General features: G+C 67.5%; 57 protein-coding genes, 2 tRNA genes and 3 pseudogenes (1 of these 62 cut by a window edge). 32 read left to right on the top strand and 30 right to left on the bottom strand.

The features are described from left to right. Positions 1 to 213: 213 nt before the first annotated feature. From rsmG to EV646_RS21125, 8 genes and pseudogenes are all read right to left on the bottom strand, one after another. Positions 214 to 849, bottom strand: a complete 636-nt coding sequence (rsmG, locus tag EV646_RS21160; RefSeq protein WP_422386720.1) for a 16S rRNA (guanine(527)-N(7))-methyltransferase RsmG — start codon at positions 847 to 849, stop codon at positions 214 to 216. A gap of 88 nt (positions 850 to 937) precedes the next feature. Next, positions 938 to 1456 carry a Jag family protein gene (locus EV646_RS21155; protein WP_132151139.1) on the bottom strand — a complete coding sequence of 173 codons (519 nt, stop codon included), beginning with the start codon at positions 1454 to 1456 and terminating at the stop codon, positions 938 to 940. Between the two features lie 313 nt (positions 1457 to 1769). Beyond that, positions 1770 to 2750 (bottom strand): annotated as a pseudogene (yidC, locus tag EV646_RS21150) (membrane protein insertase YidC); the annotation flags it as partial. A 9-nt stretch (positions 2751 to 2759) separates the two neighbouring features. Further along, positions 2760 to 3056 carry a membrane protein insertion efficiency factor YidD gene (gene yidD / locus EV646_RS21145; protein ID WP_241996217.1) on the bottom strand — a complete coding sequence of 99 codons (297 nt, stop codon included), beginning with the start codon at positions 3054 to 3056 and terminating at the stop codon, positions 2760 to 2762. 11 nt (positions 3057 to 3067) lie between these two features. Then, on the bottom strand, positions 3068 to 3427 hold the full coding sequence (gene rnpA / locus EV646_RS21140; protein ID WP_132151133.1) for a ribonuclease P protein component: 360 nt from the start codon (positions 3425 to 3427) through the stop codon (positions 3068 to 3070). 27 nt (positions 3428 to 3454) lie between these two features. Then, positions 3455 to 3592: a 50S ribosomal protein L34 gene (gene rpmH, locus EV646_RS21135; protein WP_130386492.1), complete on the bottom strand. Its 138-nt coding sequence runs from the start codon at positions 3590 to 3592 to the stop codon at positions 3455 to 3457. 468 nt (positions 3593 to 4060) lie between these two features. Then, positions 4061 to 4351, bottom strand: coding sequence for a hypothetical protein (locus EV646_RS21130; protein ID WP_132151131.1), 291 nt, complete (start codon positions 4349 to 4351; stop codon positions 4061 to 4063). 450 nt (positions 4352 to 4801) lie between these two features. Beyond that, complete coding sequence (locus EV646_RS21125; protein WP_132151129.1) at positions 4802 to 5458, bottom strand: hypothetical protein; 657 nt, start codon at positions 5456 to 5458, stop codon at positions 4802 to 4804. A 126-nt stretch (positions 5459 to 5584) separates the two neighbouring features. On the opposite strand from EV646_RS21125, the gene dnaA reads away from it, so the two are divergent. The 6 genes from dnaA to EV646_RS21095 all read left to right on the top strand — a co-directional run bounded on the left by dnaA (position 5585) and on the right by EV646_RS21095 (position 12797). Beyond that, positions 5585 to 7183, top strand: a complete 1599-nt coding sequence (dnaA, locus tag EV646_RS21120) for a chromosomal replication initiator protein DnaA (RefSeq protein ID WP_132151544.1) — start codon at positions 5585 to 5587, stop codon at positions 7181 to 7183. Positions 7184 to 7625: 442 nt separating this feature from the next. Continuing rightward, entirely contained in the window at positions 7626 to 8771 is a 1146-nt protein-coding gene (dnaN, locus tag EV646_RS21115) for a DNA polymerase III subunit beta (protein ID WP_132151127.1), read from the top strand. A gap of 26 nt (positions 8772 to 8797) precedes the next feature. Further along, the gene (gene gnd / locus EV646_RS21110; protein WP_132151125.1) at positions 8798 to 9715 is read left to right on the top strand and encodes a phosphogluconate dehydrogenase (NAD(+)-dependent, decarboxylating); all 918 of its coding nucleotides are present in this window, start codon (positions 8798 to 8800) and stop codon (positions 9713 to 9715) included. A 1-nt stretch (position 9716) separates the two neighbouring features. Further along, positions 9717 to 10856 (top strand): DNA replication/repair protein RecF, encoded by a 1140-nt coding sequence (gene recF, locus EV646_RS21105; protein WP_132151123.1) that lies wholly within the window; start codon positions 9717 to 9719, stop codon positions 10854 to 10856. After that, the gene (locus EV646_RS21100) at positions 10825 to 11406 is read left to right on the top strand and encodes a DciA family protein (protein WP_199237100.1); all 582 of its coding nucleotides are present in this window, start codon (positions 10825 to 10827) and stop codon (positions 11404 to 11406) included. Before recF ends, EV646_RS21100 begins: the two co-directional genes overlap by 32 nt. Positions 11407 to 11474: 68 nt before the next feature. Next, a complete protein-coding gene (locus EV646_RS21095) occupies positions 11475 to 12797 on the top strand; it encodes a hypothetical protein (RefSeq protein ID WP_132151121.1) in 1323 nt (440 codons plus the stop codon). 28 nt (positions 12798 to 12825) lie between these two features. Here the strand turns inward: EV646_RS21095 and EV646_RS21090 are convergent, their stop codons facing one another. Genes EV646_RS21090 through EV646_RS21080 form a run of 3 tightly spaced genes read right to left on the bottom strand, consistent with a single transcriptional unit; the run spans position 12826 to position 14620 of the window. Continuing rightward, complete coding sequence (locus tag EV646_RS21090; RefSeq protein ID WP_132151119.1) at positions 12826 to 13389, bottom strand: hypothetical protein; 564 nt, start codon at positions 13387 to 13389, stop codon at positions 12826 to 12828. After that, positions 13386 to 13985, bottom strand: coding sequence for a hypothetical protein (locus EV646_RS21085; RefSeq protein ID WP_132151117.1), 600 nt, complete (start codon positions 13983 to 13985; stop codon positions 13386 to 13388). Before EV646_RS21085 ends, EV646_RS21090 begins: the two co-directional genes overlap by 4 nt. Further along, complete coding sequence (locus EV646_RS21080) at positions 13985 to 14620, bottom strand: hypothetical protein (protein ID WP_132151115.1); 636 nt, start codon at positions 14618 to 14620, stop codon at positions 13985 to 13987. The genes EV646_RS21085 and EV646_RS21080 overlap by 1 nt, the downstream gene beginning before the upstream one ends. Before the next feature lie 313 nt (positions 14621 to 14933). Between EV646_RS21080 and gyrB the strand changes: the two genes are divergently transcribed. The 6 genes from gyrB (at position 14934) to EV646_RS21055 (ending at position 21116) form a co-directional block, all read left to right on the top strand. After that, on the top strand, positions 14934 to 17009 hold the full coding sequence (gene gyrB, locus EV646_RS21075; RefSeq protein ID WP_422386719.1) for a DNA topoisomerase (ATP-hydrolyzing) subunit B: 2076 nt from the start codon (positions 14934 to 14936) through the stop codon (positions 17007 to 17009). Positions 17010 to 17100: 91 nt separating this feature from the next. After that, positions 17101 to 19764: a DNA gyrase subunit A gene (gene gyrA / locus EV646_RS21070; RefSeq protein WP_132151111.1), complete on the top strand. Its 2664-nt coding sequence runs from the start codon at positions 17101 to 17103 to the stop codon at positions 19762 to 19764. After that, positions 19764 to 20693 (top strand): DUF3566 domain-containing protein, encoded by a 930-nt coding sequence (locus EV646_RS21065; RefSeq protein ID WP_132151109.1) that lies wholly within the window; start codon positions 19764 to 19766, stop codon positions 20691 to 20693. The genes gyrA and EV646_RS21065 overlap by 1 nt, the downstream gene beginning before the upstream one ends. A gap of 95 nt (positions 20694 to 20788) precedes the next feature. After that, positions 20789 to 20865, top strand: a tRNA-Ile gene (locus tag EV646_RS21060). Positions 20866 to 20898: 33 nt separating this feature from the next. Next, on the top strand, positions 20899 to 21030 hold the full coding sequence (locus EV646_RS40165) for a DLW-39 family protein (RefSeq protein WP_241996216.1): 132 nt from the start codon (positions 20899 to 20901) through the stop codon (positions 21028 to 21030). A gap of 10 nt (positions 21031 to 21040) precedes the next feature. Further along, a tRNA-Ala gene (locus EV646_RS21055) sits at positions 21041 to 21116 on the top strand. Between the two features lie 501 nt (positions 21117 to 21617). Here EV646_RS21055 and EV646_RS21045 read toward each other — a convergent pair. The 3 genes from EV646_RS21045 to EV646_RS21030 form a co-directional block, all read right to left on the bottom strand. Then, positions 21618 to 22121, bottom strand: a complete 504-nt coding sequence (locus EV646_RS21045) for a hypothetical protein (protein ID WP_132151107.1) — start codon at positions 22119 to 22121, stop codon at positions 21618 to 21620. A gap of 1 nt (position 22122) precedes the next feature. Further along, a complete protein-coding gene (locus tag EV646_RS21040) occupies positions 22123 to 22818 on the bottom strand; it encodes a DUF433 domain-containing protein (protein WP_241996249.1) in 696 nt (231 codons plus the stop codon). Between the two features lie 420 nt (positions 22819 to 23238). After that, positions 23239 to 23517, bottom strand: coding sequence for a hypothetical protein (locus tag EV646_RS21030; protein ID WP_132151103.1), 279 nt, complete (start codon positions 23515 to 23517; stop codon positions 23239 to 23241). A gap of 172 nt (positions 23518 to 23689) precedes the next feature. On the opposite strand from EV646_RS21030, the gene EV646_RS21025 reads away from it, so the two are divergent. After that, positions 23690 to 24172, top strand: a complete 483-nt coding sequence (locus EV646_RS21025) for a DinB family protein (protein ID WP_199237099.1) — start codon at positions 23690 to 23692, stop codon at positions 24170 to 24172. A 145-nt stretch (positions 24173 to 24317) separates the two neighbouring features. Here EV646_RS21025 and EV646_RS21020 read toward each other — a convergent pair whose 3' ends face one another. After that, the gene (locus EV646_RS21020) at positions 24318 to 24785 is read right to left on the bottom strand and encodes an NUDIX hydrolase (RefSeq protein ID WP_158290993.1); all 468 of its coding nucleotides are present in this window, start codon (positions 24783 to 24785) and stop codon (positions 24318 to 24320) included. A gap of 185 nt (positions 24786 to 24970) precedes the next feature. On the opposite strand from EV646_RS21020, the gene EV646_RS21015 reads away from it, so the two are divergent. Further along, a complete protein-coding gene (locus EV646_RS21015) occupies positions 24971 to 25717 on the top strand; it encodes an aminoglycoside phosphotransferase family protein (RefSeq protein WP_241996248.1) in 747 nt (248 codons plus the stop codon). A 9-nt stretch (positions 25718 to 25726) separates the two neighbouring features. Here the strand turns inward: EV646_RS21015 and EV646_RS21010 are convergent, their stop codons facing one another. The 3 genes and pseudogenes from EV646_RS21010 to EV646_RS40655 form a co-directional block, all read right to left on the bottom strand. After that, positions 25727 to 26380: a dihydrofolate reductase family protein gene (locus EV646_RS21010; RefSeq protein ID WP_132151095.1), complete on the bottom strand. Its 654-nt coding sequence runs from the start codon at positions 26378 to 26380 to the stop codon at positions 25727 to 25729. Positions 26381 to 26651: 271 nt separating this feature from the next. Beyond that, the gene (locus EV646_RS40660; protein WP_277875123.1) at positions 26652 to 26840 is read right to left on the bottom strand and encodes a winged helix-turn-helix transcriptional regulator; all 189 of its coding nucleotides are present in this window, start codon (positions 26838 to 26840) and stop codon (positions 26652 to 26654) included. A gap of 46 nt (positions 26841 to 26886) precedes the next feature. After that, a pseudogene (locus EV646_RS40655) lies at positions 26887 to 27162 on the bottom strand (winged helix-turn-helix transcriptional regulator); the annotation flags it as partial. Between EV646_RS40655 and EV646_RS21000 the strand changes: the two are divergent. The 5 genes and pseudogenes from EV646_RS21000 to EV646_RS20970 all read left to right on the top strand — a co-directional run bounded on the left by EV646_RS21000 (position 27161) and on the right by EV646_RS20970 (position 31805). Next, positions 27161 to 27991 carry an NAD(P)H-binding protein gene (locus EV646_RS21000; RefSeq protein ID WP_132151093.1) on the top strand — a complete coding sequence of 277 codons (831 nt, stop codon included), beginning with the start codon at positions 27161 to 27163 and terminating at the stop codon, positions 27989 to 27991. The pseudogene EV646_RS40655 and the gene EV646_RS21000 overlap by 2 nt on opposite strands. A gap of 102 nt (positions 27992 to 28093) precedes the next feature. Then, positions 28094 to 29059 (top strand): Lrp/AsnC family transcriptional regulator, encoded by a 966-nt coding sequence (locus EV646_RS20995; RefSeq protein ID WP_199237098.1) that lies wholly within the window; start codon positions 28094 to 28096, stop codon positions 29057 to 29059. A 29-nt stretch (positions 29060 to 29088) separates the two neighbouring features. Then, positions 29089 to 29877, top strand: a pseudogene (locus tag EV646_RS20990) (LLM class flavin-dependent oxidoreductase). A 304-nt stretch (positions 29878 to 30181) separates the two neighbouring features. Next, on the top strand, positions 30182 to 30799 hold the full coding sequence (locus EV646_RS20980; protein WP_132151089.1) for an FMN-binding negative transcriptional regulator: 618 nt from the start codon (positions 30182 to 30184) through the stop codon (positions 30797 to 30799). Positions 30800 to 31142: 343 nt separating this feature from the next. Further along, the gene (locus EV646_RS20970) at positions 31143 to 31805 is read left to right on the top strand and encodes a VanZ family protein (RefSeq protein WP_132151087.1); all 663 of its coding nucleotides are present in this window, start codon (positions 31143 to 31145) and stop codon (positions 31803 to 31805) included. Between the two features lie 86 nt (positions 31806 to 31891). On the opposite strand, the gene EV646_RS20965 is transcribed toward EV646_RS20970, so the two are convergent. Then, positions 31892 to 32503: a pentapeptide repeat-containing protein gene (locus EV646_RS20965; RefSeq protein WP_132151085.1), complete on the bottom strand. Its 612-nt coding sequence runs from the start codon at positions 32501 to 32503 to the stop codon at positions 31892 to 31894. A gap of 117 nt (positions 32504 to 32620) precedes the next feature. Between EV646_RS20965 and EV646_RS20960 the strand changes: the two genes are divergently transcribed. Further along, entirely contained in the window at positions 32621 to 33508 is an 888-nt protein-coding gene (locus EV646_RS20960) for an NAD-dependent epimerase/dehydratase family protein (protein ID WP_241996215.1), read from the top strand. 107 nt (positions 33509 to 33615) lie between these two features. Further along, a complete protein-coding gene (locus EV646_RS20955; protein ID WP_241996214.1) occupies positions 33616 to 34368 on the top strand; it encodes a protein phosphatase 2C domain-containing protein in 753 nt (250 codons plus the stop codon). 8 nt (positions 34369 to 34376) lie between these two features. Here the strand turns inward: EV646_RS20955 and EV646_RS20950 are convergent, their stop codons facing one another. The 3 genes from EV646_RS20950 to EV646_RS20940 all read right to left on the bottom strand — a co-directional run bounded on the left by EV646_RS20950 (position 34377) and on the right by EV646_RS20940 (position 37652). Further along, positions 34377 to 35264 carry a DUF4328 domain-containing protein gene (locus tag EV646_RS20950; protein WP_132151083.1) on the bottom strand — a complete coding sequence of 296 codons (888 nt, stop codon included), beginning with the start codon at positions 35262 to 35264 and terminating at the stop codon, positions 34377 to 34379. A 229-nt stretch (positions 35265 to 35493) separates the two neighbouring features. After that, positions 35494 to 37035 (bottom strand): glycerol-3-phosphate dehydrogenase/oxidase, encoded by a 1542-nt coding sequence (locus EV646_RS20945; protein WP_132151081.1) that lies wholly within the window; start codon positions 37033 to 37035, stop codon positions 35494 to 35496. Next, a complete protein-coding gene (locus tag EV646_RS20940) occupies positions 37032 to 37652 on the bottom strand; it encodes a TetR/AcrR family transcriptional regulator (protein WP_132151536.1) in 621 nt (206 codons plus the stop codon). The genes EV646_RS20945 and EV646_RS20940 overlap by 4 nt, the downstream gene beginning before the upstream one ends. A gap of 118 nt (positions 37653 to 37770) precedes the next feature. Between EV646_RS20940 and EV646_RS20935 the strand changes: the two genes are divergently transcribed. From EV646_RS20935 to EV646_RS20925, 3 genes are all read left to right on the top strand, one after another. Next, the gene (locus EV646_RS20935) at positions 37771 to 39327 is read left to right on the top strand and encodes an FAD-binding oxidoreductase (RefSeq protein WP_132151079.1); all 1557 of its coding nucleotides are present in this window, start codon (positions 37771 to 37773) and stop codon (positions 39325 to 39327) included. Between the two features lie 141 nt (positions 39328 to 39468). Further along, the gene (locus EV646_RS20930; protein ID WP_132151077.1) at positions 39469 to 40188 is read left to right on the top strand and encodes an SDR family NAD(P)-dependent oxidoreductase; all 720 of its coding nucleotides are present in this window, start codon (positions 39469 to 39471) and stop codon (positions 40186 to 40188) included. Then, positions 40185 to 41219: an S-adenosylmethionine:tRNA ribosyltransferase-isomerase gene (locus tag EV646_RS20925; protein WP_132151075.1), complete on the top strand. Its 1035-nt coding sequence runs from the start codon at positions 40185 to 40187 to the stop codon at positions 41217 to 41219. The genes EV646_RS20930 and EV646_RS20925 overlap by 4 nt, the downstream gene beginning before the upstream one ends. A gap of 364 nt (positions 41220 to 41583) precedes the next feature. Here the strand turns inward: EV646_RS20925 and EV646_RS20920 are convergent, their stop codons facing one another. Together EV646_RS20920 and EV646_RS20915 are read right to left on the bottom strand one after the other, a co-directional pair. Further along, positions 41584 to 42519 carry an aldo/keto reductase gene (locus tag EV646_RS20920; protein WP_132151073.1) on the bottom strand — a complete coding sequence of 312 codons (936 nt, stop codon included), beginning with the start codon at positions 42517 to 42519 and terminating at the stop codon, positions 41584 to 41586. Next, positions 42519 to 43127, bottom strand: a complete 609-nt coding sequence (locus EV646_RS20915) for a TetR/AcrR family transcriptional regulator (protein WP_199237095.1) — start codon at positions 43125 to 43127, stop codon at positions 42519 to 42521. Before EV646_RS20915 ends, EV646_RS20920 begins: the two co-directional genes overlap by 1 nt. Positions 43128 to 43173: 46 nt before the next feature. Between EV646_RS20915 and EV646_RS20910 the strand changes: the two genes are divergently transcribed. Beyond that, positions 43174 to 43590 carry a PPOX class F420-dependent oxidoreductase gene (locus EV646_RS20910; RefSeq protein WP_132151069.1) on the top strand — a complete coding sequence of 139 codons (417 nt, stop codon included), beginning with the start codon at positions 43174 to 43176 and terminating at the stop codon, positions 43588 to 43590. On the opposite strand, the gene EV646_RS20905 is transcribed toward EV646_RS20910, so the two are convergent. From EV646_RS20905 to EV646_RS20895, 3 genes are all read right to left on the bottom strand, one after another. Beyond that, positions 43587 to 44363 carry a sugar phosphate isomerase/epimerase family protein gene (locus EV646_RS20905; RefSeq protein WP_132151067.1) on the bottom strand — a complete coding sequence of 259 codons (777 nt, stop codon included), beginning with the start codon at positions 44361 to 44363 and terminating at the stop codon, positions 43587 to 43589. The genes EV646_RS20910 and EV646_RS20905 overlap by 4 nt on opposite strands. Positions 44364 to 44422: 59 nt before the next feature. Continuing rightward, complete coding sequence (locus EV646_RS20900; protein WP_132151065.1) at positions 44423 to 46525, bottom strand: DUF4328 domain-containing protein; 2103 nt, start codon at positions 46523 to 46525, stop codon at positions 44423 to 44425. A gap of 202 nt (positions 46526 to 46727) precedes the next feature. Next, positions 46728 to 47444: a DUF4328 domain-containing protein gene (locus EV646_RS20895; RefSeq protein ID WP_132151063.1), complete on the bottom strand. Its 717-nt coding sequence runs from the start codon at positions 47442 to 47444 to the stop codon at positions 46728 to 46730. Positions 47445 to 47534: 90 nt separating this feature from the next. Between EV646_RS20895 and EV646_RS20890 the strand changes: the two genes are divergently transcribed. Both EV646_RS20890 and EV646_RS20885 read left to right on the top strand, forming a co-directional pair. Then, positions 47535 to 48008 (top strand): methylated-DNA--[protein]-cysteine S-methyltransferase, encoded by a 474-nt coding sequence (locus EV646_RS20890; RefSeq protein ID WP_132151061.1) that lies wholly within the window; start codon positions 47535 to 47537, stop codon positions 48006 to 48008. A gap of 213 nt (positions 48009 to 48221) precedes the next feature. Then, positions 48222 to 48551 carry a hypothetical protein gene (locus EV646_RS20885; RefSeq protein WP_132151059.1) on the top strand — a complete coding sequence of 110 codons (330 nt, stop codon included), beginning with the start codon at positions 48222 to 48224 and terminating at the stop codon, positions 48549 to 48551. A 98-nt stretch (positions 48552 to 48649) separates the two neighbouring features. On the opposite strand, the gene EV646_RS20880 is transcribed toward EV646_RS20885, so the two are convergent. Further along, positions 48650 to 49486 (bottom strand): hypothetical protein, encoded by an 837-nt coding sequence (locus EV646_RS20880; protein WP_132151057.1) that lies wholly within the window; start codon positions 49484 to 49486, stop codon positions 48650 to 48652. 290 nt (positions 49487 to 49776) lie between these two features. On the opposite strand from EV646_RS20880, the gene EV646_RS20875 reads away from it, so the two are divergent. After that, on the top strand, positions 49777 to 50319 hold the full coding sequence (locus EV646_RS20875) for a peptidylprolyl isomerase (RefSeq protein ID WP_132151055.1): 543 nt from the start codon (positions 49777 to 49779) through the stop codon (positions 50317 to 50319). Positions 50320 to 50392: 73 nt separating this feature from the next. Continuing rightward, positions 50393 to 51133, top strand: a complete 741-nt coding sequence (locus EV646_RS20870) for a rhomboid family intramembrane serine protease (protein ID WP_132151053.1) — start codon at positions 50393 to 50395, stop codon at positions 51131 to 51133. Here EV646_RS20870 and EV646_RS20865 read toward each other — a convergent pair. Further along, positions 51130 to 51678, bottom strand: a complete 549-nt coding sequence (locus EV646_RS20865; RefSeq protein ID WP_132151051.1) for a TetR/AcrR family transcriptional regulator — start codon at positions 51676 to 51678, stop codon at positions 51130 to 51132. The two genes, EV646_RS20870 and EV646_RS20865, sit on opposite strands and share 4 nt — an antisense overlap. Positions 51679 to 51766: 88 nt before the next feature. Here EV646_RS20865 and EV646_RS20860 point away from each other — a divergent pair, with 88 nt between their 5' ends. Next, the gene (locus tag EV646_RS20860; protein WP_241996213.1) at positions 51767 to 52912 is read left to right on the top strand and encodes an FAD-dependent oxidoreductase; all 1146 of its coding nucleotides are present in this window, start codon (positions 51767 to 51769) and stop codon (positions 52910 to 52912) included. Here EV646_RS20860 and EV646_RS20855 read toward each other — a convergent pair. Continuing rightward, on the bottom strand, positions 52902 to 53903 hold the full coding sequence (locus EV646_RS20855; protein ID WP_132151049.1) for a LacI family DNA-binding transcriptional regulator: 1002 nt from the start codon (positions 53901 to 53903) through the stop codon (positions 52902 to 52904). The two genes, EV646_RS20860 and EV646_RS20855, sit on opposite strands and share 11 nt — an antisense overlap. A gap of 127 nt (positions 53904 to 54030) precedes the next feature. Here EV646_RS20855 and arfA point away from each other — a divergent pair, with 127 nt between their 5' ends. Continuing rightward, positions 54031 to 55524, top strand: a complete 1494-nt coding sequence (arfA, locus tag EV646_RS20850) for an arabinosylfuranosidase ArfA (RefSeq protein WP_241996212.1) — start codon at positions 54031 to 54033, stop codon at positions 55522 to 55524. A gap of 69 nt (positions 55525 to 55593) precedes the next feature. Beyond that, a protein-coding gene (locus tag EV646_RS20845) for a family 43 glycosylhydrolase (protein ID WP_241996211.1) crosses the window boundary here: on the top strand, positions 55594 to 56319 show its start. It continues 1443 nt past the right edge of the window; only the first 726 of its 2169 coding nucleotides appear in the window; its start codon is at positions 55594 to 55596; the stop codon falls past the right edge of the window.

Here is a 56319-nt window from a genome sequence, read left to right as displayed (position 1 = left end):
CGTTCGTAGGGCCGTGGTCCGCGAGCGATGGGCTGGGTGCGACCGGCGGTTGCTCGATTGCCGGCGGGCCGACCGGTGCAAGGGGCTCGGTTGGATCAGGGGTGATCAGGTGGGTGGCAGTGTCGTGGTCTGAGGGCCAGCCGATCGCATGGGACTTTCTGGGCTCACCGGTGCTTTTGTCCGGCCATCCGAGGGCACGACTCACCAACCCGCTCACCTCCCGCGTCTTCCGTGCCGGGATCCCCCTGCAGCACGTCCGGCCACAATACTCACGACTGTCGTCGGCTGGGCCAGTTCATCGACGCCGAGTTGGTGAATGTGCCAGACCTCGGCCCCGAGAGACTCGAGTTCGCGTTCGGTCGCGTCCAGTTCCTCCTCGGCGGACGCGCCTTTCATCGCCAGCATCAGTCCCCCCTCGGCACACAACGGCAGGCACCACCCGGCCAGTTTGCCCAAGGGCGCCACGGCACGTGAAGTCACCACGTCGTACGACCCCCGCGGTAGCTCCTCGGCCCGGGCACGGACCACGGTCGCGTTGCTCAGGCCGAGTTGCTCGACGGCCTCCTCCAGGAAAGTGGTGCGCCGGAGGAGCGGCTCGACGAGCGACACCTCGATGTCGGGCCGGACCAGCGCGAGCACGATCCCGGGCAGGCCGGCTCCGGTGCCGATGTCGGCGACCGTCGACTCTTCCGGGATCAGCCGCTCGAGCACGGCACAGTTCAGCAGATGCCGGTCCCAGAGTCGCGGCACCTCGCGCGGACCGATCAAGCCGCGCACTGTGCCCTGGGTCGCGAGTAGATCGGCGTACGCCGCAAGCCGATCCGCCGCCCGTGGAAACAACTTCTCCACGAGCGGCGGCGTTTCACGTGAAACGTCTCCCGTCATTAGCCAACCACTCCAGCTGCCTCGGCTGGTGACGGAATTGAGGTGAGCATGGTCAGGACGGCTGGACCACGACGCGGCGGCGGGGCTCCTCGCCCTCGGACTCGCTGGTCAGGCCGGCGGCCGCCACAACGTCGTGTACGACCTTCCGCTCGAACGGAGTCATCGGGTCGAGGCGCACCGGAGTACCTGTCGCCTTCGCCTCCTCGATCGCCTTGCGACCGACCTCTTCCAGTTCGGCCTTGCGGTTGGCGCGGTAGTTCGACACGTCCAGCATCAGCCGCGACCGCTCGCCGGTCTCCCGGTAGACGGCCAGCCGGGTCAGCTCCTGCAGGGCTTCCAGCACCTTGCCGTTCTCGCCGACCAGGTTGTTCAACTCCGCGCCGACGATCGACACCGCGGCCCGGTCACCGTCGATGTCCATGTCGATGTCGCCATCCAGATCGGCGATGTCCAGCAACTCCTCGAGGTAGTCGGCGGCGATGTCGCTCTCCGCCTCGAGTGCCTTCAGGCGCTCGCTGGTGGTACCGGCGGACTGCTCCGCCGCCTCGGTGTTCTGCGTGCCGTCGGTCACGGCGACTCCTTCACAATCTCGAGATCCGCCCCACGGGGACCCAGGTGTACAAGCAGAGAGGGGAACCGGCGACGGCCGGTCAGCGTGATCCGCCGGACTTCTTCTGCGCCGCCTTCTTCTGGGCGGCCGACTTGGCCGCGGGCTGGCGCTTCGCCGTCGTGCCCTTCTTGCCGGCCGGCTGCTTCTTGGCAGCACCGGCCTGAGTCTGCTTCGCCGCACCCTGCTGGGGGTTGGTCGACGTCTGGCCGTTGCTCGCGGCCTTAGCGTCTTCGGACGCCGTCGTACCGCTCGAAGCGGGCTGAGCAGCGGAGGTCCGGCGATCGCTGCGCGACTGGCGCTTCGGCTGCTGGCGCTGCGCCGGACGGCGATCCGTCACGGTGTCGGTGTCCGTCGTACCGTCGGCACTCGCCAGGCCCGCGTCGGCCGGCCGGCCCGCGCGCAGGTTGTGCTCGCGCTTGCGGGCCTCCATCGCGTCGTACGCCGGAGTGCCCGGGGCCGGGTTGCGGCGGATGACGTAGAACTGCTGGCCCATCGTCCACAGGTTCGAGACAAACCAGTAGATGAGCACACCGATCGGGAAGTTGAAGCCACCGATCAGGAAGAAGATCGGGAAGACGTACAGCATGATCTTCTGCATCTGCGCGGCCTGGCCCTCGAGGGCCTCCTTCGGCATGTTCTTGCGCATCAGCTGAAGCTGCGTGGTGAACATCGTCGCCGTCATCAGGATGATCAGCACGATCGCGACGACCTTGACGTTGCCGGCGCCGTCGCCGTTCGCCTTCAGGAAGGTCTGCGAGATCTCCGCGCCGAAGATCTTCGCGTGCTGCAGCGACGCGACGTGCGGGTCCATGATGCTGCTGTGCGTCTTGCCCTTCGACGCATAGTCGAGCACTCGGAACAGGGCCAGGAAGATCGGCGACTGCAGCAGCAGCGGAAGGCACGAGGAGAACGGGTTGGTGCCCGTCTCCTTGTACAGCTTCATCATTTCCTGACCGAGCTTCTCCCGGTCATGGCCGTACTTCTTCTGCAGCTCCTTCATCTTCGGCTGCAGCAGCTGCATGTTCCGGCTGGAGCGGATCTGCCGCACGAACAGCGGGATCAGCAGGGTGCGGATGACGATCGTCAGGCCGGCGATGGACAGCGCCCAGGCCCAGCCGCCGTTCGGGTCGAGCACCAGGCCGAGCAGCCAGTGCCACCCGACGAGCAGCGCCGACACCGCCCAGTAGAGCGGGGTCATGATCGCGTTGAAAACGTCTACGATCCCGTCCCACAACGCGAGCTCAGGGATGGCCAGAAGAGTCACTCAAGCACCTCGCTGCACAGGCCCGGCGTCGGCCGACGGTCCGGGCTGGTTGGCGGAGACGGAATCTCCGCGCTGGTCGACATCTATGGGTGGAACGGGGTCGTAGCCGCCGGGGTTCCACGGGTGGCAGCGGGCGAGTCTCCTCGCCGCCAGCCAGCTACCGCGCACCGCGCCGTGGCGTTCGACCGCCTCCAGGGCGTACGCCGAACAACTCGGGTAGAACCTGCACACCTGCCCGTACATCGGGCTGATGAAGGTCCGGTACAACTTCAGGAAACCGATGATCCCGCTCTTCACGGGATTGATCCTCATCGTGGGCCCAGCAATCGCCGCAGCGCGCCGTCGACGTCCGCGACCAGTTCGTCGTACGACGCCGAGGCGGACGACGGGAGGGCACGGACGACGGTCAGGCTGCCGGGCGGCAGGTCCGGGAGCCGCGTGGCCATCACGGCACGCAGACGGCGGTGGACCCGGTTCCGCAGAACCGCGTTGCCCACCGCCTTGTTCACCACGAATCCGACACGAGCGGGCTCGGCCAGGACGTCGCCCGCCTGGTCGTCCCGCGACAGCAGATGGACCACCACGGCACGTCGCCCGGCCCGCCGTCCAGCACGGACGGCGCGGCGAAAGTCGTCGGACCGGCGCAATCGGTTCGACGCGGGCAACACGAGGTGGTCACCGTCGGATCAGGTCGCTCAGGCCGCGAGGCGCTGGCGACCCTTGCCACGGCGGGCGGCGATGATCGCGCGACCCGCACGGGTACGCATCCGAAGACGGAAGCCGTGCTTCTTGTGCCGGCGACGGTTGTTCGGCTGGAACGTCCGCTTGCTCACTGGAATGACTCCGGTTACTCGAGATCACGATTGTCGACAAATCCACTGATAGATCTGCCGCTGGCGCAGTCCTGCACACCGTCGGAGAACCAGAGGATCCCGCAGGGAGCGCAGCACGAAACGGCCGGCTCAACACCGACCGATCCACGGTACGTGGCCGCCTGTGGACAGGTCAAACCAGCCGTCCCCATAGTTGTCCACAGGCGTTCCACAGGCCTGTGGACAGAATAGTGGGCACACGATCGGTCAACTGGCCGTCACACACTGGTCCCCAGGGCGACCGAGGGCGACTTCCCCGACACGACTACGCTCCGGCGTCTACCCGACACGCCGCAAGTTGCCCCCAATTTGGGCTCCATAGCCTGTGGATGACGGCTTGAAGCAGGCTGGGCGGACTTGTTAGCGTCAACCCTTCACACCAGAGGTCCCGCACCCCGCAACCGGTAACCAACCTGCTCCACCCGTCGTTCACAACTGTGGACAACCGTGTGGACAGTGCGGCGCCGCCGGCAGCCGCACGGTGTTGGGTCTAAAGGTCGCGCCGCCCGGGTTCGCCCGGAACGCGCCGGCCACCGCAGCGATGGATTCGGGGAGCAACGCGTGGTCGAGGACCAATCCGCCAGTGCGGATTTCACGGCGGATGTCAGCGCCGATGCCAGAACGGGGTATCCCGCGGATCACCAACCGCAGGAGCCGCAGCGCCACTTCGACCCCCACCACGGGCTCGACGACCACAGCAACAGCACCCCTGAGGAACACAACATCTCGTCTGAGGAACACAGCCCCACTTCCGACGGACAGTCCGGCCTTTCCGGGCACGGCTCCTTTGACGGACACCGCCCGACGGATGAGTACCGCCCGGCTGACGGCTATCGGTCGGAGCTGGAGCGAGCCGCCACCGAGTTCCCAGCCGCCACTCCTCACACCTCTGGTCTGAGCGCCCCCACCCCTAGCCTTCCGGACCCGAGCTTTTCCGGCCTGGGCTTTCCCGGCCCTCGCCGTGAAGGACACGAAGCGTGGACGTCGGTCGTGCCCGGTCCGAGTGCTCCCGAGCAGAGCGCCCCGGGCCACAGCGCTCCTGACCTCCACGCCCACGAGCAGGGCACGCAAGGTCAGAGTCATGGCTTCAGCACTCCCGGCGACAACGGGCCCGGCCAGACCACTCAGGGCCTCAGTGCTCCCGGCCAGGGAACACCGGGCCTCAGCGCTCTAGACCTGAGCACCCCAGGTCTCAGCACTCCGGGGCCGAGCATTCCGGACCTGAGTGCCTATGAGCCAAGCGCCAGCGAGCGCAGCGCCAGTGAGCAGAGCGGACTGGATCAGAGCGCACAGGATCAGAGCGCACAGGGCCCGAGCACTCCAGGGCCGAGCGCCAGTGAGCAGAGTGCGCTTGGTCAGAGCGCTGCCAGCCCGACTCTTTTCGATGTTGTGGATGAGAGTCAGTTCCAGTACGGCGGGGAGCGTCGTGCTGGGGGTGATGAGAGGTATGGCGTGCGAGACGAGCGCATCGATCGGGGTGCGTGGGCTGGGAGTGCGCCGGTGGTCGGAGTCCGTGGCGACTTCCAGAACTCCGACGGCGGTGTCTGGGGGAACGGCGGCGAGCCGCGCGCTGATCGCGGGAATGCGACCGGCGGTGGGGCTGATGAGTTTGCGGGTGGAGACCGGAGTGTGGTGCGGGGCGAGTGGGGCGCCGAGCGCGGAGAAATTACCGGAGTTGCGCGGAACGAAGGTGATGGACGTGTGGATCGCGACGACCCTCAGCCGGCCGAGCGCCGAATCGCTGAAGTCCAGGACGTCGGGCCCTGGCTCGCCGAACCCCGGGCCGAACAGCGAGGACTCGGTGAGCAGCCCGGATCCGTCGAGCACCGGGCCGCTGACCAGCGTGTCCCCGAAGCGAGGGGCCCCGAGCAGCGGGTCCCTGAGCGGCCAGTCCCTGAGACGAGGGCGCCCGAGGCTCGGGTGGCTGAGGCTCCTGCGGGGGCTGGGGCTGTGATGGACCTTGGGGAGGCTTGGGCTCGGGTGCTGGCGGGGTTGCCGCCCAATCAGCGGGCGTGGCTGACCAACTCGCGGCCGGTGACGCTGCATGAGAGCACTGCGATCGTCGCGGTGCCGGACGACTTCACCCGGGGTCAGCTCGAGACGCGGCTGCGGCCGGATCTGGAGCGGATCCTGACCGAGAGCTTCGGTCGGGACATCCGGATCGCCGTGACCGTCGACCCCTCGCTCGACCCCGAGCTGCGCGAGCCGCAGGCGCCGCCGCAGCCCGTCGTACGGGAGCCCCTTCGGACGGATGGAGCGTTCCAGCCGACGATTCAGTCGGCGCTGACCGATCCGGACACGACTGGCCAGCAGTTCCGTCAGCCACCGAACCAGGGCATCGGCCAGCAGCCGCCGGCGCACCACAGCGGTCAGCGCTTCGACCAGCCCGCCGGACAGCAGTACACAACTCAGCAACCTCAGCAGTTCGGAGCACCCCAGCAGCAGCCCCAGCAGTTCGGGCAGCCGCTGCCGAACGGATCCGCGCCGGCCCAGCCCGCCACCGAGGCACAAGGTGAGGCCCGGCTCAATCCGAAGTACACGTTCGAGACCTTCGTCATCGGCAGCTCGAACCGCTTCGCGCACGCCGCGGCCGTCGCGGTCGCCGAGGCGCCGGGTAAGGCCTACAACCCACAGCTGATCTACGGCGACTCCGGTCTCGGCAAGACCCACCTGCTGCACGCCATCGGGCATTACGTCCGAAGCCTCTACACCGGGGCGCGGGTCCGGTACGTGTCCAGCGAAGAGTTCACCAACGACTTCATCAACGCGATTCGCGACGACAAGGCGTCCCAGTTCCAGCGCCGGTACCGCGATGTCGACGTACTGCTGATCGACGACATCCAGTTCCTCGAGGGCAAGATCCAGACCCAGGAGGAGTTCTTCCACACCTTCAACACGCTGCACAACGCGAACAAGCAGATCGTGATCAGCTCCGACCGGGCGCCGAAACGCCTGGAGGCGCTGGAGGACCGGCTGCGGAACCGGTTCGAGTGGGGCCTCATCACCGACATCCAGCCGCCCGACCTGGAGACCCGGATCGCGATCCTGCGGAAGAAGGCGGCCACCGAGCGGCTGACCGCGCCGCCGGAGGTGCTGGAGTTCATCGCGTCGAAGGTGCAGACGAACATCCGTGAGCTCGAGGGCGCACTGATCCGGGTCACCGCGTTCGCCAGTCTGAACCGGCAGCCGGTCGACCTGAGCCTGGCCGAGATCGTGCTGAAGGACCTGATCCCCGAAGGCAGCAAGCCGGAGGTGACGGCCAGCATGATCATGGGCCAGACGGCGTCGTACTTCGGCCTGTCGATCGACGACCTGTGCGGATCGAGCCGGAGCCGGGTGCTGGTGACCGCGCGGCAGATCGCGATGTACCTGTGCCGCGAGCTCACCGATCTCTCGCTGCCGAAGATCGGCCAGCAGTTCGGCGGCCGCGACCACACCACCGTGATGCATGCCGAGCGGAAGATCCGTCAGTTGATGTCGGAGCGGCGCAGCGTCTTCAACCAGGTGACCGAGCTGACCAACCGGATCAAGCACCAGGCAAAGCAGCAGTAGGAAGCTCACAGGCTGGGGACACAGCTGTGGATAACTGTGGGTATTGCGGTGGACACCTCGGTCAAGTGTGTGGATTCGCTGTGGGGACAGAATCCGTCGTACCCAGGCATCCTCAGCACGACCTGGAACCGTCCACAAGCCGTACACAGGGCAAAACGGCACCTGACCTGCGAAGTCGCGGCTTTTCCACACTATCCACCGGTGCTAAGAACCCTATGGAATCTGTAGAGAGTTCCCAGTCCACAAAACGATCGTGCGGCCCAACCTGGGGAAAACCCCGGTCTCGCGCCGGTTGGACGGACCTGTCAGGCTGTCTTCAGAACCACAGGAACGACGCCGACGCGACCCGCCCGAAGCGCCACGTCACGCCCGGTTGGCGCACAGCACACTTGTCCGTGGCAGGATCTGCCTGGCACACAGCCGAATCAGGAGGCACCCAGCGGTGAAGTTTCGCGTCGAGCGCGACGTACTGGCCGAGTCGGTGGCCTGGGCCGCGCGCAGCTTGCCCAGTCGTCCCAGCGTCCCGATCCTTGCCGGCCTTCTGGTCGAAGCCGAGGACGGGCAGATCACCCTGTCCGGCTTCGACTACGAGACCTCGGTCCGCGTCACCGTGCCCGCACAGGTGGCCGACTCCGGCAAGTGCCTGATCTCCGGCCGGCTCGTCGCCGACATCTCGAAGAGTCTTCCGAACCAGCCTGTGGACATCGCCGTGGACGGTGCCAAGGCACAAGTCACCTGCGGCAGTTCGCGGTTCACGCTCCAGACGCTTCCCACCGAGGAATATCCGGCTTTGCCGGAGCTCCCAGCGGCCAGCGGGACCGTGAAGGCCGACGTTTTCGCCCAGGCGGTCTCCCAGGTCGTCACCGCGGCCGGTCGCGAGGACACGCTGCCGGTGCTGACCGGCGTACGGGTCGAGATCGAGGGCTCCACGATCTCGCTGCTCGCCACCGACCGCTACCGGCTCGCCATCCGTGAGCTCGAGTGGAATCCGCAGTCGCCCGACGCGTCCGCGGCCGCGCTGATACCGGCTCGGGTACTGTCCGAGACCGCCAAGGCGATGACCGGTTCCGATGTGATCGTGTCGCTGGCCGCGCCCGGCACCGGCGACGGCATCGTCGGCTTCGAAGGCGAGGTTTCCGGCGGCAGCCGGCGCGCTACTACGCGGCTGCTCGACGGCGAGTTCCCGAAGGTGCGCGGCATCATCCCGACCGACGCCGCGATCGCGACCCGGGTCCGGATCGACACCGCGACGCTGGTGGAGGCGGTCAAGCGCGTCGCCCTGGTGGCGGAGCGGAACGCGCCCGTGCGGCTGACCTTCAGCGAGGACGGCGTGACGCTCGATGCCGGCAGCGGTGACGAGGCTCAGGCGTCCGAGTCCATCGAGGCACGGGTCGCCGGCGAACCGGTCACCGTGGGCTTCAACCCGACGTACCTGCTTGACGGCCTGAACGCGATCGGTACGCCGGTCGCCCACCTGGCCTTCACCCAGGCGACGAAGCCGGCCGAACTGACCGGTGTGACGGACTTCGACGGTGAACCGATCAGCGAATTCCGGTACGTGCTGATGCCGGTCCGCCTGAACAGCTGAAAGCCAACAGAACAAGGGGATTCACGATGGAGCTCGGCCTTGTCGGTCTCGGCAAGATGGGCGGCAACATGCGCCAGCGGATCCGCAACGCAGGCCACACCGTGGTCGGATTCGACCACAACCAGGACATCTCCGACGCCAAGGACCTGGCCGACATGGTCGGCAAGCTCACCGCTTCCGACCAGCCGAAGGTGGTCTGGGTGATGGTGCCGGTGCAGGCCATCGACCCGGTGATCACCGAGCTGGCCGACCTGCTCTCCCCCGGCGACATCGTGATCGACGGCGGCAACAGCCGCTGGACCGACGACACCCGCAGAGCGGCGCAACTGGCCGAGAAGGACATCAAGTTCGTCGACTGCGGGGTGTCCGGCGGCGTCTGGGGCCTGGAGAACGGCTACGCGCTGATGTGCGGTGGCGAGAACGACGTCGTCGCCACGCTGATGCCGATCTTCGAGGCGCTCAAGCCCGAAGGCGACTTCGGTTTCGTGCATGCCGGCAAGGTCGGCGCCGGTCACTTCAGCAAGATGGTCCACAACGGCATCGAGTACGCGATCATGCAGGCGTACGCCGAGGGCTTCGAACTGCTCGAGGCCGCGGACATCGTGGACAACGTGCCGGAGACGTTCGAATCCTGGCGCGAAGGCACGGTGATCCGGTCCTGGCTGCTCGACCTGATGGTGAACGCGCTGAAGGAAGACACCCATCTGGACAAGATCCGCGGGTACGCCGAAGACTCCGGTGAGGGCCGGTGGACGGTCGAGGCCGCCATCGACCACGCCGTACCGGTGCCCGCGATCGCGGCGTCGCTGTTCGCCCGGTTCGCTTCCCGGCAGGACGACTCGCCGGCGATGAAGGCGATCGCCGCGATGCGCAACCAGTTCGGCGGCCACGCGGTGAAGGGCGCCGAAGACCCGTCGTACGCGACACCGCCGATCAAGCACTGAGGTGTATGTCACCGCCCTGGGTCTGCTCGACTTCCGGTCCTACCAGCAGGCGGAGGTCGAGCTCGCCCCGGGCGTGACGTCCTTCGTCGGGCCGAACGGCCACGGCAAGACCAACCTGGTCGAGGCGATCCACTACACCGCGACCCTCAGCTCGCACCGGGTCGCGAACGACGCTCCGCTGGTACGCGCGGGCGCCACCAGAGCGATCGTGCGTACCGAGATCCGCAGCCAGTACGACCGGGACGTGATCGTCGAGCTGGAAATCAATCCTGGGAAGGCAAATCGGGCCCGGGTGAACCGATCGCCAGTGCAGCGGCCGCGGGAAGTGCTCGGACTGCTGCGCACAGTGCTGTTCGCACCCGAGGATCTCGCCTTGGTGAAGGGCGATCCGTCCGAGCGGCGCCGGTTCCTGGACGAGCTGCTGACGCTGCGGTCGCCGCGGATGGCGGGCGTACGGCAGGACTACGACCGGGTGCTGAAGCAGCGGAACTCCCTGCTCCGCAGCGCGTCGATGGCACGCCGGCAGAACCGGTCGAGCGCGGCCGAGGGACAGCTGAGGACCCTCGAGGTGTGGAACTCGCACCTCGCCCGGGCCGGTTCCGAACTGCTCGCGACCCGGCTCGAGTTGCTGGAATCCCTGCGCCCGTTGGTCTCCAGCGCGTACGACGCTGTTGCCCGGGGCAAGCATGACGCGCGGCTGGAGTACAAGTCGTCGGTCGCCCTCGAGCCTGGCGTGGTATCCAGGGAGCAGTTGGCCGAGGTGATCCTCAACGCGGTCCAGGAGCGGCGACAGGACGAGCTGGAGCGCGGGGTGTCGCTGGTCGGTCCGCACCGCGATGACGTCGTACTCGGGCTTGGGGACTTGCCTGCGAAGGGGTATGCGAGTCACGGTGAGAGCTGGTCGTTCGCGCTCGCGCTGCGGCTGGCGTCGTACGAGCTGCTCAGAGCGGATGGGGGTGAGCCGGTGCTGATCCTCGACGACGTGTTCGCGGAGCTGGATACGCAGCGCCGCGACCGGCTGGCCGAGCTCGTCGCGCCGGCGGAGCAGGTGCTGGTGACCGCGGCGGTCGGCGCTGACGTGCCCGCTGAGCTGAGCGGAGCCCGCTTCGATGTGGGCGACGGGTCAGTTCGACGTGCCTGAAGCCGGAAATTCCTCTGAGAGCGGCCCTGAGAACGAGGCCGCTCAAGAACCTGAGCACGACAAGCAGGGGCTGGACCTGGCGAAGTCACTCGCGGGCCGGCTCAAGGGCATGAGCCCGGTCCAACCGGTCAAGCGGACCCGCCGGCGGCCGCGCATCGACGGCGCCCAGATCAGCAGCGCGCGCCCGGACGACCGGGATCCGCAGAAGCTCACCAACACCCTCGGCCGGCTGATGCGCGACCAGGGCTGGGAGGTCGACGTCGCCGTACACAGCGTGATGGCGCGCTGGCCGTCGATCGTCGGTCCCGAGATGGCCCAGCACTGCACGCCGGAGAGCTACCAGGACACCGTGCTCACCGTCCGGACCAGCTCGACCGCCTGGGCCACCCAGCTCAAGATGCTCGCTCCAGACCTGGTACGACGCCTCAACGCCGAACTCGGCGACGGAACCGTCACCCAGGTCAACGTCCAGGGCCCCCACACCCCCAGCTGGCGCAAGGGCCCCCGCACCATCCGAGGCGGCCGAGGCCCCCGCGACACCTACGGCTGACCGGCCCGCGGTCACCTGGTGAGAGTTGATTGCCGGTGCGACCCGGGGCCCGTCTAGGATCAGGCGCGATGCGCACGATCGTCGACGGTTTTCGCGAGATGGTCCACCTGATCGGAGACACCTTCCGGCTCTGGTGGCGCAACCTGCTGCCCATGACGACCTGGTACCTGGCCGGGTACGTCGGCTTCAAAACGTGCATGGAGATGGCGATCTGGCTGTCCGCGCACGCGCACTCCGACATCGGCGTGGGCGTGTTCTCGGCCGGGATCCTGATGCAGATCGCGGCGTACGTCGGCATGATCCGGACCTGCGCCAATTCGCTGTACCGCTGGCGGGACGCGGCGAGCAACAAGGCGGAGGAGACGTCGGACCCGACCCAGCAGGGCTTGATGGAACTGCTGGCGGCCACGCTCCTCCCGCTGGTCGCCGTCTGGTCGGCCTGGGGCTTCCTGGAGAAGCAGGTTTCGCAGCTGAACGTCAGCAACCTGGTGGAGCGCGGTCTGCAGCCCGGCGGCGGGTTCTTCGACCTGGCCGACAACGGCTGGCACAAGTACCTGCCGGCCATCGTCGTCCTGCTGGTCCTCCGCCGGTTGATCGAGGCGGTCGACGACCGCTGGCCGAGCCGGCCGGCCAAGTTCGTGCAGGTCTGGGCGGAATCGTTCTTCCTGCTGCTCACCGTGGTGGTGGTGCCGTTCGCGATCGGCGACGGCAAGGACTGGTTCCGCGACCGCAGTTTCTGGTACTGGTCGCTCGACTGGTGGGGCGGTGTGAAGGACTTCTTCGCCGGCATCCACATCCCGGTCCCGGCCGGTATCGAGTTCCTCTGGGGCTTCTTCTGGGAGTCCCTCTGGCCGCTGTTCAAGCTCGGGGTCGCCGAGCCACTCACCTGGCTGGCGATCACGACCGTGGTGTTCGGTCACCGGGTGCTGTCCAGCGGTGGAGTCTTCAAGGGAACCCGGCTGGAGCGCCGGTTCGGCGGCCGGGTCGAGGCCGAGGAGCAGCCGCAGAGCCGGATCGTTGCCCTCACCAACAAGGCTCCGAATCTGCTGCTCGGTGGATTCCGGGAGAAGTTCTACCCGACGCTGAACGCGTTCCGGCTCCTGGTCCGGGTCGGGCCGGTGTTCCTCGGCGTGGTCTGCATGGTCTACACGCTCTGGCTGCTCGGTGACGACTGGGGGTACGTCGCGGTCAGCCGTCTGATCGGCGTCCACGGTGAGCGGTGGGGGCTGATGAACGCTGAGATCGCGCAGCTGATCAGCAGCATCCTCTTCGAGACCTTGCGGATCGCGTTGCTGGCGGCCGCCTTCGACCTGTGTATCTCGGTGAGCAACGAGCGCCGCGCCGAGGCGGCGGAAGCCGAGGAGAAGAAGGCTGTGGAGGCGGCGGTCTGAACGCCACCGCCTCCGGCGGTCGGGTTCCTCAGGGGGTGATGAGGACGCGGCGATGCGCGGTGCTGTCCTCGACGGTGATACCGACGAGGTGCGGGACCGCCGACTTCGGGACGACGTACATCTGGGCGATCTGGCGCGGCGTGTTGAGTTTCATCGGGAACTCGTCGTCACTGCAGTAGGTCGGCAGCTTCCAGTCCGAGGTGTTCATGGCCGGCTTCCAGACGTTGCCGCGATCGTCGCGCAGGCTCGCGGAGCAGGAGAAGCCGTTGTCCTTGAGGTACAGGCCCTCCAGCGGTGTGACCGTCACGATCGCGACGATCAGCACCGAGCCGGGGATGACTCCCATCCCGATCTCCTCGCCGTCCTTGTCGGCGATCCGGGTGTACGGCTGCAGCGAGTTCAGCTTCCACTTGACGTTGTCGATCGTCACCGGACCGCCGTCCCCGGCGATCTCCATCACGTTGCCCGCTTCGTAGACCGTCTCCTCGTCGCCGAGGTAGGTCCGGACGACCAGATAGCCGCTGGTGGCCAGGAGTGCCAGCAGCAGCGAGATCTGGGCGGCCAGCCGGGCCGCGTGGTTCGCGAGTCTCATGACGACGCCACCCGGACCACCGAGTTCCGCAGTACGTACTCGTTCGCGGCTTCGTCGACCATCTGCTGCGCGACCGCTTCACTCGGGACGCCGAGGTCGATCTCGGCGTACGTGTTGAGGACGTTCCAGAACATGCTCGGCCGGAGGATCAGTTTGAGCCCCTTGAAGTCGGTCGGGTTCACCTCGAAGATGATGCTCCCGGTCTTGGCGAAGCCCGGGTCGGGGAAGTCGATCCCGGAGTCGGTCAGCCCGCCGATCGGGGTGTAGACGGTGCCGCCGTCCGCGGTCAGCGTCGCGCCGATGTTCCCCGGGGCCTTGGCCCCACGCACCGTGTCCCACTCGAGGGCGACGAAGACGCCGTCGGTCTCGAACGGCTTGTCCTCGTGGTTCTCTTCGACGACCGCCTTGGCGACCTTCATCCGGACGACGGTCACCGTCGAGTCGCCGCCGTACTTGACCGGCTCCCCGATGCTGCCGCGCACCGCGATCATGTTCGGCTGGTCGTGGACCTGGTCCGGAGCGGCCAGCCGGGTGATGCCGCCGAGGATCACGAAGAGTACGCCGACGAGGATCGTGGCCGGGCGATAGAGCTTCATCAGTCGCCCGCCTTGTCCTCGACGACGACCGGCTTCTCCACCTGTACGACGGCCACCGGCGCCTCGTTGTGCCAGTACGGGTCGTCGTTCGCGCCGAACAGGCTGTCGTCGCCTTCGTACTTCTCGCCGAGTACGCCGATCTCCACCATGTCGGCGCTGAAGTCGGCCGGAATCTTGAACTCGGTGTAGCAGCTCTGCGGCGGAAGTCCGTAGACCAGCACCCAGTTGAGCTCCCCGCGGCAAGTGGCGCCGTTGGAGTCGACCAGATCCTCTCCGTTGCCCGGCACCCACCTGAGCAGGTCCCCGGTCAGGCTGTCGCTCTGGTGCTCTTCGTCGTCGATGTTCTTCAGGTCGAAGTACACCCGCAATTTGGCCTCGGCGTCGGAGTATTCGGTCTTCTTCTGCCGCCGGATCTCCGCCTTGGTGAAGCTGTACTCCCACTTGCCGGCGGTCACGGTCGTCGGTGCGGTCACGGTCGGCACGGTGCGGCCCTGTTTTTCCTTCCAGCCGCCGGTGGCCAGAATCACCAGGGCGAGGACGACGACGAGGGCGATCGCGATCAGCCACTTGCGCCGATGCCGGTGGATCACCCGGTCGGCGATCATGGCGTCGATGACGTCGTCGAGACTTTCCACGGCAGCGATCCTAAAGGCCCGTGGGTGCGCGACGGTCACCTCGTCCGGCGAATCCCACCGGTCTGGACCGGTCCGCGCCGTACCGTCGCCCGGATCGCCATCCGCAAGATGGTGAAACGCCACTGAGCGCCCGTGAGCGCTTTCTGGCCCCCCACCCGCGAGAGGGGACATGGCGAGGAGGGCGAAAAGACGCCCTATCCACAGTTTCGGGCGCCTGGTGGCAGGTTCTGCTTCGGTCGACAGGTAGAATGAAGGGTGTAGAGCGAGCCGCACCTCTAATAACACTGTAGGGGGCGGCTTCCACTGTGCCGCGATGCCTCGCGAATGCGGGGTCCGAGGAGGACAACCACCGGTGACCGACGAGCCGACCGAGATCGACGCCAACCAGTCCGCCGACCCCATCGGCACCGTCGCAGCAGAAGTCCCGATGCCCTCCAACACCGTGGAGCGGGAGTACGACGCGAGTGCGATCCAGGTCCTCGAGGGCCTCGACGCGGTCCGGAAGCGGCCCGGTATGTACATCGGGTCCACCGGTGAGCGCGGTCTGCACCATCTCGTCACCGAGGTGGTCGACAACGCGGTGGACGAGGCGATGGCGGGCGTCTGCGACAAGATCGTGGTCACCCTGCTTCCCGACGGCGGCATCCGGGTCGTCGACAACGGCCGCGGTATCCCGGTCGGCATCGTCGAGTCCGAGGGCAAGCCGGCCGTCACCGTGGTACTCACGGTGCTGCACGCCGGCGGCAAGTTCGGCGGCGGCGGGTACAAGGTGTCCGGCGGTCTGCACGGTGTCGGTGTGTCCGTGGTGAACGCGCTGTCCACCCGGCTCAAGGTCGACGTCAAGCAGAACGGCAAGGAGTACACCCAGTCCTTCACCATGGGTGTGCCGGACGAGGAGTTGGCCGAGGTCGGCCCGTCCGACGAGCACGGTACGACGATCACGTTCTGGGCGAACAGCGACATCTTCGAGACCACGACGTACTCGTACGAGACGCTGTCCACCCGGTTCCGCGAGATGGCGTTCCTGAACAAGGGCCTGGAGATCGTCATCCGGGACGAGCGGCCGGACCACACCGAGGACGGCAACCCGGTCGAGCAGTCGTTCAAGTACGACAACGGCCTGGTCGACTACGTGAAGTACCTGACCGGTATCCGTGAGACCGTGCACCGCGACGTCATCTCGTTCGAGGCGGCGCAGGGTGAGAACAGCATGAGCCTCGAGGTGGCGCTGCAGTGGAGCGGCTCGTTCCAGGAGTCGGTGCACACCTTCGCGAATGCGATCAACACCCACGAGGGCGGCACCCACGAGGAAGGCTTCCGGGCCGCGCTCACCTCGCTGGTCAACTCGTTCGGCGAGGACCAGGGCATGATCAAGAAGAAGGAGGACAGGCTCACCGGTGACGACATCCGGGAGGGCCTGACCGCGATCATCTCGGTCAAGCTGGCCGAGCCGCAGTTCGAGGGCCAGACCAAGACCAAGCTCGGCAACACCGAGGTCAAGGGCTTCGTCCAGCGCATCGTCAACGACAAGCTGGGCGCCTGGTTCGAGCAGAACCCGGCCGAGGGTCGCGAGATCATCCGCAAGGCGACGGCCGCCGCGAGCGCCCGGATCGCGGCCCGCAAGGCGCGCGACCTGGCCCGCAACCGCAAGGGCCTGCTCGGCGGTGGCGGTCTGCCGGGCAAGCTGGCCGACTGCCAGTCGACCAACCCCGAGGAGTGCGAGGTCTACATCGTCGAGGGTGACTCGGCGGGTGGCTCGGCCAAGGGCGGCCGGGACCCGAAGTTCCAGGCCATCCTGCCGATCCGGGGCAAGATCCTGAACGTCGAGAAGGCCCGGATCGACAAGGTCCTGCAGAACAACGAGGTCCAGGCGATCATCTCGGCCCTCGGCACCGGGATCCACGAGGACTTCGACGAGGAGAAGCTCCGGTACCACAAGATCGTGATCATGGCCGACGCCGACGTCGACGGCCAGCACATCCGGACCCTGCTGCTCACCCTGCTGTTCCGGTTCATGCGGCCGCTGATCGAGCGCGGTCACGTGTACGCCGCCCAGCCGCCGCTCTACAAGATCCGCTGGAGCAACTCCGCGGACGAGCTGGCCTACACCGACCGCGAGCGCGACGGCCTGCTCGAAGCCGGTTACGAGGCGGGTAAGAAGCTGCCCAAGGAGAACCCGATCCAGCGCTACAAGGGTCTGGGCGAGATGAACGCGAACGAACTGTGGGACACCACGATGGACCCGGCCAACCGGGTACTGCTGCAGATCACCCTGGACGACGCGATCCGCGCCGACGAGACGTTCCAGACGCTGATGGGCGACGACATCGAGGCGCGGCGCAGCTTCATCCAGCGCAACGCCAAGGACGTCCGCTTCCTCGACATCTGACGGAGGCCGGCCCCCGACCCGGGCCGGCGACTCCGCCTCGCAGCAGCCACTACCGACGTACGACGTCTGAACCGAACGGGACGAGCTTTTCATGACCGAGACCCCCACCTCGCCGGGCCACGACCGGGTTGAGCCTCTCGACCTGCAGACCGAGATGCAGCAGTCCTATCTCGACTACGCGATGGCGGTCATCGTCGGCCGCGCACTGCCCGAGGTCCGCGACGGCCTCAAGCCGGTGCACCGCCGCATCCTCTATGCGATGTACGACGGCGGCTACCGGCCGGACCGTGGTTTCAACAAGTGTTCCCGCGTCGTCGGTGACGTGATGGGTCAGTACCACCCGCACGGTGACTCGGCGATCTACGACACCCTGGTCCGGCTGGCGCAGCCGTGGGTGATGCGGGCGCCGCTGATCCAGGGCCAGGGCAACTTCGGTTCGCCGGGTAACGACCCGGCCGCCGCGATGCGGTACACCGAGTGCCGGATGGCACCGCTGGCGATGGAGATGGTCCGCGACATCGACCAGGAGACAGTCGACTTCCGGCCCAACTACGACGGCAAGTCGCAGGAGCCGGTGATCCTGCCGGCCCGGTTCCCGAACCTGCTGGTGAACGGCTCGTCGGGGATCGCGGTCGGCATGGCGACCAACATCCCGCCGCACAACCTGCGCGAGGTCGCGGCCGCGGTCGAGTGGGCGCTGGCTCACCCGGACGCGACCCAGGAGGAGCTGCTCGAGGCCTGCCTGCAGCACATCAAGGGCCCGGACTTCCCGAACGGCGCCCTGATCGTCGGCTACAAGGGCATCGACGACGCCTACCGCACCGGCCGAGGTTCGGTCACCATGCGCGCGGTGGTCGACATCGAGGAGGACGCCAAGGGCCGCACCAGCCTGGTCGTCACCGAGCTGCCGTACATGGTCAACCCGGACAACCTGGCGCAGAAGATCGCCGAGCTGGTCAACACCGGCAAGATGAGCGGGATCGCCGATATCCGCGACGACAGCTCGTCCCGGACCGGCCAGCGGCTGGTGATCGTGCTCAAGCGCGACGCGCAGCCCCGCGTCGTACTGAACAACCTCTACAAGCACACGCAGCTGCAGGACACCTTCGGCTGCAACATGCTGGCGCTCGTCGACGGCGTACCGCGCACGCTCAGCGTGAACCTGTTCATCAGCCACTGGATCGACCACCAGATCGAGGTCATCCAGCGGCGCACCCGGTACCGGCTGCGCCAGGCGGAGGAGCAGGCGCACGTCTACCGCGGTCTGGTCAAGGCGCTGGACGCGCTCGACGAGGTCATCGCGCTGATCCGGCGCAGCCCGGACGTCGACGGGGCCCGCACCGGGCTGATCCAGCTGCTGGAGATCGACGAGGTCCAGGCCCAGGCGATCCTCGACATGCAGCTCCGCCGGCTGGCCGCCCTGGAACGGCAGAAGATCGTCGACCGGTTGCAGGAGCTCGAGGCGATCATCGCCGACCTCGAGGACATCCTGGCCAGCCCGGAGCGGCAGCGCAGCATCGTCCGGGACGAGCTCGCCGAGATCGTCGAGCGGTACGGCGACGAGCGTCGTACCGAGATCATCGCGGCCGACGGCGACCTGTCCGTGCAGGACCTGGTCCCGGACGAGGACGTCGTCGTCACCATCACCCGCGGCGGCTACGCGAAGCGGACCAAGACCGACCTGTACCGGACCCAGAACCGGGGCGGCAAGGGCGTCCGCGGTGCTCAGCTGCGGGCCGAGGACGAGATCAGCCACTTCTTCGCCACCACGAACCACCACTGGATGCTGTTCTTCACCACCAAGGGCCGGGTCTACCGGGCCAAGGTGTGGCAGCTGCCCGAGTCCGCCCGGGACGCGAAGGGCTCGCACGTGGCCGGCCTACTCTCGTTCCAGCCGGACGAGGAGATCGCACAGGTACTGACGCTGCGCGACTACGAGCAGTCCGACTACCTCGTACTGGCGACCAAGCGCGGACTGGTGAAGAAGACGCCGCTGCGCGACTACGACTCGGCCCGGCAGAGCGGCATCATCGCGGTGAACTTCCGCGAGGACGACGACGAGCTGATCGGCGCCGACCTGGCCACCGCCGAGGACGACCTGCTGCTGGTGTCGCGGAAAGGTCAGTCGATCCGCTTCACCGCGAACGACGAGCAGCTCCGCCCGATGGGCCGGGCCACCTCCGGTGTCACCGGGATGAAGTTCCGCTCCGGCGACGAACTGCTGTCGATGTCGGTGATCCGGGCCGGCTCGGAGGAGGACACCCAGTTCGTCTTCACCGTGACCGACGCCGGGTATGCCAAGCGCAGCCGCGTGTCGGAGTACCGGCAGCAGGGCCGCGGCGGGCTCGGCATCAAGGCGGTCAAGCTGAACGACGAGCGCGGCTCGCTGGTCGGCGCGATCATCGTGGTCGATGACGACCAGGTCCTCGCGATCAAGGCCAGCGGCCAGGTCGTCCGCAGCCGGGTCGACAGCGTGCCGGTCAAGGGCCGCGACACGATGGGGGTCCGGTTCGCCGGAGTCGGCGAGTCCGACGCGGTGGTCGCGATCGCCCGGAATACCGATCTGACCGTCAATGGCAACGGGGACGAATCCGAAGCCGACGAAACGGGTACTACCTCCGAAACTGCCCAGGATGTGGACGGATCGACAACCGAATCCACCCCTGAGAGCGTCCAAAGTGTTGACCAGCGTTCGACGGACGTCGACGGCGCGGCTACCGTCGAAGACGACGATGCCGGCCAGGAGGGTAACTGATGACCAACCGCGCGAGGCCGACCTGGCCCGAAGGTGCGGCGGACAACCCTGAGACCCAGCGGCCATCGCAGGGCGGGAACAAGCAGTCCACCACACCGGGCACCCCGGCCTCCAACGGTCGTTCCACCACCGCTCCGAGCGGCAACGGCCAGCAGAGTACGCCGAACGGACAGCGACCGGGCGACTTCCGTCCGCAACCGCGGCCTCAGTCTGGCGCGGGGCAGCCTTCCGCCCCGGTTCGGCCGCCGCAGCAGCCGCCGGTACGCCCGGCTGTCGCTCAGCCGACCGCACGCCCGGCGAGTCCGGTCAGCCCTGGCCAGGTCACGCCGAGTCCGAGCACTCCTGGCCAGCCGTGGACGCCGTCCGGTGCGACTGCGGCCGCTTCGTCGTACGGGGTGACTGGGAAGAAGACCGAAACCTTCGGTGACAAGGTGAATGCGGCGAGGCAGGCGGTGCTGGACAAGGCGGCCGCGGTCAAGGACGCGGCCACGCCGGACCAGACCTCCAGCAAGCCGACCACGAGGGCCGAGAAGGCGCCGAAGACTTCGACCCGGCCGCAGACCCGCAAGGCACGGCTGCGGATGTCGCGGATCGACCCGTGGTCGGTGATGAAGACGTCATTCCTGCTGTCGATCGCGTTCGGCATCGTCACCTGGGTGGCGGTGTTCATCGTCTGGTCCGCGATCGGCGCGGCCGGCGTGTTCGACAACATCAACAACACCGTCACCGAGGTACTCGGGACGCCGGCGGCGGAGCCGTTCCGGATCGAGAACTACATCAACACCGGCAAGGTGATGGGTTTCACCACCCTGCTGGCCTGCGCGGACGTCCTCATCATCACCGCGCTGGCGACGCTCGGGTCCTTCCTCTACAACATCGCCGCCACGCTGCTCGGCGGCCTGGAAGTGACGCTGGCATCGGAGGACTGATGGGTCAGCCGGACCGTTTCGCGGCCCGGCTGGAACCGGTTTGGGAGTAGGGCACTTGGTGCGGTAATCTCTCCCGGGTTCAACCCCGCAGTTGCGGGCCTATAGCTCAGACGGTTAGAGCGCTGCCCTGATAAGGCAGAGGTCACTGGTTCAAGTCCAGTTAGGCCCACCACCACGATCGCGAACCCCGATCCGAGGAGTCCCGGTGCTGAAGAAGATCCTGCTGGTGCTGGTGGCCAGCATCGGTGGATACTTCGCCTACAAGAAGACCCAGCAGTCCCGCGCCGACAAGGACCTCTGGGCCGAGGCCGTCGACCCGGTCACCCCGGGCCGCTGACCTCCCCCGCGGGGGCGTAGCTCAACTGGCAGAGCACTGCCTTTGCAAGGCAGGGGTTAGGGGTTCAAGTCCCCTCGTCTCCACCACCGCGTTCATGCAGGTCAGAGCGCGATTCACAGCACGCAGCACCGGCGCCGTTGGCCTCGTTCAGAGGCTGCGTGCCCTAACTCCGTGTCGCTAATCGAGATGCACCGCGACGACCGCACGTACGAGTGGCGGACGGTCGAAGCTGTGCCGCTCGGCCACTCCGCCTAGCTCCCCGGTCTCTCTGCCGAGTTTGGCTCTTATGGATCAAGGCGCGCCTTCGGCGCGCGGCCCCGGACTGCGGGCGCGCCGGGGCGCCGTACTCGCTGGTGCCCACCAGCAGGACGCTTCCCCGTCCACGCGATCCAACTGCCAATGACCGGCGTGCTTGGCGTCTGACCGCCGGTTAGCCCCGTCCCCCTGGCCGCTCGATTGTCCGGCCACCACGACACACGTCAAGAGCGCAGAGCGTCCCTACGGGATCGAACAAGTTCGACTCTTGACCTGCGCCGCGCTGACCTGGGTTTGCAGCTGTCAGGAGGACGCGGCAAGTCTGGAGAGGGTCACTCAAAGATGGGAGTGTCTAACTCCTCATCGGTCACCTTCACTTGCTCATAGAGCTCAGACACATCGGCGCGCCGACGATGCGCCGCTTCTTCAAAGTACTGCCAAGCATCATCCGGCTGAGGAGACCTCGGCTTGCCGGTCCTAAAGACCTGTGCCTTGCCTGGCGTCACACGCTTGAGAACTGCTGGCAGGTGCAGGAGAACGGATCCTGTGGCTCTCAAAGGGTCGTCGCCGAGCCCCTCTATCGCGAACACGGCGATCCTCGCCTTGACTATGGCCGCGATCTCCGGCGGTACCCACAGCATCCTGTAGTTGTTGCTGATAAGACCGTGCCACCCAGCCTGATGGAGGTAGATGATCAGCCGCCGGTCATCTAGGTCACAGAGCCTTGGTTCGATCTTGAACAGCGGCTTCAGCTCCGTGTTTGGGAAGTACTCGGCCACGTCCAGGACAAACGGCGGGAAGTTCTGGTCCAATGCGAACCTCAGCCGCTCTGTCACCTCAGGCTGCAATCCCTGCGGCACTCGACAGTTGAGCTTCGAGATCGATGGCTTGCTCTACGGCCGCGTGCTCGATCTCGTACATGGCTGCGATGCGGTCAGCGTTGAAACCCCGCTCGTGAAGCGCCGCGATAGTTCTGGTTGTGATCCGGGAGCGCTCGACGTGAGGTTCCCCAGCAACCTTGAGAGGCACGATGCGAAGGTGACTTCTCGGGCGAAGTAGGTGCGGTCCGACTAGGCCCGCAACTGTGTACGGCTTGAGCAGGTCGAGGTAATCGGCTCCAAGCTTGAGGGTCTGTCTCCCCGCCGTATCGACGAACTCGCCTGTCGGGAGCTCGATCCAGAGTTTCCCCGTGCGGTCGACGCTCAGCCCTGTCGCTGTTTGCGTCCCTAGTTCACCCGACCACAGATCGAGACCATGCGCCTCCATGAACGTGAGCGTCGTGCGCACCTCGCTCATCGGGGTCGCACGGACCTTAGCGCCGTCGTCGGCCTCCTTCGGGTGGCGAAGCCACGACACCATCCGTAGTTGGATCAGGTCGGCATAGGACCAGAGCTTCTCGCGAACGGGTGAGATGGATGGCGTGACGACACCCTTCCGTGACCAGTCATAGACCGTCGACAGTGGCACGCCAGCTAGCGCGGCTGCGCGAGGTGCCTCATAGCAACCTTCGCCCGCTGCAAGCATCATCATCATCTTCGACACTCTCCGAGTATCCATGGTCAGACCTTCGGTCACTAGGGCAGCTTGCCGCGCGGCGTGCCCTCCGCGTGCCCCGGCAACGGGGTCGGCCGGTCGCTCACGGGGTGGAACCAGCCAAGTCCACACTGAGGGATCTAGCGCTCAGGCGAGCGGGAGCGGCACAACTGCCTTTGCAAGGCGGGGGTTAGGGGTTCAAGTCCCCTCGTCTCCACCACCGCGTTCATGCAGGTCAGAGCGCGATTGACGGCACGCAGAGCCGTCACGCTCGGCTTCGTTCAGAGGCTGCCTGCTCCCCGCGTGCTCTCTCCCGGTCGATCTCAGCCACTCTCGCCGATTCGTCCGCGTCGAGCCATCGGAGGGTTAGGGACGGCGCAAACGGGCGGGCCATCCCACGAGGCGAACCGTTGATTACGGCTACCGACGGGGCTGCTGCTTGTCGGCCAAGTAGAAGTCCCTACTGAAGACTGTGGCCCTCTTCGTGGCTTCCTTGAATGTGTCCGTGCGGAACCACTGCATCGCGCGCTCGAGATCCTCTGCGTGGATGTGGAACAGCGCCGCATTCGGGTTGTCGATGTCTCGATAGACCGGGCCGTCGGTCATTCCATAGGAGCGACGATCGTCGACGTGATCGTAATGCGTCTTCAGCCAGGCGTCGTAGTCCTCAGCCTCGACGCGAACCATAATGTCCGGCATCTCCCCTCCCTCTGGGCAACGCGCCTGGCCGCAATTGGCAGACGCCCTCCCCTACCACCGAGATTAACAGCAGCAGCCGTCGCCGGCGTTCGGGGTCGGTGGGCAGCAGGTGTTGTCGTACGTCGATCGTATTGTCGGGCGCATGGGATTTACGTCGCCTGTGGAGCGGGCCGTGCCGGATCGTTTGGCTGACGAGCGCGGCTCGCTGACGCAGCAGCTCGACTTCCACCGCGCCACCCTGCTGCGCAAGCTGGAAGGGCTCGAGGGCGAGTCGCTTCGGCGGCCGATGACGGCGTCTGGACTCAGCCTGCTGGGGTTGGTTAAGCATCTGGCCGAGACGGAGCATGGCTGGTTCCTCAAGATCTATGGAGGCTTGCCGGAGCCAGATCTGTTCCCGGGCGACGGTGACCCGGATGCGGAGTTTCGCGTCGGTCCCGATGAGACGGCCGACGCCCTGGTCGGGCATTACCTACGGACCTGCGAGCGGGCCCGGGCCGTCGTGGCCGCCGGCGGGCTCGACGACGTGGTCACGACGCCGTGGGGAGCGGAGGTCAACCTGCGGGCGATCCTGGTCCATATGATCCAGGAAACCGCGCGGCACAATGGTCACGCCGACATCATCCGAGAGGCCATCGACGGCACAACAGGCCATTGAAAGTCCGTCTCACAACTGGGTGAATACCTCGGCGCCTGGGCGGGCGCAGTCGTGCGGGTGGGACCCAGCTCTAGGCGTGCCCCAACGAGAACGTTCCAGCGGGCTCGACCGGTCATCAACGGGGTTCAACCGGTCGAGCCACGCGTCAGAGGCAGAGCGTTGCGAGCGCGGCATCTATGGGGAACAGATCGGCCAGCGCCTCCCTTGGGCTCCACCACACGCCGTCAGACATCTCGTCATTCGGCGTGAAGGGCTGCGGCGACTCGATGTGTCCCCGGTAGATCGCGAGGTATTCAAGTCGGTCGTCGGGCGCGACACGAATCATTGCCACCCCGGCGAGTTCGAGGTTGTCTGCGCGCTGTCCGCTCTCTTCCGCAAGCTCACGTACCGCGGCTTCGCGAGGTGACTCGCCTGGATCGAGCATGCCACCTGGTAACTCCCAGGCTTGCCGATACCGGTTGAAGACCATGAGGCATTCATGACCGCACCAGAGCACAACGAGGGAAGCAGTCAGCGGCACTGATGGATCTAGGCCATCGAGTTCGTCCTCGCGGAGCCGCTCGAACCTCAGGAGCGCGGACCCGTCAGCGTTCTGCACCGGAAGCTGATACACGATCGACGAGTCTTCCATTCTTCGCCGTGCGGCCGCGCGCGGTGACCGCGCTGTGGTCCCGGTTGCGCGTCGTACAACTCAGGGCTCGGTCGGTGGTGTGCACGAGGTCGACTGACAGCGGGACGCGGTCGACCGCGTTGTAGCGCGCGAGAAATCCGGTGACGTTGGTGGTCGTCGCCTCGATAATGGCCGGCGTGGAGGAGGTTGAGGTTGTTGTTGCGCATAGCGAGCGGGCGACGCTGCGTGTTGGTGATGTGTTTCTGAAGGTCGACGCTGATCAGGCGCGCATCGACGTCGAGGTCGAGGCTCTGGGGATGGCGCCGATTCCGACTCCGGAGGTGCTGTGGCGGAAGCCGCACGTACTCGCGCTTGCCGCCGTCCCCGGGACGGCACTCGGCCGCTTGGGAGAACCGTCGACCGCGTCGCCGGCGGCGTGGGCTGCGGCGGGTGCCGCCGTGCGGATGCTGCACGACGCGCCGCTGCCGCCATGGAGCGGTCGGAGCGTCGATGAGATCGCAGCGCACCTCGACGGCGAATGCGAGTGGCTCATCACGAACGGCGTACTTCCCGCCGACCTGGTCACGCGCAATCGCGAGATTGCCGAGGCTGCGCTGCGGCCGTGGACACCGGTGTTCACGCATGGGGACCTGCAGATCAGCCATGTTTTCGTCGACGGCGACAATGTCACCGGCGTGATCGACTGGTCCGAGGCGAGCCAGGGCGATGCGATGTACGACCTCGCCAGCTTGACGCTCGGACACGAGGAGCACCTTGACGACCTCCTCGCCGGCTACGGCACCGACATCGACCTCGACGTGATCCGCGCGTGGTGGTCGCTGCGAAGCCTGCGGGCGTCCCGCTGGCTCGTCGAGCACGGCTTCGACCCATCCTCACCAGGCTGCGAGTTCGACGTACTCAGATCCCGGATGTGAGAACCCGCCTCATCCTTGCGGCGAGATTCGGTATTTGAGGTGGGTGACGCCGGGGGCCTCGATGGCTCGGAGTTGTTCCAGGCGGACATTGGCGTCCGCGAGGTTGTCCAGGAGGCGGGAGCCGGCGCCGAGGAAGATTGGGACGACGTGTAGCTCGAGCTCGTCCAGGAGGCCTGCTGCCAGGTACTGCTGGGCGACGTCGCCGCCGCCCCAGAGCATGACGTCCTTGTTGCCGGCGGCCCTCTTTGCTTGCTCGAGGGCGGACTCGATGCCGTCGGTGACGAAGTGGAATGTGGTGCCGCCCTCCATCACCACCGGATCGCGCGGGTAGTGGGTGATGACGAAGACGGGATAGTGGTACGGCGGGTTGTCGCCCCACCAGCCAGTCCATTGCTCGTCGCCCCAGTCACCACCGCCGATGGGGCCGAACATGTTGCGGCCCATCACCCCGGCGCCGATGTTCTCGCGTGCCTCCTCGAATACCGCTGTGCTCTCGTTCTCCTCGCCGCCCTGCTCGCCGTGGGATCGGCGCCAGGCGGCCAGCGGAACCACCCAGTCGTGCAGTCGCTCGCCACCCTCGCCGAGCGGGTTCTCCTCGGTCTGGTTGGGACCGGCGACGTAACCGTCCAGCGAGATCGAGATGTCACACCTGAGCTTGCTCATCGTGCCTCCTCAGTCGGCCGCCCCGCCATCCGGAGCAGTCAACGCATAGTCGGCACCGGTCCAGCCGTCTTGACATCGCCGCGGAGCACCGACTGGGGAGCTATGCCTGCTCCGGCCCGCGTGGATGCAGTCGCTTGTCCAGCCAGCGTGGCCACCGTGGCCAGCGGTGCTCCCACTCCCACTTCCACGACTCATTGGCGAACCCGACAGGGTCGACGGCGATCACGCACTTGCCGCTGACCAGAAGTCATGCCGGCTGCGTCTGGACCCGTTAGCGGATGTCGTTGTCGGGGTGGAGTTCGTCGTACTGGTGGCGTGATTCGGCGATGGCGGGGCGGTGGGTGAGGGACCAGTCGGCGAGGGCTTTGACCAGGTGGGTGAGGCTGGCGCCGGTGTCGGTGAGGCGGTAGTCGACCTGGGCTGGGACGGTTGGGTAGACGGTGCGGAGCGAGTCCGTCACGTTCCAGCCTGCGCACGGTGAGAGTGAGCATGCGCTGGGAGATGCCGTCGATCGCGCGTTGCAGTTGCCGGAATCGGCGCGGACCGCCGGCGAGTTCGACGATCACGAGTACCGACCACTTGTCGCCGATCCGGTCCAGCACATCGCGGATCCCGCAGTCCGGGTGGTCTGCGCGGCCGCAGGGATCGATGTCGGCGGATTGGGCGGTTACCTCAGTGTGCGCAGGTGACACCGAACTGCCTCCTTGTGGCCGGTACGTGTGCGAATCAGGATCAAGCCTAGTTACCGAAGAGAACCACGACGGGAGACTGGGGACTGACATGATCTTGGTGACCGGAGCGAATGGGAACCTCGGCTCGGCCACTCTGGCGGCGCTGCGAGCCCGCGGTGCGACTGCGACAGGTGGCAGTCGTACGCCGGGCGACGGGATGCGGCGGCTCGATTTCGACGACCCCGCCGGCCTTGACCTTGCCGGTGTATCGACGCTGGTGCTGATCTCCGCCGGCTATGCCGAGGACGACCAGGTCGTCAGGCGGCACGCGGCGGTTCTGGATGCTGCCGCCCGCGACGGCGTCGGGCATGTCGTCTACACGAGCCTGACCGGTGCCGGCGACCATCTCGGCTTCGCCCTGGCGCATCGTGCGACCGAACAGCTCGTACGCGCGTCTGGCCTGCCGTGGACGATCCTGCGCAACGGTCTGTACGCCGAACTGTTCGGTGGACTGCTGATGTGGAGCGCCGACGGGGTCGAGTCCGCGTTCGGCGACGGATCGTTGGCTGCGGTCGCCCGTGCGGACCTCGCCGAGGCCGCGGCGATCATCGCGGCGGATCCGGCGCATCACAGCGGGCACACCTTTGAGTTGACCGGTACGCCGATCACGGTAGCGGACGTAGCCGACCGGCTCGGAGTCGCCCACCGGACCATCGGCCTTGCCGAGTACCGGCGCAGACTCCTCAACGGGGATTTGCTGACGTTCCAGCCGCCGATGCTCGCCTCGATCGCGACCGGCATCCGGCACGGCTTCCTGGGCAGCACCAGCCCCGACCTCGCTGACATCCTCGGCCGACCAGTCAGCGACCCACTGGCCACCGCTGTCGCAGTCGCCTCTGCCACGAGACCGGTCCACACAACGGCGGGCAGCACGACGTGAGGGTGGTCCTGTCGCCGCCCCGGATCGACTCCCCGCCCGATGGCGCTGTCTGTGCACATCTGTGGACAAGTCTGGGGATATCTAGCGCGATACAGTCATGCAGTGGCTGAATCCGTCACCATCGACGACGTGGACCGAGGGCTGGTGCACGCGTTGAAGGTCGACGGCCGTGTGCCCTTCAGTGCCGTCGCCGAGGTGCTGGGGGTTTCGGAGCACACCATTGCCCGCCGGTATCGGCGGCTGCGTGGGAACGGCGTACTGCGCGTGGTCGGCACCGCCAACGGACTCCGCCTCGGCTATCGCTCGTGGACCATCCGCATTCGGTGCACGCCTGATGCCGCGGTACCGATTGCAGCGGCGCTGGCGCGTCGGACGGACACCTACTGGATTCATGTCCTGTCCGGTGGCACCGAGATCAGTTGCAATTGCCAGCCGTCGAGTGCGGATCAGTTGCTGATCGAGAACCTTCCCCGTCGCCGCGGCGTACTCGGAGTGAGCGCCCACGAACTCCTACCGGGCTCGTTCCACCCGCCGCGATGGGGCGCGATCGAGCACCTGGGAGCGGAACAGCGCGCACGCCTCCGTCGACCGGAACCGGACCTGCTGACCGAGCAGGTCGTCCTCGAGGCGCCGGATCACCGGATGCTCGACGGCCTCCGGGCCGACGGGCGTGCGACGTACGCCGAACTCGTACGGGCGACCGGCTGGTCGCAGTCGACCGTCGCCCGGCGGCTGGATCATCTACGCCGTACAGGTGTGCTGACCTTCGATGTGGAGATACCGCCGGCGGCGCTGGGCTACCGGGTCGAGGCACGGCTGTGGATGGCGGTCCAGCCTGCTGCGCTCGTGGCTACCGCCGAGAGTCTCGCCGGACATCGCGAGGTTTCGTTCGTCGCGGTCACGACGGGCCCTACCAATCTCGTTGCCCAGGTCATCTGCCATGACTCCCTCGACCTGTACCGCTATCTCACCGAAGAGGTCGCCGGGCTGCCCGGCGTGAACAGCGTGGAAACCGCGCCGGTTCTGCACACCGTCAAGGGCTTCCACAGCCGAGGACCGGCGGAATAGAGCCCGAGGGGCCTGAGGTTGGTGCCGGTATGACAGTTGAGATCGGGGTCATTTTGCCGACGTCGTCGCCGGAGGCGGGGCGGGCGATTCTGGGGGATGTGCGGGAGAGTGCGCGGTTTGCCGAGGAGGTGGGGCTGGACTCGGTGTGGTCGACGGATCACCTGATCGCGAGTGCGCCGATGCTGGACAGTTCCGTCGTACTGGCGACCGCGGCGGCCGTGACGGAGCGGATCACGGTGGGGTTCAACGTGATGCTGCTAGCGCTGCGGCCGGTCGCGTGGGCGGCGAAATAGGTGAACACGCTGCAGTTGGTGTCCGGCAATCGGCTCGTGCTCGGTGTCGGCACGGGCAATCCGGCGCACGGTGACATCGGGTGGCGCGCTGCGGGAAGGTCGTTCAAGGACCGCGGCCGGCTGACGGACGAGGCGCTTGCCGTCCTTCCTGATCTCATCGCAGGCAAGCCGACGGTGCTCGAGGACGGGCTCGAAGCCACCCTCGCGCCGGGCTCAGACGTGCCGCCGATCGTTGTCGCCGGCAACGGCAAGGCGGCGTTCCGACGGGCCGCGCAGTACGGCGACGGCTGGGCCACGATCGCGATGTCGCCGGAAGAAGTCGCCGCCAGCCTCGCCGAGATCAACCGCCAGGCCGCCGAGCTGGGCCGTCCGCCGCTGAAGGCAACCGTGGTAGCGCCTCAAGTCGACAAATTGGCGGCGTACGAAGCGGCCGGCACGCAGCGCGTGATCCTCCCACCCACCGGCGACTGGCGCCGCGACTACGAACAAGCCGCCGAACTCCGCGCCACCCAGGGACGAGTCTGAAATGCCCGGAGCTGTAGTTGTCGGAGCCGGGCCGGGATCGGCCTCGCGGTCGCCCAGCGGTTCGCGCGCGAGGGCCTGACGGTCGGGCTGATCGCTCGATCCGAGCAGACCGTGAAGGCGGCAGCCGACGCGCTCGCCGGCGCCGACTTGTCGACACGCGGCCACCTCGACGCGTGGGCGGTCAACGTCTTCATACTCAGCCCCGGGCTGAGTGGGAGCACGAGGTCGTTCACTGAGGTGGACTGGTCGACTCGCGGCGGATTGGACCTGTTGGGGTCTGGTTGGCGGCGGTCAGACTGTGCCGGTGTACGTCCCCACGCATTTCGCCCCTGACGACGAAGCGGTCCACGAGCTGCTTGCCCACCACGGCGCCGCCGATCTGGTCACGATGACCGAGGACGGCCTGGTGGCGACGATGCTGCCGTTCGTCTACGACCGCTCCCGCAACGTCCTGCTCGGACACCTTGCCCGCAACAACGATCACTGGCAGCGCACGGTGATCGGCGACGCGCTGGTGATCATGCGCGGACCGGACGCCTACATCTCGCCGACCTGGTACGCCTCCAAACGCGACCACGGCCGCGTCGTCCCGACCTGGAACTACATCACCGCCCACGTCCACGGAACCATGACCGTGTACGACGACCCGGCCTGGGTCGAGGACGTCGTACGGCGCCTGTCGGACCACCACGAGGCAGGACGCGCGGAGCCGTGGTCGGTAGACGACGCTCCGAAGAAGTTCATCACCGGCCAACTGCGGGCGATCGTCGGAGTCGAGATCGCGATCAAGCGGATCGAGGCCAAGTTCAAACTCAGCCAGAACCGGCCGGACGCCGACATCGACGGCGTGATCGCAGGCCTCCACGCCGAAGGCGACGAGCCCTCAGCGGCCGCCGTTGCCCGGCGCCGGCCTACTGGCTGAGCAGGCCGCGGCGGAAGGCTTCGGCGACGGCGGAAGCGCGGTCGGGGACATCGAGTTTGGCGTAGACGTTGATCAGACGGGTCTTGACCGATCGGTTGATTCCAGCGTCAGGATTCGAGCCGCCCGGTTGAGTCGAGCCGCTGGGCAAGCAAATGATCGTTGCCCTGAGCACCTTCCTTTCGTGACAGTTTGTGCTCGGATTGTCACGGAGCGTTTGCGGATCCGTGCAGATGTCCGGATTCCCCTGGCGAGCGGCGGATACGACAGCTGATCGTCTTGTCAGGAAGTGATCTGACGAGGAAGAGATCGAGTCAGCCGGTCGACCACAGGAGGCTCCGGACGCGTGCTCGAGACTTATCGCGGCATCCCGCACCTACTCGATACCTGGCTCGTACTGACCGGCATGGCGCTGCCGATCGCCCTCTCGTCGCTGCGGCGGCCGGGTGAGCTCGTCCCCCGGCTGGCGGCGTTCTGCGTGCCGCCCGCCTTCGCGCTCGTCCTGGCGGCGACGCTCAGCCCGACCGCCCTCCGGTTGGGCGTGATCGGACAGTGCGGCACCCACCTGACCACGACCGGTGGGCTCACCTCGATCCAGGGCGCGCTCAACGTCGTCCTGTTCGTCCCGGCCGCCGGCATGCTCACGCTGGCGAGCGGCCGCCCGGCCGACGGCATCGCCGCCGGGATCGGGCTGTCGGCTGCGGTCGAGGCGGTCCAGGCGCTCATCCCGCAGCTCGGCCGCTCGTGCCAGCTGCACGACCTGATCGCGAACACGCTCGGCGCGTTCGCCGGCGTCGGCCTCGCCGCGGGCCTCCAGACCATCACCCGGGCTCGCCACCTGGTGGCTCCGGCGTACGTCGTGGAGCACGCCGCGCTGCTCGTCGTACAAGCGGGTCGGCGGTCGGCTCGGCACCGGCGCGGACAGCTGATGCCCCGCCCAGTACCCCGCCCGGTCCCCGTCCCGGTCGCCCGGTCGTCGACCCCGATCGCGCGTGAACCCGGGTGGTGATCGAAGTTATCCGGATGGTTATCCACAGGTTGTGGATGAAACGGGGGATGACCGCGCGACTACGTGGAGATATCCACAGGCCCGCGCTACGGGCGCACGTCCAGGCCCAGGGCAGTGGCGATCACCATGGCCTGGGTGACGTCCACCCGGGCGTCCTTCAGCGTGACGGTGAGCGGGTCGAGGGTGGACAGGTCGGAGCCGCGGAGGTCCGTGCCGGTCAGGTCGGCACGCTGGAGCGAGGCCCCGGACAGGTCGAGATCCCGCAGCACGGCCTTGCCCGCGCGTACGCCGGTCAGGTCGGCCTCACGGAGTTTGAGACCGGTGAGCTCCGTCCCGCGCAGATCCGCGCCTGGCAGCCCGGCGAACGACCAGTCGCCACCGGACACCTTCATCAGGTTGTAGGTGCAGTCGTCGAAGAAGCTGCCGACCAGCTTGCACCGGGTGAACGTGGTGTCGAAGAACGAGCACCGGACGAACGTGCAGTTCACGAACGCGGCGTCGGTGTGCGTCGAGGCGTTGAACCGCACCCCGCGGAACGTGCACTCGTCGAAGACGCCGCCGCGGTTGTGCACCTCGGTCAGATCGGAATCGACGAACAGCACCCGCGTGTAGGTCTGCCCGGACGGGTCGGCGTCGTCCCAGTCCCGGATCGTCGACTCGGTGGGCACCGCCGGTCGCCCCTGCGCTCGGTCCGCCATACGTCGTCCTTCGGCTCGTCGGAAGGTCTCAGCCTTGCATCCGGCGCCGACAATTCTGTGATCGGTACGACGGACAACGTTCAGCCGACCGACAAGTCCGGGGCGCACGATGGAAGCATGACCGGCACTGAGCGGGTGATGGTGTTCGGCGCGGGAGGCTTCCTCGGCGCCAGGATCTGCGCACTGCTCGCCGACCGCGGGATCGAGTACCGCGGCCTGAGCCGGAGCCGGGGTGAGCCGTACCGGCTGTGCGACCTGGCCGCGATGCACCCGTACGCCCTGGACACCCAGATCGGCATGTACAAGCCGACCGTGATCGTGAACGCGGCCGGCGCCACGCTCGGCGACCCCGCGACCCTGGTCCGGGCGAACGTGATCGCCGTCGATGCCCTGCTCGCCTCGTTCCATGACCAGGCCAGCCACGCCCGCTTCGTCCAGCTCGGCTCCGCCGCGGAGTACGGCGGTGCGCCGCAAGGCACGAGCCAGGATGAGGAGACCGAGCCCACACCGGCCGGGCCGTACGGCCTGACCAAGCTGGCCGGCACCGAACTCGTCGTACGTGCCCAGCGCAACGGCGCCGACGCGGTGGTGCTGCGGGTGTTCGACGTCATCGGTCCCGCCGCGCCCGAGAGCACGCTCACCGGTCGCGTCATCCGGGATCTGCGGTCCCGGCAGACGATCGAGGCCGGGGCGCTGGACGTCTGGCGGGACTTCGTGGACGTCCGGGACGTCGCCGAGGCGGTGCTGGCAGTGGCATTGGCGGACGCCAAGCTGCCGCCGGTGCTGAACGTCGGCACCGGGCGGGCGACGCTGGCACGGGACGTGGCCGGTCAATTGTTCGAGCTGAGCGGTCAGCCGGCCAAGATCGTCGAGGATCCGAGCGACGGCGTACCTCCGGCGGCCTGGCAGCAGGCGGACATCACGCTGATCGGCAAGCACCTCGGCTGGTCCCCCAAGATCTCCCTCGAACAATCCCTAGCCGACAGCTGGGCCGCCCGCGAGTAATCGCATTTGGTGGGTCCCCACCAGCTTGTGGGTTGGCCCATGGAATACCGCCGGGGAACCCACCATTTGGTAGGTGAACCCACCAAAGAGTGGCGGAGACTGGGTGGGTGGAGATCCGGTTGTTCAGCCAGCCCGCGCCTGACCGGCGGCCGCCCGTGGTGAACGAGGATCTCGTGCTGAGCGGTCCGGACTTCGTCGTCGTACTGGACGGCGCCACCGCGCCCGCCGGAGTCGAGTCCGGCTGCGAGCACACAGTCGCCTGGCTGGTCGGGCAGCTCGCTGGTCAGCTCGCGCCGCCGCTGCTCGGCCGATCGACCGCTCCGCTTGCGGACCTTCTGGCCGACGCGATCGCCGCGGTCGGCACCGTTCACGCCGACAGTTGCGACCTCGCCAACCCCGACAGCCCGTCGTCCACCGTCGCGATGGTCCGGGTACGCCCGGACGTCGTCGAGCACCTCGTCCTCGCCGACTCACCCGTCGTCGTCAGGTCACCGGCCGGCGACATCGACGTCCACCACGACGACCGGATCGAACTCCTCCCCGACCGATCGCTGGCGACCGTCCGCCGCCTCCGCAACCAGCCCGGCGGTTTCTGGGTAGCGAGCACCCAGCCGAAAGCGGCCTACGAAGCCGTCACCGGTACGACGGATCGCGCCGACGTCGAGGTGATCGCCGTACTGACGGATGGCGCGTCGCGGTATGCCGAGCGGTACGGGCACAGCTGGGCGGACCTGGTCGACGTACTCACCACGGAAGGTCCCCGCGAGCTCGTCGCTCGCGTCCGCGCGTACGACGAAGCCGCGCACAGCTTCCGGGGCAAGCGGTACGACGACGCGACCGCCGTACTGTGCTCGATCTAGGGTTCGATCTAGCGACGGGGGAACGTCGGGCCGGGGTTGTTGTAGCGCGGCGCGTACTGCGGGGGCTCCGGCGGCTGTGGAGGAGGAGGCAGTACCGCGCCAGGCGGTGGAATGTTGGCGGCGCGGTCATGCTGCCACTGGCTGACCTGCAGCAAGAGCATTGACGCGGCGACGGCCGAGGTGATCAGGAGGACTGTCGCCACGGTGAAGCCGATGTCGACCGCCAGCGCGACCCGGACCATGAAGTCCTGCAGGTCGTAGATGTCGACGTAGTTGCCGGTCGCGTCGGCGGCGTCGGCGGCGTCGACCAGCCGGACGATCCACACGATGAAGCTGACGAACGCGAGACTGCCACCCCCGACCACGATCACCCAGAAGCCCACCCAGGTCGCCCACCAGGTGTACAGCAGTGCACGGGCCCCGCTCGGCCGGTACATCCCTGGCTGCTCCGCCGGCTCGCTCTCCTTGACGACGTCCTGGACGATCTGCAGCGGGTACCAGAACTGCACGATCGGGCAGAACCACGAGCCGACGAGCCACCCCTGCGAGTGCCGATGCGGGCCGGTCCGCTGTCCGTACGGCGCGGCGACGGGCCTCGGCGCGAAGGGTGAGCGGAGGAACTCGGTGTTCTCCCGCGCCTGCCAGAGCCAGATCAGAAAGGCGACACCGGTGCCGAGCAGCACGTAGCTGACCAGGTTGAGCAACACGCTGGTGCCGGTGAACGACTCGACCGCCCGGTCGATCTCCTCCTCCGACAGCAATCCGTAGACGAGCCGCTTCACGTCGTCGTACGACGCCCACATCAGCGCTGCCTGCACCACGGCGGCGACCGCGCTCAGTCCCATCAGCACGATGCTGACGAGCGCGATCTTCCGCAACGGCCGATACCGCGGCATGGGCGGACCCGCGAAACGCACTGGTGGCCCCGTGAACTGCACCGGCGGTCCCCCATACGGCCCCGGATACGGCCCTGGCGCACCCGGATGTGGCGCCGAAGACCCGTTCGCGCTGGGATACGGCGCGGGAGCCCCCGGATGCGGCCCCGGATACGGCTGCGTCACCTCGTCCACCTCCCCTGCAGCGAGGTTAACCCGGCCAGGGGACCGTTGTTATCCACAGGTGGAGTCACACAGCAGCGAAGGCCTCGCGTACGGCGGGCAGCGCCAGTTCCCGGTCCGCCGCGGACAACCCGATCCGCGTCCGACGGTCCAGTACGTCGTCCTCGGTCAGCGCCCCCTCATGCCGTACGGCGAACAACAGTTCGGCGAATGTCGTCCGAATCCCAGGCGCGATCGGCTCCAGCAACGATGCCGGCCCGGCGATCACGTCCAGCGCCTCCACGCCGTACCGCTGCACGAACCGCGACGGCGCCCGGACGGCCGCCAACTGCGCCCTATCAGCCGCTCCCACCAACGGGATTCGATGCGTCAGACACGGCCGCCGTACGGCGGAACCCGACGACTGCAGGGCGGTGTCGAGTGCGTCCTGCGCCATCCGCCGATAGGTCGTGAGCTTCCCGCCGACGATCGTCACGAGCCCGTCCTCGCTCGTGATCACCGCGTGTCGCCGGGAGATGTCCGCCGTCTTGTCCTCGCCGCGATGATGGCCGGTGTCGAGCAGTGGACGCAGACCGGCGTACGTCCCGAGCAGGTCCGCCCGCGTCAGCGGCGTCCGCACCGCGCTGTTGATCGTGTCCAGCAGGAAGTCGATCTCCGGTTCCGTCGCCCGCGGTACGTCGCTCACCGGGCCGGGCGCGTCCTCGTCGGTCAGCCCGACGTACACCCGGTCGTCCGGCGCCGGAATCGCCATCACGACCCGGCGGAGCTCCCCCGGCACCGGCACGGTCAGGATGGCGGACAGCCCGCCGAAGGCCGACTGCGGCAGCACCAGATGCGTCCCCCGGCTCGGCCGGAGTTTGATGCCTGAGGCAACCTGATCGGCCCAGATCCCGGCCGCGTTGATCACCATGGTCGCGTCGACGTCGACCCGATGACCAGTCAACTGATCAACCAGTACGGCGCCTCGGCCGGTGACTTCGGTCGCCGCGACCCGCGTGAGCACCCGGGCGCCGTACAGCGCCGCGGTACGCGCGATCGCCACCACCAGCCGCGCGTCGTCGTACAGCTGGCCGTCCCAGGTCAGGAATCCGCCGCGCAGGCCGTCCGGTCGCAGTGTCGGCGCGTACCGGAGGAGCTCCGCCGAACTGATCCGGCGCGAGTGCGGCAGGTAGTCGCCACTGGTCCGCGCGAACGTGCGCACGATGTCGCCGCCGAGGAACGCGCTCCGCAACATCGCTGCCTGCGCGAACTTTGCCTGCGGCAACCAAGGCGCGATCTGCGGGACCGGGTGGACGAGATGTGGCGCGGTCGTCTTCATCAGGATGCCGCGCTCGACCGCGCTCTCGTACGCGATCCCGATGTGACCGGACACGAGGTACCGCAGCCCGCCGTGCACCAGCTTCGAGCTCCACCGGCTGGTGCCGAACGCGAGGTCGTGCTTCTCCACCAGGGCAACGGTCAGGCCACGCGCGGCCGCGTCCAGGGCGACGCCGGCGCCGGTGACCCCGCCGCCGATGACCAGGACGTCGACCTTGCCGGTCGTCTCCAGCCAGTCGAGCTCGCGGGCGCGGCGAGCCGCGTTCAGGCTGGCGTTGCCCACGCTGATCATGGCGTCAGGTACCTCGTGAGCATCACCCGCAGCTCCTCGTCGAGCTTCGGGTACTCATCGGGTTCCGCCATCACCGGCCCGGACACCGCCGAGGCCATCGAGACGAGAATGATCTGCCGGGCCAGCCAGACCGGGTCGCCGTCCTTGATCGAACCGTCGGCCTGCCCCAGCTTGATGCCCTCTTCGAGCAGCGCGAGATGCGCGACCGTGCTGCTGCCGCGGCGCTCCAGCAGGTACGGCGTGAGGAATTCGGGGTCGAGCTCGATGATCTTGCGCATCAACGGGTGCACCCGGGTGTTCGCGACGACCTCGACCACACCCTCGACCAGCCGGGAGCGAGCATCCGCTGTGTCCGGCTGGAAGGCGGACACCAGCGCGGTCGTCCACTCGCGTGTCATCAGCGCGGCGACCACGGCCTGCACGTTCGGCCAGCGGCGGTAGAGCGTCGCGCGGGAGACCTCGGCGTGCCGGGCGATATCGGCCATCGTCATCCGGCGCATGCCGATCGCGAGCAACAGCTCGTAGGCCGCGTCCAGGATCCGCTCCTCGCCGATCGCGTTCGCGGGGGTGGGACGCGTGCTGGTCTCGGAGTCGGGTTCGCTGTTACGCTGAGACATCACACGTCAGAGTGTATCAGCGACTTCGGCGTCCCGGAACGATCCAGGGGAGGTGGAAGCCAGGGGGTTCCACCTCCCCTGGACGCTACCGCGCGCGCCCAGCATTTTGGAGACTTCCATGACCGAGTCGGACCTCCCGGTGGTGCAACTCACTCCCGGCCGCTGGGGCGATCCCGCCCACCCGGTCGCACTCCCGTCGGCGGCGGTCGAGGCGCTGAAGCATCTCGGCGTACGACGTCCTGCGACGGCTGCTGTGGATCCGGTGGACCGGCCGGGGCTGAGGCCCTCGCAGCAGGCGTTTCTCGAGGGTGTTGTCGGTGTCGATCAAGTGAAGACCGACCTCGAGACGCGGTGGGGTCATACCCGCGGATACTCGACTCCGGACCTGCTCAGGCATCGTGCGGGCGACACCTCGGACATGCCGGACGCTGTGATTTATCCGGGCTCGCATGACGACGTACTGGCATTGCTGGCTGGGTGTGCGGCTCACGATCTGGCGGTGGTTCCGTACGCAGGCGGTACGTCGGTGGTCGGTGGACTGGCTGCTTCGCGGCGGTTTGTGACCGTCGATCTGCGTCGGCTGGATCAGCTGGTCACTATCGACGAAGTGTCGCGGACGGCGACACTGCAGGCCGGCGTGCGTGGGCCTGCCGCCGAGGCGTTGCTGGCGGAGCGCGGTTACACGCTGGGCCACTTTCCACAGTCGTATGAGGGCGCTTCGATCGGTGGGTATGCGGCGGCGCGGTCGAGTGGGCAGTCGTCGGCCGGGTACGGGCGCTTCGATCAGATGGTGGTCGGGCTGACGCTGGCGACTCCGCGCGGGACGATCGAGCTGGGTCGCGCGCCGATGTCCGCGGCTGGACCGGATCTGCGGCAATTGGTGCTCGGGTCGGAGGGAGCGTTCGGGATCATCACGTCGGTGGTGGTGCGGATCCGGCCGCGGCCGACCGAGCGGCACTTCGAGGGCTGGCGGTTCGAGGACTTCGCGGCTGGGCTGACCGCGATCCGGCGGCTGGCGCAGGACGGTCCGTTGCCGACCGTGCTGCGGTTGTCCGACGAGGCCGAGACGGCGGTCAACCTGGCCGATCCGGATGTGCTGGGTGGCGGGTCCGGCGGCGTACTGGCGATCGTCGGTTTCGACGGGCCGTACAACGCCTTGACGGCCGAGGTGCTGACCGCGGCCGGTGGGCAGAACCTCGGCGAAGGTCCGGGCGAGCTGTGGCGAGTCGGACGGTATCGAGCGCCGTACCTGCGCGATCCCTTGCTGGACGAGGGCGCGCTGGTCGAGACCCTCGAGACAGCCACCTTCTGGTCTCGCGTTCCTGCTTTGAAGTCAGCGGTCACCGAAGCGCTGGTGAAGTCTTTGTCCGCGCAGGGCACTCCACCGCTGGTGCTCTGCCATGTGTCGCATGTGTATGAGACCGGCGCATCCCTCTACTTCACCGTGCTCTGCGCCCAGACCGACGATCCCGTCACCCAATGGCGTACGGCGAAGTCGGCCGCAAGCGAAGCGATCGCCGCAGCCGGCGGCACGATCACGCACCACCACGGCATCGGCACCGACCACCGGGACGCCTACGCAGCCGAGATCGGCCCCCTCGCGGCGGAAGCCCTGCAGGCGGTGAAGAAAGTGCTCGACCCGGACGGCGTGATGAACCCGGGCATTCTGCTCTGATCGCTCACGGCGGTCACAGTCGATCGCACACTCCCCACAGTCGACGTCCGCACCCCCGCGTGGCAGGTCGGCAGACGGCACGTTGGCTTCAGTCGCGGTGCTCTTGACCTAAAGTCGACTTGAAGTATGACAGTGAACGGCATGAGTCCTGAACTGTCCAACCGTCCTGTCGCTCTCATCACCGGCGCGTCCGCCGGGCTCGGGCTGGCGCTCGCGCACGGCCTGGCCGACCGTGGCTGGGCGTTGATCATCGACGCCCGCGGTGCCGACGCACTGAAGGACGCCGCCGACGCGCTGGCCGACCGCGCCGACGTCGTACCGCTTGCCGGCGACGTGACCGATGCCAACCACCGGGCGGACCTCGTGGAAGCCGTGACCGAGCTCGGGCGCCTCGACCTGCTGATCAACAACGCGAGCTACCTCGGGCCCAGTCCGCTGCAGCCGTTGGGTGAAGCCGACCTGGACGAGCTGCGCCGCGTCTACGAGACCGACGTGGTCGCACCGATCGCCCTCACCCAGGCACTGCTCCCAGAACTCACCGCAGCGTCCGGCATCGTCCTCAACATCAGCTCCGACGCAGCTGTCGAAGCATACGAAGGCTGGGGCGGCTACGGCTCTGCCAAAGCAGCTCTCGACCACGCCACCAGAGTGCTCGCCGCCGAGCACCCGTCCCTGGCCGTGTACGCCGTCGACCCCGGTGACCTCCGTACGGCGATGCACCAGGCTGCGTTCCCCGGTGAAGACATCTCCGATCGCCCTGAGCCGGCAAGCGTCGTACCGGCGTTTCTGCAACTGCTGGACAGCCGTCCGGCGAGTGGTCGCTACCGGGCAGCGGAGTTCGCTCCGGCGGTGACGCTGTGAGGGTGCATCCCCACACCCACTTCGTTCTGCCCGACTCGCTGAACGCCACCGAACCGCCTGAGGCCAGAGGGCTGTCGCGGGATCAGGTGAAGCTGCTGGTCGCGGAGGGGTCGACCGTCACGCACACCCGGTTCGACCGCATCGGCGAACACCTGCGGCCGGGTGACCTCCTGCTGGTGAACACCTCCGGCACACTGCCCGCGGCAGTCGACGGCACGTGGATCACCGGTGCCGGCGTGGCTCCGGTCGTCGTGCACTTCTCCACTGCGCTCGACGACGGCACCTGGGTGGTCGAGCTGCGCAGCGATGGCGCGCCTGTGTTCGGTGGTGCGGCTGGCGACCGGGTTGAACTGCCAGAGGGCGTGCTCACACTGCTGTCGCCGTACGAGTCGGACTCCAACCGCTTGTGGGTCGCGAAGCCACCGGTGCAGGACGTGCTCGGCTATCTGCAGCGTCACGGCCGTCCGATCACGTACAAGTACGTCGGCCGGCAGTGGCCGCTCGCGTCGTACCAGACTGTCTTCGCACGCGAGCCCGGAAGTGCTGAGATGCCCAGCGCTGCAAGGCCTTTCAGCTTCGAGCTGGTGAGTCACCTGGCCTCGCAGGGCGTGCTGATCGCGCCGATCCTGCTGCACTGCGGTGTGTCCTCGCTGGAGAGCCACGAACCACCTCTGCCCGAGCGGTACGACGTACCGGCGCACACCGCTCGCCTGGTGAACTGGGTGAAGGCCAACGGCGGTCGCATCATCGCCGTAGGCACCACAGCGGTGCGTGCGATCGAGTCAGCCGTTGCCACTGACGGCTCGGTCACTGCTGCCCACGGCTGGACGGACCTGGTCCTCGGCCCGGACCACCCGGTCTCCGTGGTCGACGGCCTCATCACCGGCATGCACGCGCCCGACGCGTCCCATCTGCTCCTGCTGGAGTCCGTCGTCGGCGACGACACAGTCCAACGCGCGTACGACGCGGCACTGCAGCGCGGCTACCTCTGGCACGAATTCGGCGACGTCTGCCTCATGCTGCGAGGCTGACGCCGGGTGGCGGCGCTAGCCACCCGGCGCGTTGTCAGCTCTCGGCGGTTTCGAGCTGTTGTGGTGCGTCTTGATCCGATGGTCGGTCGAGCACGGCAGTCGCACCGGCGGTTCCCAGTGCTCCGGCTGCCGTCAGCTCACCCGGGAGGGCGAAAGTGCCTTCGTTTCCGGGGCGGGCTCGTTTGTCCACCGCGCGCGGGCTCACCGCGACCACCGCTCAGGCATACAGAAGTTCATCCTGATGTCCTTACCGCTCAGGTCCCCCGTCGGGACTCCACCCAGTACGACGACCGTCCCCCGCCCGACGTCATGCCTGTTCACAAAACTGAGCACAGATTGTGGCCTAGGCCAATTATTTCAATCTTCAACGGCCCTCGATCCGGGCGGGGTCGAGCAGGTCCGGCGTGATGAAGTCATGCGGGAAGCCGAGGGTGAAGTCCGTCGCCGCCTCCAGCCGTCGTACGGCGTCCTCCGGCAGGGCTAGCTCGATCGCGGCGAGGTTGTCCGCGAGTTGCTCGGGGGAACTGGCACCCACCAACGGATGCACCGCCCGCGAACGTGCTCGCGTCCACGCGAGGGCGACCTGGGCGGGCGTCGCATCGAGCTTGCCGGCGACGTCTGCCAGGACGCTGACAACCTTTCGCTCGCGTTCGTCGGCGGCTGCATCAGCGGGCCGGGCGAGTTTGCCATGGGCAAGGGGTGCCCACGCGGCTACGGTCATACCGAACGATTCGGCCATCGGCAGCAGTTCACGCTCGATGTCTCGCTGGAGCAGGCTATATGGGACCTGCAGGCCGGCGAATGCCGACCAGTCCCGCCACTCGGCCAGGGTGTTGCCTCGGGCAACGATCCAGGCTGGTGCGTCGGAGATACCGGCGTACAGGATCTTTCCGGCCCGGACGGCGTCGTCGAGGGCGTGCAGCGTCTCATCGATCGGGGTGTGCCGCTCCCAGTAGTGCACCCAGTAGATGTCGAGGTAGTCGGTCCGGAGCCGGCGCAGGCTGGACTCGAGCGCGAGGCGGAAGTTCTTCCGGTGGTTGCCGGTGGCATTGATGTCGGTTTTGTCCCGGGACAGCGTGTACTTCGACGCGAGTACGAACCGGTCCCGACGCCCGGTCAGCACCTCGCCGAGGATGTCCTCGCTGGGACCGTAGGCGTCCGCCGTGTCGATCATGTTGCCGCCGGCATCGGCGTACCGGTCGACGATCGGCAGCGCCTGCTCGACACTGGTGAATCGCATGGTGCCGAGGAAGAGCTCGGAGACTCGCAGGCCAGTTGGGCCGAACAGTCGGTAGCGCATCAGCCGGCGTACCCGTGCAGGAACGCGTGGACGCCGGTGGTGACGGCTTCGGTGACTTCGTCGGGGGTCATGGATCCTCCGCGGTAGGACGGGTTGGCGCCGGAGATGAGCAGCGAGAAGTGCAGGGCGGCGCGCATCGGGTCGTCGATCCGCAGCAGTCCGGGTTCGGCTTCGGCGATGGCGGTCAGGCGGGCGGCGAGAGCACGTCGTACGGCGATCGGGCCGGCCTCCTGCCAGGCGTCGATCGCCTCCTGCGGAATGTGGCCGGCTTCGGCGTTGACCTGACGGACAAGGGAGGAGTGCTCGGCGTAGTCCGGCATCGGGGTCCGCCAGGCGATGCCGAACTCGATCAGGTCGGCTTCCAGGTCGGTGATCTCGCCGAGGTACTGCTCGACGATCGCCAGTTGTGCGGCGGCGACCTTGGTCGCACTCTCCTGGATCACCGCGCGGAACAGCCCGGCCTTGTCACCGAAGTGGTTGTAGAGCGTCCGCGTCGATACGCCCGCCTCAGCCGCGATCACGTCGATGCTCGCCCGCGCGTAACCGTCCCGCGCAAACACCGTCAACGCACCGGCCAGCACCTCCTGCCGCTTGGCAGCTCGCGCCACGATCTCCTCCTGGTCAAATTACAACGCTCGTTGTACTTTAGCAGACATGGCATTCACCGAAGAAGAACTCACCTACCTGAAATCCCAGCCGCTGGCCCGGATCGCGACCGTCGGTCCGGACGGCCAGCCGGACGTCGTGCCGGTTGGCTTCGAGTACGACGGCACCTACTTCTACGTCGGCGGCATCGACCCGGACAGCACCCGCAAGGTCCGCAACGTCCGCGCCGGCCACACCCAGGTCGCCCTCGTCATCGACGACCTCGTCTCCACCAACCCCTGGTCCCCCCGCTTCCTCCGCATTTACGGCACCGCCGAAGTCATCCCCCGCCAAGGCCGCTTCGGCGAAACCACCAACCTCCGCATCACCCCCACCCAAAGCTGGAGCTGGCACCTCTCCGGCCATCCACTGGACCACGACGCCGAGGAGTTCGCTCCTCGCCGCACCGTCCACAGCCGGCCCTAGGGGGCGGCCGAGTCCAGCCAGGCCTGGGTGGCCGGGAGGGTCTCCTCCAGGGGTGGGAGGTGGGGGTGCCACTTGAGTTCCCATTCGAGGGAGAGGGGGTGGGGGGTGCCGGCTAGGGATTGGAGGAGGAGCTGGATGGGGTAGTCGCCGTCGGGGATGGCGACAGGGCGGAAGTTTTGGGTGGAGTCGGATTGCTTGATCTGGACGAATTCGAGCCAGGGTTCGAGCAGGGCGAAGGACTCGGCGGGGGTTTCGCCGTGGGACCAGGTGTGGGCGCTGTCCCAGATGACCTTGGTGTTGTGGCCCGGGACGTTCGCGTCGAGCAGGGTGCAGAGGGCGGCCATCTTCCGGCCGGCGGAGTGCGAGTCGTGGGTTTCCAACAGGATGTGGACATCCCTGGGGGCAGTCGTGACCCGGTCGAGGGCGCGGTACTCGCCGGGCGTGGGTGAGTCCGCCGTACCGGTGACCTCATCGCCGGGGAAGACCCGGACGCCGCGGGCGCCGAGATCGAAGGCGAGTTCGAGGTGGGGCTCGAGCGGTTGGTCCTCGACCGCGCAGAGCTTGACGTAGCTGCTGACCGCGAGGATCTCCAGCCCGGCGTCCTCGATCCGGGTCCGCAACTCCCGCCGCTGCGCGGCGGTCAGTCCGACATGGGTGAACTCGTCGTCCGCGGCGCGCAACTCGAGCCCGGAAATATCGTTGCTCTTGGCAAGCTCCAGGACGCTCTCGAGCGGCTCTCCGTGACAACCGAGGGTGCTGAAGGCGAATCGCATTCGCTCAGTGTCCCGCGCCGACTATCCGCACGTCATCTCCGGCGCGGGACACTCTTGCATCAGACCCAGCGACGGCGCGGGTGGGTGCGCGGGGTGTTGGTGGTCTGGTCGGTCTGCTCCGGAGCCGGCTGCTGCTGCTCGTACGAGTACTGCTCGTATTCCCCGGCCGGCTGCTCCGGCGTCGAGTAGTAGTCCGTCGTCGCGTTGTTGTAGTCGCCGTACGACTCCGACGCGTAGTTCGGGCTGTAGCTCTCGTACGACGTCTCCTGGCCGCTGTACTCCGAGCCGCTGTAGGAGGTCGGGCTGTAGGAGTCGTACGACGTCTCGTAGTTGCTGCTGCTGTAGTCGGACGAGTAGCCGTGGTCCGTCGACGCCTGGTAGTTCGAGGCTTCGTACGACGTGTAGTCGTCGGCGCTGCCCGAGTTGTACTCGTAGCTCGACGACTCGTACGAGCTGTAGGACGGCTCCGTCGAGGAAGAGTACGACGGCTCCGGCCCGTACGACGGCACCGGCGGCAGCGGCTTCGACGGTGTCAGGTAGTCGTCCGCCTGGGAGACGACCGGCGAGACGATTGGGGCCGCCGGCTCGTAGTACCCGGACGACGCCGACACCGGCGACGACGGGTGAGTGTGCGAGGAGGGGCTGTACACGTCGTGCGACGAGACCGTGGGCTGGATCGCCGACGGGCTGTCCACCGCGACCCGAGCGGCCCGGCGGCCGGCGCGCGCAACTGGCGCGGGCTCAGGCTCGGGTGCGGTTGCGGCCTCCGGAGCGGAGGACGTCGAGGTCAGGTAGTCGGAGGTGCTGTCGTACGAGTAGGGCTCGGAGTAGCTGCTGGCCCACGACGGCTCGACGGCCGGCTGCGGCTCGTACGAGTACGGCTCCGGCTGCACGACGGTCAGCGGCGGAGTCTCGTCCTGCCAGCTGCTCGGCGCCGGGGTGGAGAGCAGGTCGTCGTTGCCGGAGTTCAGGTACTCGCTCCAGCTCGGCTTCGGGAGCTCTTCAGCGACCGGCTCCTGCCAGGACTGGACCGCGTCGAACTGCTCGGTCTTGGGTCCGGTCTCGTCGTCCTGCCAGCTCTGCACGACCGGAGCGAACGGGCTCCACTTCGGCGGCTCCTCCGTTCCGGAGTCACCGTTCAAGCCGGCCTCGCCGTTGTAGGCGGCCGGCGCGGCGAACGGGCTGCCGCCCGACGGGAACTCCGCAGCCGCGGCACCATCACCTGGGAACCCACCGTTCCCAAACGGGCCTGGCGCGCCACCAGCCATCTGCAGCTCCGGCTGACGCTCCATTCGCACAGCAGCAAGCGCCGGCGCCGGAGTCGCGATCGGCTCGGAGATGGCCGGCTGCTCGTCCGTGTCGTCGTTCGCGTACGACGGGACCTGGCTGACCTCGTACGACGGAACCGCCGTGAGCTTCGGCTGCTGGTCCCACCACGGGACCCACGCTCGGCCGGTCTGCATCGCGTTGATCTTGCGGATCACCAGCGTCGCCGCCACCGCCGACGCCGCGGTCAGCACCAGTGACGCCGTACCGGCCAATGCGATCCCGCGTAGCGACCCGACGGTCGCCTCCATCCACATCAGGAACCGGCGGATGACGACGTCGAACGCGAGAGCGCCGATCCAGGTCACCCACCACACGGACGTGAGGGCGGGAGTCCTGAACCGGCGCAGGTCGTCGGCGTACACGGGGGTCTTCGGATCACTGGCGAGCCAGACGTCGTCGACGATCTGTTTCGGGTACCAGAGATTGGGTCCGGGGCAGAACCAGCTGGCCAGCACCCAGCCGTGACTACGGCGATGGTCGGCCTGGCAGAACACCTCGGAGTTGATCCGGGCCCGCCACAACCAGATGACGAAGACGACCGCGGCGGCGACGGAGACGATCACGTTCGGAACCGCGGTGACCTTGGCGATCGCGTCGGCGCGGTTCAGGTCCGCGTCGTCGACGCCGGGCAGCCCGCCGAGGTAGCGGTGGACGACGCTGTACGTGTTCCAGTCGGACCAAGTGGAGAGCAGATGGGTGACCGTCGACGCGCCCAGCAGTCCGATCGCGATCTTGCCGACCGTCCCGATCTGCTGGAACTCCTCAGCTGCGTGCGGCTGCCAGTCTTCATGGTCTTCAACAGCAGACAGAACTGCTGGCTGCGGGTGGCTCACGTTCGTCCCTCGCGTTGCTGGAACTCCGTCTGTTCGGCGTTTCGGCCAGATCCTGCCCCCGCATGACCGAGCCACATTGATACCACGAAGTAGGTACGCGACGGGAGTCGGCCCCAGCACGGAGGGTGTCGACTTAACGTGTTCTTTTCGTACGCCCATCACCACTTGTAACGACGTACCCGACGGTCCGTGACGGCATGGTTTACCGCGCAGGAGGTTGGAACCCGGTCTGCGCCTCACCCACCGCCCACCACGGCACCCACGGACGCTTGGTCTGCAGCTCGTCGATCCGCTGGATCAGGATCACCGCGAGGACAGCGGCCGCGGTCGTGAACAGCGCGGAGATCGTGGACAGTACGACGTTCGTCCGCAGATCTCCGACCTCGGTCGCACCACCCAGCACCCCGCGCTGCACGATGTTGCCCGACACCAGGCCGGCCACCCAGGTGAGCCACCACGCCCACACCAGTTGCGTGCCGGGGATCTCGCGCAGGTCGAGCGTCTGCGGTGGGGTTCGTGGATCGCTGGCGGCGACAATGTCGTCGACGACCTGCTTCGGGTACCACAGGTTCACCACCGGGCAGATCCAGCTGCCGAGCACCCAGCCGCGAGTGAACCGGTGCTCGCCGCGGCAGAACATCTCCGCGTTCCAGCGGACCCGCCAGAGCCAGACGATGAACACGACCGCGGCGGCCAGCAGGACGAGTGCGCTGACCATGCCGAGCGAGCCGGAGATCAGGTCGGCCTCGTCCAGCCGGTCCGGATCGTCGGCGTACCGCTTGAGGGCCTGGTACGAGTACCAGTCGGACCAGGCGGTCGCCCAGACGGTCACGGTGACGACCCCGATCAGGATCGATGCGGCCAGGCCCATCCCCCGCTCGGAGCTGAACCAGCGGTCCAGCGGCGGCTGGCTCGGCATGGACCAGAAATAGCACAACCCCGCGTGAGCACGCGAGAACCTAACGTACCGACCAGCAAAAGTGTCGGTGGCACCAGCAACAATGCTGGCATGCGCTGGGCAGTGGTCGATTCGCCGATCGGTGACCTCTCGTTGGCTGTGGACGACGACGGGTTGTGCCGGCTGAACTTCGGCCGCGTCGACCGTCACCTCGAGCAGGATCCACTCCTCACCGAGACGCAGGAGCAGCTCAAGGCGTACTTCGCCGGTGAGCTGAAGGAGTTCACCATCCCGCTGTCCGTCCGCGGCGGCACCGACTTCGAACGGGCCGTCTGGGCCCAACTGAGCCGCATCCCGTACGGCGAGATGCAGACGTACGGCGAAGTCGCCAAGATCGTCGGTGATGCCGGCGCCGCCCGGGCGGTAGGGACTGCCTGCAACCGGAACCCGATCGCCGTCGTGGTCCCGTGCCACCGCGTCGTCGGCGCCGGCGGCAAGATGGTCGGCTTCGGCGGCGGCATCCCGCTCAAGCGCCACCTGCTCGAACTCGAGGCCCGCATCACCCTCGAAACCCTCTGGACCTGACCGGCACTCGAGCGCCGGCTACCCGGCGGAAGGTGAGCGGCTCGGCACGCTGGGAAACCTGACGAAGATCTGACCTCAGGCGACGCGTGCGAACGCGCGGTATGCGCCTTCCGGGGACTAGGGTCGCTAACAGCGATCGGATCGTTACGTTTGAAGCGGACGCTTCAGTCGAGACGGCCGGACTCGCCCGTACCCTGCCCCGGAAGACGATAGATGACCAAAACCCGCGACACCGCACCCTCTCACCCCGACCTCAGCGCTCTGATGGACAAGAGCGCCGAGGACTGGTCCGCGCCCGAGATCCAGGGCGCGGCCCGTTCGGCGCTGAAGTTGCACGCACCCGACCGTGAGCCGCTGACCTGGATCAAGCGGTTCGGCATCCTGCCCTGGCTGCACCGCAACCACGCCGTCTGCCGGCATTGCGGCGGCACCTACCCATGCATCACCCACCGCTACGCCACCCAGTTGCTGTCGGCCGGCCGCTACACGATGGCCAAGCCCCAACAAGAGACTCAGCACGAGACTCAGCCCAACTCGAACTGACCCTCGGACTGACGCCGTACGCGCAAGGTGCCGTCAGGCGAAACGAAGGCCGCGAACCCCGGTGGGGATCGCGGCCTTCGCCGTTGCGGTCGAGTTGGTCAGGAGTCCGACGGCTTGGGATTGGCCGAGCCGGTCGACTTGCGGGTGCTGGTCGTCTTCTTCGCCGCGCCGTTGGCCGACGCGTTGACGTCGGTCTCCTCCGTGGCGGCCTCGGCCTTGGGGGCGTCGGTCTTCGGCGACTCCGTCTTCGCGGACTCTGCCTTCGGGGCGTCCGTCTTGCCGTTGGACGACACGGTGGCGTCGGTCTTGGTCTCCGGCTTGGTCTCAGGCTTGGTTTCGGCCGGGCGGGACGTCGTACCGGTCGGGGCGGAGCTGTAGTCGCGACCGCTGGTCGGGGTCGACTGCCAGGCCGGCTCCGGCGGGGTCAGCAGCTTCTTCACGGCCGCCGCGGCGAGGGCACCGAAGCCCACGAACAGGACGACCTTGCGGAGCCGGTGGCTCTTCTTCTTCGGTACGTCGATCTCACCCTTGAGAGCAGCCTTGGTGGCCTTGCCCCGGCGGGTGGTCTCTTCGACGACCGGCTCGGCGGCGGCTGCCAGCGACGCCAGCGCGGCGCTCACCTTCGGCAGCACGTCGTCGCTGAACTTCTCCCGCGCCCGCTCGGCGGCGTGCTCGGTAGCCGGCCCGACCTTCGCCAGCGCGTCGTCGATCACCGGTCCGGCCTTCTCGACCGCCTGGTGGGCGAGGTGCGCGCCGCGCTCGACGGCCTTCTCGGCGTACGGCGACACCTTCTCCCGTGCGGTGCCCACGGCCGGCGCGAGGTGATCGCGGACCTGACCGACGGCCGGCCCGATCTTCTCCGACGCGGACTCGGCAAGTGGCCGGACCCGGTCCTTCGCGGTCTCGACCCGGCCCTTGGACTTCAACAAACCCACGGTTCCCTCCTCGGTGCCGCCCGCCTCGGGCAGCCATCTGGCCCATCGGCGGCTATGGACTCTCTGGACAAATCCGGCTTCGTCTGCATCGTACGACGTACCCAGCCGACAAACCCGCCCTTATCGCCCCTCCCCCTCAATCACTTCCGTCTCATCAGTCACATCCCTACCCTCACCCCTCTCTTGCTCGCAGCGGAGAGGTAGCGAGATCGGCCGGTCGGTGGAGGGTTTGTTGGAGGTGCGTGACAGGATCGAAGCCGAACGCCGCATCAACGGAGGAGTGAAACACCGTGGCCGAAGAGCTGTACGCGACCCTGAACACGTCGAAGGGTGACGTCGTCATCAGGCTGTTCCCCAACCACGCGCCGAAGACGGTGAGCAACTTCGTCGGCCTGGCCGAGGGCACCAAGGAGTGGACCGACCCGCAGACCGGTCAGCCCAGCACCAAGCCGTTCTACGACGGCCTCACCTTCCACCGGGTGATCGACGGGTTCATGATCCAGGGCGGCTGCCCGCTCGGCACCGGCACCGGTTCGCCGGGCTACGCCTTCGACGACGAGATCCACCCGGAGCTGCAGTTCGACCGCCCGTACCTGCTGGCGATGGCGAACGCCGGGATCCAGTTCGGCAAGGGCACGAACGGCTCGCAGTTCTTCGTCACCGTCGTCCCGACGCCGCACCTGAACCGCAAGCACACCATCTTCGGCGAGGTCGTCGACGACGCGTCGAAGAAGGTGGTCGACGACATCGCGACCTCGAAGACCGCTCCTGGTGACCGGCCGGTCGAGCCGATCGTGATCAACAGCGTCACCGTCGAGCGCAAGGACGCCTGACCAAATCTCCAGTTCCGGGCCGGGGTACGCCACCCGGCCCGGGACTCGGCTTTCCCTGGGGAGGACCCACCGCGTGACCGAGACCGTCTGCTACCGGCACCCGGATCGGCCCGCCGGGGTCCGCTGCCAGCGCTGCGACCGGCCGATCTGCCCCGAGTGCATGAAGAGTGCCTCGGTCGGCTTCCAGTGCCCGAACTGCTTCAACGAGGGCGTGAAGTCGACCCCGCGCACCCGGACATCGCTCGGCGGCGTCGCGCGCGGTAATCCACAGGTCGTCACGATCACCCTGCTGGCGATGAACATCCTGGTCTTCATCGCGGTGCGCACCGGCAGCGACCGGATCCTGAACGACTTGGTCCTGGTCCCGGCGCTGGTGGACTCCGAGCCGTGGCGGCTGCTCACGTCGGCGTTCACGCACGTACAGATCTTCCACATCTTCGCGAACCTGTTCATGCTCTACCAGGTCGGCCCGCCGCTGGAGCAGATGCTCGGCCGGCTCAGGTTCGTCATCCTCTACCTGCTGTCCGCGCTCGGCGGCGGCGTCGCGGTCTGGCTGCTCTCCGCGCCCGGATCGGCGACCCTCGGCGCGTCCGGCGCCGTCCTCGGCCTGGTTGGCGCCCTGCTCGTGATCGGGCGAGCCCACGGCATGGACGTCACCTGGATCCTCGGCTACGTCGCCGTCACCGCGGTCATCTCGTTCCTTTTCTCGGGCATCTCCTGGCAGGGCCACCTCGGCGGTTTCGTCACCGGTGCCGCGGTCGCCTGGATCTTCCTCCAGGACGTCAAACGCCGCCGCAACAAAGCCCGTAGCTAAGGTCCCGTCAGGTACTGCTGAAGTGTCGGGCCGAGCCACGCGATGACGGTTGCTCGGGGCATCTGAACGATAGGCTCCAGCGCCAGCACATACCGGCAGAGCGCGAACCCCAACGTCTGGGTCGCGACGAGCGCAGCCCGTGAGGGCGCCCCGTCCGGGCCGGTGAGCTTGGCGATCGCCGGCCCGAGCTGCGCTGCGAACAACTGCCGCATCCGCTCCGCCGCCGCCTCGTTCGTGACGCTTGCCCTGAGCAACGCCTTGAGCGTCTCGTCGTCCTCCCAGCGATCCAGGAAGTGCCCGATCAGCCGCGCCCCCAGTTCGTCCCGCGGTACGGCGCTCAGATCGGGAAGCCGCAGGTCGAACTCGGCCGCCGCGGCGAAGAGCTTCTCCTTGTTCCCGTAGTACCGCATCACCATTGCCGGGTCGATCGCCACGTCGGCCGCGATCGCCCGGATCGTCGCCCGCTCGTACCCGTCCGCCGCGAACCGTTCCCGCGCCGCGGCCAGGATCGCCGCCCGGGTCCGGTCGCCCTTCCGTTCAGCCATGGCGACAGCATATGCCAACACCTGTTGACTTTTCCTGCTGAGCGCCCGTACAGTAAAAGTCAACAGGTGTTGACATAAGGAGGGGACCATGATGATCCCGAAGAATGCAGATGTCGTAGTGGTAGGCGCAGGCCCGGTCGGACTGGCGGTAGCGGCCGCGCTCAGGCAGCACGGCCACGACGTTGTGGTGGTCGACAATCAGGCCGAGGGGGCGAACACCTCCCGTGCGTGTGTGATCCATGCTCGGACGCTCGAGATGCTGGAGCGGATCGGCGTCACCAAGCGCCTGATCGAGCTCGGCCTGGAGCTCCAGGACTTCGCGGTCCGCGACGGCGACCGCCGGCTGGTCCCGGTCAGCTTCCGCGGCCTGCCGACCGACTACCCGTTCACGCTGATGATTCCGCAGTCGCTGACCGAGCAGGTCCTGCTCGAACGGTTCGAGGAGCTCGGCGGCACCGTCCTCCGCCCGTACGCCGCAGTCGGTCTGAGCCAGACCGCCGACGGCGCCGAGGTGACGCTCGACAGCGGTGATGTGATCAAGGTGCAGTACGTCGTCGCGGCCGACGGGATGAACAGCACAGTCCGCGGGCTCGCCGGGCTGAGCATGCCCGAGAACGTGTTGCCGCTGTCGTTCAGCCTGGTCGACATCCGCGTCGACGGCGGCCTGCCGACTGACGAGGTCGGCCTGTACTTCGCAACAGTCGGGATGCTCGTGGTCGCGCCACTGCCGGACGGGTCGTTCCGGCTGGTCGCCGAGGTCGACGAGGCGCCCGAGCACCCGGATGTCGCGTACGCGCAGCAGTTGCTGACCGCCCGCGGTCCGAAGCAGACTGCGCCGAAGGTGACCGAAGCGATCTGGGGTTCGCGATTCCGGATCCACGAGCGGGTGGCGGACAACTACCGCGCCGGTCGCGTGCTGCTGGCCGGCGACGCCGCGCACACCCACAGCCCGGCCGGCGGTCAAGGCATGAACCTCGGCCTGCGCGACGCGATCACTCTGGCCGACGCACTATCCACAGCAATCCAGGGTGACGACTCCGACCTCGACACCTACGCGACCAATAGCCGCGCCGAAGCGGTCCGGGTAATCGCTCTGGCTCACCGACTGACCCGCCTCGCCAACCTGCCGCAAAGAGTCCGCCCGCTGCGCAACGTCGTACTGGGGCTGGCTGCCAAGTTGCAGCGGACGCAGGTCGGGCTGGCCAAGCAGTTGGCCGGGTTCCCTAACCGGTAGTCGACTCGCGGATCTCCAAGGTGTACGGGACGGTGAGGTCGCGACGCGTGGAGTCGGAGTTGCCGGCGATCCGCTCGAGCAGCAACTCGACCGCGTTCTCGGCAAGCCACTCCTTGTCGGGCGAGATCGTCGTCAGCGACGGCGAGTGGTAGCGCCCGTCCTCGATGTCGTCGAAGCCCACCACGGCGACGTCGTCCGGCACCGACAGCCCCGCGTCGGCCAGCGTCCGCAGCGCACCCAAGGCGAGCAGGTCGTTGAAGCAGAACACCGCATCCGGCGGCTCGGGCAGGGCCAGCAGCTCCCGCATCGAGGCCGCACCATCCGGCCGGTGATACCCGGTGCCCGCCAGTTCGAGCGAAGGATCGTGCGGTAGCCCGGCCGCCTTGAGCGCCTTCCGATAACCCTTCCGCCGTACGGCGCCTGTCCCGGCACCACCGCCGACACCGATGGCGGCGATCCGGCGCCGGCCGATCGAGATCAGATGGGTGGTCGCGTCGAACGACGCCTGCACCGAGTCGATCGCGACGTGATCGAAGTTGCCGCCAGTGGGCCGTTCGCCCAGCAGGACCAGGGGTTTCGCCGTACCGGCGGCGCCGATCCGGGCCGGCGCGGTGGTGATCGGCGAGAAGATGATGCCGTCGATGAGCTGGCCGCGCATCCCGTCCAGGACCAGCTTCTCGGCCGCCTGCTCGCCTTCGGTCTGGTCGATCAGCACGGTGATGCCGCGCTTCTTGGCCGCCCGGCTGATCGCCGCGCCCAGTTCGGCGAAGTACGGCGAGGCCATCTCCGGGATGGCCAGCGCGATGAAGTCGGACCGGCCCTTGCGCAGCGAGCGCGCGCTGACGTTGGGCTTGTAATCCAGGTCCGCGATCGCGGCCTCGACCTTGGCCCGGGTCTGCGAGGTGATGTGCGGGTAGTCGTTGATGACGTTCGACACCGTCTTCACCGACACCCCGGCACGCGCCGCCACGTCACTGAGCCTCGTCGCCATCCACAGACCTCCGTTTCACGCTTGGTGCCCGAGTGTGTCACGCCATCGCGGGCCGAACCCTTTACAGCGCATGTCAATCGTTGTAGAAATCCACGGTAAACGTTGTAAAGACGATCGGGGAGGGCTCGTGGCGCGGCTTGTGGTCGATCCGGCGTTCGTGGCCGGAGCACTCGACCGGCGGATGTTCGGCTCGTTCGTCGAGCACATGGGCCGGTGTGTCTACACCGGCATCTACGAACCCGGGCACCCGAGCGCCGACGCCGAAGGCTTCCGGCAGGACGTGCTGGAGCTCGTCCGGGAGCTCGGTGTCACCGCGGTCCGCTACCCCGGCGGCAACTTCGTCTCGAACTACGACTGGGAGGACGGCGTCGGCCCGAAGGATCAGCGGCCGCGCCGGCTCGACCTGGCCTGGCGGGCGATCGAGCCGAACCAGTTCGGCACCGACGAGTTCGTCGCCTGGTCCCGGAAGGCGGACGTCGAGCCGATCTGGGCGGTCAACCTCGGCACCCGCGGCATCAAAGAAGCGGTCGAGCTGCTCCAGTACTGCAACCGCCCGGCCGGCACCGAGCTCTCCGACCGCAGGGTTGCCAATGGCAACGAGGCGCCGTACGGGATCAAGGTGTGGTGCCTCGGCAACGAGATGGACGGCCCCTGGCAGATCGGCCACAAGACCGCCGAGGAATACGCGCGGCTCGCGGAGGAGACGGCGAACGCGATGCGTCGCGTCGAGCCAGGTCTCGAACTCGTCGCCTGCGGTTCGAGCAACGCCGCGATGCCCACCTTCGGCGAATGGGAGCGCGTCGTTCTCGAGCGTACGTACGACCTCGTCGATCACATCAGCCTGCATGCGTACTACGAACCCAAGAACGGCGACCAGGCCAGTTTCCTCGCCGCCTCCGAGGAGATGGACCGGATGATCACGGCGGTAGCCGCGACCGCCGACCATGTGAAGGCGCTCAGACGCAGCGACAAGCAACTGACCTTGTCATTCGACGAGTGGAACGTTTGGTACCAGCAGGACTTCCCCGGCGAGCTCGGCCTCGACATCCGCGAGGTCAGCCCGCTGATCGAGGACACCTACACCGTCGACGACGCGGTGGTAGTCGGCAGTCTGCTGATCACGCTGCTGCGGCACGCCGACCGGGTGAAGATCGCTTGCCTTGCGCAACTGGTCAACGTCATCGGCCCGATCCGCACCGAGCCGGGCGGTCCCGCGTGGCGGCAGACCATCTTCCACCCGTTCGCGCTGACCGCGAAGTACGCCGGTCCGACGGTTCTGCAGACCGCGGTCACCGGCGGGCCCGACGTCGACACCGCCGCGTTCGGCCGCATCCCCGCGCTGTGGAGCACAGCGACGTACGACGAAAGCACGGGCGAGGTGGCGATCTTCGTCGTCAACCGGAGCGAGACCGACAAGGTCGACCTCGAGATCCCGCTGGCCCGCGGGCTCCGACTGGTCGAACACCTCGCCCTGTACGACGACGACCGTACTGCGGTCAACACCGCAACCGAACCGGACCGGGTGGTACCCCGGGCCGTCGACGGCACACAAGTTGTCGATGGCAACTGCACCACCACGTTGCCCCCGGCCTCGTGGCATCTGCTGCGCATCAAAGTTTGACATCCGTTTTCGAGAGGGGACCCGCCCGTGCCTTCCAAACTGACTGCCGCGTTGTGTGCTGTCGCTGCGGTGGCTGCCGGTACAACGGCTGCTGTTGCCGCGCCAGCTGTGACGACGACCAACGCCATCTCGTCCAGCTTTGCCGATACCTTTGCCGATCCGTCGATGATTCAGGGGCGCGACGGTTACTGGTACGCGTACGCGACCTCCGACCCACTGGTTGCCAATGGCCCGTTCGGGCTGATGCACATGGCCCGGACCAAGGACTTCAGCTCCTGGGAGTACCTCGGCACCGTCTTCAACGACCAGACCAAGCCCGCCTGGGCGGCATCCGGCTCATTCTTCTGGGCGCCTGACATCAGGTACTTCGGCGGCCGGTACGTCATGTACTTCACCGTCACCGACACGCTTGCCAACGCAGGCGGCGATCCCGCGATCGGTGTGGCCACCGCCCCGACCCCAGCGGGACCGTGGACCGCCACCGACGGGCCGGTCGTCACGCCGAAGCCGGATGGCAACGGCGGCTATTTCGGCACCATCGACCCAGCCATGCTCACCGCCGCCGACGGCAAGCGGTACCTCTACTACGGCGGGTTCTACGGCGGCCTCGCCGTCACCGAGCTCTCCGCCGACGGCCTCCACGCGGTCGGCTCGCCAACCCAGGTGACGGTTGGCGACAGGTATGAGGGTTCGTACGTCGTCTACCGCGACGGCTGGTACTACCTGACGGGGTCGTCGATGAACTGCTGCGCCGGCCCGACCACCGGCTACTCGGTCTTTGGCGGCCGGTCCCGC

Source organism: Kribbella antiqua (assembly GCF_004345665.1).
GTDB classification, from domain to species: Bacteria; Actinomycetota; Actinomycetes; order Propionibacteriales; family Kribbellaceae; genus Kribbella; species Kribbella antiqua.
Note: the sequence above shows the minus strand (reverse complement) of the source record. Positions and strands in the feature narration are given on the sequence as shown.

Excerpts from the sequence above, each read along its gene's own strand:
- EV646_RS20920 (WP_132151073.1), bottom strand. The coding sequence starts at position 42,519 with ATGCGCTACCGACTGTTCGGCCCAACTGGCCTGCGAGTCTCCGAGCTC.
- EV646_RS20855 (WP_132151049.1), bottom strand. The coding sequence starts at position 53,903 with ATGGCGACGAGGCTCAGTGACGTGGCGGCGCGTGCCGGGGTGTCGGTG.
- EV646_RS20935 (WP_132151079.1), top strand. The coding sequence starts at position 37,771 with ATGACCGAGTCGGACCTCCCGGTGGTGCAACTCACTCCCGGCCGCTGG.
- EV646_RS21090 (WP_132151119.1), bottom strand. The coding sequence starts at position 13,389 with ATGAGACTCGCGAACCACGCGGCCCGGCTGGCCGCCCAGATCTCGCTG.
- gnd (WP_132151125.1), top strand. The coding sequence starts at position 8,798 with ATGGAGCTCGGCCTTGTCGGTCTCGGCAAGATGGGCGGCAACATGCGC.
- EV646_RS21065 (WP_132151109.1), top strand. The coding sequence starts at position 19,764 with ATGACCAACCGCGCGAGGCCGACCTGGCCCGAAGGTGCGGCGGACAAC.
- EV646_RS20905 (WP_132151067.1), bottom strand. The coding sequence starts at position 44,363 with ATGCGATTCGCCTTCAGCACCCTCGGTTGTCACGGAGAGCCGCTCGAG.
- EV646_RS21040 (WP_241996249.1), bottom strand. The coding sequence starts at position 22,818 with ATGATGATGATGCTTGCAGCGGGCGAAGGTTGCTATGAGGCACCTCGC.
- EV646_RS20960 (WP_241996215.1), top strand. The coding sequence starts at position 32,621 with ATGACCGGCACTGAGCGGGTGATGGTGTTCGGCGCGGGAGGCTTCCTC.
- EV646_RS21030 (WP_132151103.1), bottom strand. The coding sequence starts at position 23,517 with ATGCCGGACATTATGGTTCGCGTCGAGGCTGAGGACTACGACGCCTGG.
- EV646_RS20930 (WP_132151077.1), top strand. The coding sequence starts at position 39,469 with ATGAGTCCTGAACTGTCCAACCGTCCTGTCGCTCTCATCACCGGCGCG.
- EV646_RS20940 (WP_132151536.1), bottom strand. The coding sequence starts at position 37,652 with ATGTCTCAGCGTAACAGCGAACCCGACTCCGAGACCAGCACGCGTCCC.
- EV646_RS21100 (WP_199237100.1), top strand. The coding sequence starts at position 10,825 with ATGTGGGCGACGGGTCAGTTCGACGTGCCTGAAGCCGGAAATTCCTCT.
- EV646_RS20885 (WP_132151059.1), top strand. The coding sequence starts at position 48,222 with ATGACCAAAACCCGCGACACCGCACCCTCTCACCCCGACCTCAGCGCT.
- EV646_RS21015 (WP_241996248.1), top strand. The coding sequence starts at position 24,971 with ATGGCCGGCGTGGAGGAGGTTGAGGTTGTTGTTGCGCATAGCGAGCGG.
- EV646_RS21010 (WP_132151095.1), bottom strand. The coding sequence starts at position 26,380 with ATGAGCAAGCTCAGGTGTGACATCTCGATCTCGCTGGACGGTTACGTC.
- gyrB (WP_422386719.1), top strand. The coding sequence starts at position 14,934 with ATGCCTCGCGAATGCGGGGTCCGAGGAGGACAACCACCGGTGACCGAC.
- EV646_RS20910 (WP_132151069.1), top strand. The coding sequence starts at position 43,174 with ATGGCATTCACCGAAGAAGAACTCACCTACCTGAAATCCCAGCCGCTG.
- EV646_RS21000 (WP_132151093.1), top strand. The coding sequence starts at position 27,161 with ATGATCTTGGTGACCGGAGCGAATGGGAACCTCGGCTCGGCCACTCTG.
- dnaA (WP_132151544.1), top strand. The coding sequence starts at position 5,585 with ATGGACCTTGGGGAGGCTTGGGCTCGGGTGCTGGCGGGGTTGCCGCCC.
- EV646_RS20895 (WP_132151063.1), bottom strand. The coding sequence starts at position 47,444 with ATGCCGAGCCAGCCGCCGCTGGACCGCTGGTTCAGCTCCGAGCGGGGG.
- EV646_RS20860 (WP_241996213.1), top strand. The coding sequence starts at position 51,767 with ATGATGATCCCGAAGAATGCAGATGTCGTAGTGGTAGGCGCAGGCCCG.
- EV646_RS21095 (WP_132151121.1), top strand. The coding sequence starts at position 11,475 with ATGCGCACGATCGTCGACGGTTTTCGCGAGATGGTCCACCTGATCGGA.
- EV646_RS20865 (WP_132151051.1), bottom strand. The coding sequence starts at position 51,678 with ATGGCTGAACGGAAGGGCGACCGGACCCGGGCGGCGATCCTGGCCGCG.
- EV646_RS20950 (WP_132151083.1), bottom strand. The coding sequence starts at position 35,264 with ATGCCGCGGTATCGGCCGTTGCGGAAGATCGCGCTCGTCAGCATCGTG.
- EV646_RS21085 (WP_132151117.1), bottom strand. The coding sequence starts at position 13,985 with ATGAAGCTCTATCGCCCGGCCACGATCCTCGTCGGCGTACTCTTCGTG.
- EV646_RS20890 (WP_132151061.1), top strand. The coding sequence starts at position 47,535 with ATGCGCTGGGCAGTGGTCGATTCGCCGATCGGTGACCTCTCGTTGGCT.
- gyrA (WP_132151111.1), top strand. The coding sequence starts at position 17,101 with ATGACCGAGACCCCCACCTCGCCGGGCCACGACCGGGTTGAGCCTCTC.
- EV646_RS20945 (WP_132151081.1), bottom strand. The coding sequence starts at position 37,035 with ATGATCAGCGTGGGCAACGCCAGCCTGAACGCGGCTCGCCGCGCCCGC.
- EV646_RS20965 (WP_132151085.1), bottom strand. The coding sequence starts at position 32,503 with ATGGCGGACCGAGCGCAGGGGCGACCGGCGGTGCCCACCGAGTCGACG.